The sequence below is a fragment of the Novosphingobium sp. CECT 9465 genome, assembly GCF_920987055.1.
Taxonomy (GTDB): Bacteria; Pseudomonadota; Alphaproteobacteria; order Sphingomonadales; family Sphingomonadaceae; genus Novosphingobium.
The window spans coordinates 735,045-777,500 of record NZ_CAKLBX010000001.1; the positions used below are offsets into that span (position 1 = coordinate 735,045).

Sequence of the window (42,456 nt, forward strand, 5' to 3'; positions counted from 1 at the left end):
CTCAAGGCGCGTATCGCGGCGTTGGAGGCGGCTGCCGCCCAATCGAACAGCCAGGCCTGATTGAAGGGAACCGGCTTGCTCCCTCGCGGATTGAACCTGGCAAAAGGTGTCTTTCCGGCACCGTCAGGGATCAATCCGTGTTCACACAGCTCAACCCCACCATTCCGCTCCATGTGCTCGGCAAAGGCGATGGCTATGCCATTGGCATGATCGATTACGGGCAGGAGCATAACCTGATCTGGGTTACCGCGCTTGATGAATCCGGCGAAATCTGGTGTGCGCCCAATCACAAGGTACGTCTCGGCAAAAACTGGACCATGGGCCGCGCGGAAAACCGGCTTATCGCCGAAGACAAGCGTGCCGCCACGCAAGTTGCCGAAAATGTTACCGATATCGGCCGCGCGTGAGCAAGCATCTGGCTCGCTACCTAACTAGGCCGTGAACCCATTAACGCGACGGTGTCTGAGCCTTCTTGATCTGTCGCACCGCCCAGATGACAATCGGAATTGTCAGAATCAGGAACACGATAAGTCGGGTGTTCCACTGCTCACCGCTGAAGAATGCGATCAAGGCAGCGGCAAAGAAGAATAGCGTCCAAGACATCCAGGGCTTCATAGGGTTCATCGTAACACGCCTTTCCTTGTTGAGCGAAAGCTGATTCAGGGACTGGATGAGCCGATATGACCTGACCGATTTCGAGTGGCGTGTGATCGAACCAATGTTGCCCAACAAGCCTAGAGGCGTGCCACGTGTCGATGACCGGCGTGTGCTGAATGGCATCTTCTGGGTGCTGCGGTCAGGGGCGCCGTGGCGAGACTTGCCGGAACGCTATGGCCCGCGCACAACCTGCTACAATCGCTTCGTGCGATGGCGAAAAGCCGGTGTGTGGGATCGAATGATGGACGCCATCACCGCCGCCCATGATGGCGATATCCAGATGATCGACAGCACTTCCATCCGGGCGCACCAACAGGCTGCGACGGCAAAAAGGGGGATCGAGATCATTGTCTCGGTCGCTCCCGAGGCGGGCTCACCACCAAAATCCACGCGGTCGTCGATGGGCAAGGCCTCCCGATCCGGCTCAGCCTGACTGCCGGGCAAAGCCACGACGGGCAAGCGGCTGACGATCTACTCAATCACGTTGGCGCCGGAACAATCGTGCTGGCAGACAAGGCGTATGACGCCGATCGTATCCGAGCGTCTCTCCGCGAAAAGGGATCGTTTGCCAACATTCCGCCCAAGGCAAACCGGAAGTCGAAACCGTACTTCAGCACATGGCTGTACCGCGAGCGGAACCTGATCGAACGCTATTTCTCCAAATTGAAGCACTTCCGCAGAGTAGCTACCCGCTACGACAAGTTGGCCGAAAACTTTCTGGCCATGGTCCAACTCGCCTCAATGCGCCTGTGGCTGCGCGTTTATGAGTCTACGGCCTAGGCCGTAAACTCATAAACCACACCGTCGAGGCGTCGAAATGACAAACATATCGGGCCAAGGCGCCCGCTGGGAGGGCTGGTTGCCCTTCCAAGGGCGGCTTGGTTCGAGATGGAAGTCATTTCGACGTCCTTCGGATTTGACCAAAACGGCCCATCGCTTCGTCGGGCAGACTTGAAATATCGACATATTCCTGCGCCTGCCCTCCTTGCGCTAAGCCGTTTTGCCTCAAACCTCGACGGTGTGGTTTATGAGTTTACGGCCTAGCACCCTCACTTGCCAGCGCCTTCGCTGTCTCGATCGCGCAGGCCAGCCGCCAGCGCAATCCGGCCGCCGCAAAATCAAGGGTTACATCTGCCTGCAAGCTGCGCGCCGGGATGTGCCGGATCAGCGTTGTGCCAAAACCATTGCTGTCGGGCGATATCACCACGGGGCCGTGGCATTCCTGCCAGTCTACGACAAACTGCCCATCGTCCGTCTCGTCCCACGATAGCACAACCTGTCCGCCCGGCACACTGAGCGCGCCATATTTGATCGCGTTGGTCGTCAATTCATGCAGCGCCATCCCGATAACCTCGGCCGCCCGCGGGCTGAGCGGCACCGATGCGCCCCTTGTGATGACCTGTGTCCGGCTGTCCTGCCCCAATATGGCCAGTTGCGCTGCGGCGAGTTCGTCCATCATAATTCTGGACCACCCACGCCGGATCAGCAGATCCTGATTGGCCGACAGGCTGGCAAGGCGGCTTTCGAACCGGCGCAGGAAATCGGGATCGCATCCACCGGAACGGCGGGCCAGCGCCTGCACCACCGACAGCATGTTCTTCGATCGGTGATTGACCTCCATCAGCAGTACCCGGATCTGCTCTTCCTTTTCGAGCATATCGGTCACGTCGGTATTGGTGCCGAACCAGTAGAGGATTTCCCCGCCATCGTCGCGAATCGGCTTGGCGCGGGAAAGGAACCAGCGCCATTCGCCATCGTGCCGACGCAACGGGAAGGTATCGTCCCATTCGCTTCCCGCAGCGATCGAAGCGGCGAAATGATCGCGAACCCGCGTGACATGATCGGGATGATGGACCTTGTCCCACCCCCATCCGTCGGTCGATCCTTCAGGTACGCCGGTGTAATCGTACCAGCGCTGGTTGTACCACCAGATGGCACCGGTGCTATCGGCCACCCACGCCAGTTGCGATATGTTGTCGGCCAGCATGCGGAAGCGCATCTCGCTTTCGCGCAAGGCGCGTTGCGCCTGTTCGCGCGCGGTTATGTCGCGCGCGATCTTGCTGGCGCCCACGATCTTTCCGCTCTTGTCGGCGATCGGGGATACGGTGATCGATACGGCAATCTGCACACCGTCCTTGCGACAGCGTAGGGTGTCGAAGCTCTTCACACGCTCGCCCCGCGCGATGCGGCCGATGATGTCGTCTTCTTCGGCCAGTCGATCCACCGGGATCAGCCGCCTGATATTCTGCCCGACCATTTCAGCTTCGGTGAACCCGAAAATACGGGTGGCAGCCGGATTCCAGCTGAGCACTGTTCCGCTCAGGTCCTTGCTGATGATCGCATCATCGGAAGACTGGATAATGGCAGATAGATGCGCTTCGGCCAGCAATGCTACTTGCTCCCCTGCGACCCCACCCCGCTTGATCTTTAGGGGAAGTCAGCCGGGATGCAAGCGGGTTCGATCGCGCCTTACAGCCCGGCCTTGCGCAGCGCCCGATCGAGATCCTCGATCAGGTCATCGGGATCTTCAAGGCCCACGTTCAGCCGCAGCATGCCTTCGCCAACGCCCATGTCGGCGCGGGTTTCGGGGCCGACGCCGTAATGGGTGGTCGATGCCGGGTGGCACATCAGGCTGCGCGAATCGCCGATGTTGTTCGAAATGTCGATCAGTTCCAGCGCGTCGAGCAGGGCGTGGGCCTGCGTCAGGCCACCATCGAGGTGGAATGAAAAGATCGTCCCGCCGGCCTTCATCTGCTTCCTGGCAAGTTCGTATTGCGGATGGCTGGGCAAGTGCGGATAGAGCAGACGCGGCACCCGTCCTTCCACAAAACTGGCAACCTTCAATGCATTCTCGCTCTGGCGATGAATGCGCAGGTCCAGCGTTTCCAGCCCCTTCAGCACGACCCACGCGTTGAACGCCGCGATATTCGGCCCGGTGTTGCGCTGAAATGGCAGCAGGACATTGTTGATCCAGTCAGCCGAACCGCAAACCGCGCCTGCCATCACGCGCCCTTGTCCGTCCATCATCTTGGTGGCGGAATAGGCAACCACGTCCGCGCCGAAATCCATCGGGCGTTGCAGCGCGGATGTGGCAAACGCGTTGTCCACCACGGTGGTGATGCCATGGCGCTTCGCCAGTGTGCAGACGAACTCCAGATCTACCACGTCCATCGTCGGGTTGGCCGGGCTTTCGAAGAAGAAAACCTTGGTGTTGGGCCGGATCGCCGCTTCCCACGCGGCATTGTCCGAAGCATCGATGGTGGTGCCGGTGATGCCGAAGCGCGGCAGCAGGTTGTCGATCAGCCAGCGGCACGATCCGAACGCAGCCTTGGCGGCCACCACGTGATCGCCTGCGGAAAGCTGGCACAGCAGCGCGGTGGTCATCGCGGCCATGCCCGTTGCCTGTGTACGACACGCTTCTGCGCCTTCCATCAGGGCGATGCGTTCTTCCAGCATCTGCACCGTGGGGTTCTGCAGGCGCGAATAGGTCATGCCCTCGGCCTCACCGGCAAAGCGCGCGGCCACGGTCGCAGCATCGTCGTAGGCAAAGCCCGATGTCAGGAACAGCGCTTCGGAGGTCTCGCCCATTTCCGACCGCCACGTCCCGCCACGGATGGCTTGCGTTGCGGGGCGCCAATTGCGGGTGATCGAGCGGTCCTGGCCGGTAGTGCGTTTCATGGCCCCTGCCTTAGTTTCCCGACGGTTTACACGCAAGCGGCGGGATTGCGCTGATTGTGCCCCCGTCCTATTCGTCCACGGGCATGACCGCGACCACGCTTCACCGTATCGACCCCGCGCGCAGCATTCGACGCGACCCCGCCATATGGTGCGCCGCGATTGCGACAGCGTTCTTCGTTCTCGTACTTTACCGGCTGGGCATTCCGTCCCAGCCGATGTTCGATGAAATTCATTACCTGCCCGCCGCCCGCCGGTTGATAGACCTGACAGCACGGCTCAATCCCGAACATCCGCTGGTGGGCAAGCAACTGATCGCATGGTCGATGCAGGCAATCGGGGATACCCCGTTCGGCTGGCGCTTTCCCTTCGCGGTGCTGGGCAGCCTTGGCCTGTGGGCGATGATGCGGGCGATCTGGTGGGCCAGTCTTTCGCGTACCGCGACGATCCTGTTCGGGCTGCTGCTGGCAACCGACTTCATCTGGTTCATGATGTCGCGCATCGCGCTGCTCGACATGGCGATGGGCGGGTTCATGGCGCTGGCGGTGTGGCAATGGGCGCTGGCGTGGCGCAATCCTATGGGCAACACCTGCAGGGCCAGGCTGCATCTGGCGCTGACCGGGGTGTTCCTCGGCCTCTCGCTGGGTGCCAAGTGGAACGGTGCGCTGCTGGTGCCGCTGCCAGGGCTGCTGTTCGCGCTGAACCGGTGGGAGGCGCTCAAAGGCCGCCGCACAGGGGTGCTCTGGGCTTCTTCCAATACGGGACCGGTGCCGGGTGTATCGCTGATCGAAGCGGCGGTCTGGCTGGGCGCGGTGCCGCTCGCGGTCTATTTCGCCACGTTCCTCCCGGCATTCTTCTACGAGGTCGATCCGCTCGCCTTGCGCAACCTGATCCACTGGCAGGAATACATGCTGCAGTTGCAGGACAGCGTGAAGAAGCCGCACACCTACATGAGCCAGTGGTGGCAATGGATGGCCAACATCCGCCCGATCTGGTTCCTCTATGAAAATATCGACGGCGCGCAGCGCGGTGTGCTGATGCTGGGCAATCCGTTCACCATGCTGGCGGGTCTGCCCGCGCTGGCGTTCTGCCTGTGGGATGGCGTGAAGGGTGACCGGCTGCGGCTGCTGGTCGTCGCGGCCTACGCGCTGCTCGTCGGCTTCTGGGCGATCAACGGCAAGCCAGTGCAGTTCTACTACCACTACATGCTCGCCAGTTGCTTCCTGATGGCCGCGCTGGCGCTAATTCTGGCGGAATGGTGGGACCTCGGCCTGCGCTGGCCCGCCAAGGTCACGCTAGTCCTCGCCTTCGGCATGATGATCGGCTTCTTCCCGATCATCTCCGCAGGCAAGCTGCCCGCGAAGAACTCGTATCTCGACTACACCTGGCTCGATAGCTGGAAGTAGATCAGTACTTGCCCCAGACGAAGCGTGACGACAGCGCGAAATTCCAGACCGAACCGAGCACGATGCCCACGGTGACCGCAACCACCGCGTGGAAGCCGATAGTCTTGAGCACGGCGGCCGAGCCGATGTTGGTCAGCAGACCCAGCGAGCAGGTGAGCGCGAATTGTGCCCAGCCGCGCATGACCGGGCCGAAGCCGCGCAGGCGCTTGTCGGAATAGGTGAGTTCGTTGTTCAGCACGAAGTTGAAGGTCATCGCGATGATCGCGGCCAGCGTGTTTGCGGTGTTGAACGTCGCGCTTTCCGACCAGTTGCCATAGACGAAGCGTTCGCCCGCGATCAGTTTGAGCAGCACCCACAGCGCGCCAAGCTGCACCGCCACGCCCATCGCGCCGACCGTGCCGAACAGCGCAAAACGCGTCGGGATGATGCGGCCGAGCCACTTGTCATAGAGACCCACAAGGAATTCGAACACGACGGTCTGGTCCAGTTTGCTTTCGCCTTCGGCGCGGGCCGCGAAGTGCAGGGGGAATTCCTTGACCTTCAGCGGACGATCCACCGTCGCCAGGATGTCGAGCAGGATCTTGAAGCCCACCCCGGAAAGCCGATGTGCGTCGGCGCGCAGCGTTTCGGCGCGGATCAAGAAATAACCGCTCATAGGATCGGTCAGTTCAACGCCCGTCACCTTGTTGGCGATGCGGTTGGCAAGGCCCGATGCCTTGACCCGGTCTGGCCGCCCCCATGCCTCGGTGCTGGCCCCTTCGGCAAAGCGCGAGGCATAAGCCAGATCATAATCGCCGCTTTGAACCGCGTCGAGCATTTGCGGCAGCAATGCAGGATCGTGCTGCTGGTCGGCGTCCATCACTGCCACGATGGGGGCAGCGGTGGCGCACATGCCCTCGATTGCGGCGGAGGCAAGACCGCGCCGCCCGATCCGTTCGATCACGCGGATGCGCGGGTCTTCGAGCGCAATCCGGCGCGCCTCGTCGGCGGTGCCGTCCGGGCTGTTGTCGTCAACAAAGATCGCTTCCCACGCCACGCCTTGAAGCGCAGCGTCGAGACGCGCGACCATTGGCGCGATATTGGCCCGTTCGCGATAGGTCGGAAGGATGACGGCGAGTTGTAGCATGCGCAGCGGGCTTTAGAGCCTTGCAAGCACCGCGTCACCAACTTCCGCAGTGCCCGCCGTTCCGCCAAGGTCACGCCCCATCACACCGTCGGCCAAAGTCGTTGCCACGGCGGCCTCGATCCGCGCGGCCTGCGCTGAAAGACCCAGCGAATGGCGAAGCAGCATCGCGGCGGAAAGGATCGTCGCCATGGGGTTGGCAAGGCCTTGCCCGGCAATGTCCGGCGCAGAGCCATGGATCGGCTCATACAGGCCGAACGTGCCATGGCTGGTCTCGCGCTCGCCCAGCGAAGCCGAAGCGAGCAGCCCGATCGACCCCACGCACATCGAGGCCTGATCCGAAAGAATGTCACCGAAAAGGTTTCCGGTCAGCACCACGTCGAACTTGCCGGGGGCGCGGACGAGTTGCATCGCGGCGTTATCGACATACATGTGTTCGAGCGCGACCTCAGGATATTCGCGGGCAACTTCGATGACCACGTCACGCCACAACTGGCTGGTTTCCAGCACATTGGCCTTGTCTACCGAGCACAGCCGCTTGTTGCGGCCCATCGCGGTGCGAAAAGCCACATGGGCGATTCGGCGCACTTCGCTCTCGCTATAGGACATCACGTCATAGCCTTCGCGGTCGCCATTGGCGGCGGTGCGGAAACCCTTTTCGCCAAAGTACACATCGCCGTTCAACTCGCGCACGATCACCATGTCGATCGCGCCCGCCACTTCCGGGCGCAACGCGGAATGGCCTTCGAGACCTGCAAACACCTTGGCCGGGCGCAAGTTGGCGAACAGCGTCAATTCCTTGCGCAGTCCCAGGATCGCCTGTTCGGGGCGCAGATGCCGTTCCAGCGAATCGCAATCGGGATCGCCCACGGCACCAAACAGGATGGCATCGGATGCGCGCGCGATTTCCAGCGTATCGGCGGGCAGGGGGTGGCCGTAAGCCTTGTAGGCCGCGCCGCCAACGGGTGCCTGCTTCATCTCGATGTCGCCGATTCCCAGCGCCTCGATCACGCGCACGGCTTCGTGCGTCACTTCTGGACCGATGCCATCGCCGGGCAGAACCGCAATCTTCATCAGGAAACCCCTTAACCCGTCTCGTTCATGCGCTTCAGCCGATCCAGCAGAATCGCGCGCGCTCCCATAACATCGCCGGCCCGTTCGGCAAGAAGCCGGTTGCCGATGGCCTTGCCCTGTCGTTCCAGCCGGGCGAGCAGATCCTGCCACTCCTCGTGGGGCGGCGGGGCTGGCGTGGCGCCATAGCCGATCTCGCGCAGCAGCAGCACTTCATACCCCGCCAGCACCCGCGCCCAGCCGCGCGCCGATGGCGCGTGGCAGATCGCATCGAGCAGCGCGCCGAGGCCCTGATACAATGGCGGGTAGGAATGGCCTTCGGGCAACGTTGCCGCTGTCAGCGCGCAAGCCCAGCCGATGCCCGCGCTCGGCAGCGGTTCGGAAAGCCAGGGTCCCCGGCTTGTCACCAGTTCGAGTCGCGCCGAGGGCAACTGAGTCGCTGTCCGCGCCCGCACTTCCACCGCCAGCAGATTGCCCGGAATCAGCAGCGGGCGCAGTTCCCGCCCGCGCGCTCCGGCAACGTAAGCGGCAGCAAGGCCATGCTCGGCGGTCAACAGGCGCACGATCGCGCCATGTTCGCCATGAGGCCGGGATGCACAAAGTATGGCGGGTGCACGTATCAACATTTGTTAAGGTCTTGCCTCTGCGCGATTGTGACCGTTGGGACAATGCTGGAAAAGTTGCATAACGGCGTTGGAACGCAGGCCAATGTGCGTTAGTTTGAAGAGCATGAAGCAGCTCTTTCAGCATGCCGCAATCACGGACGGGGTGACAGTTCGCGTCGCCGTGAACTTCCTGCCCGAACAATCACGGGTCGAAGCGGGCAAATGGTTCTGGGTCTATCACATCCGTATCGAGAATGACGCCGACCAGCCCGTGCAGCTGATCTCGCGGCACTGGCGCATTACGGATGGGCGTGGCCTTGTCAATTTCGTGGATGGCGAAGGCGTTGTCGGCGAACAGCCTGTGCTGCGGCCCGGCCACAGCCACGATTATGTTTCGGGCTGCCCGCTTGGTACGCATCACGGCAGCATGGAAGGGCACTACACCATGCAGCGTGCTGATGGCGCGCTGTTCGATGTGGCCATACCGTTCTTTCCGCTGGCGGCCCCGGCTCCTGCAAACTAACAAGCAGCGGCCATGAAACGGACGCACCTTCCCCTCAACGGCCTGCGCGTGCTCGATGCTGCCGCGCGCCATCTTTCGTTTACCCGCGCGGCCGATGAACTGGCGGTCACCCCGGCAGCGGTTGGCCAGCAGATCCGTGCGCTCGAAGACCTGCTCGGTGTCGTCCTGTTCCGCCGCACGTCGAAGGGTCTGGAACTTACGGACGAGGCGCTGTCCGGTCTCGATGCCATCCGCGAAGGCTTCCTGCGCTTCGAAGAGGGTGTGCAGGCAATTCAGGCCGGGCAATCGAGCCACGTCTATACGATCGCCTGCCCGCGCGATTTCTTCGCGGCGTGGCTTTCGCCCCGGTTGGCGGCTTTCCGTGCAGGCAATCCGCAGATGCGCTTCTCACTGGTGGGGGGTGACGCCGATATCGATTTCACCGAAGCGAACCTCGACCTTGCCGTGCGCTGGGCCGAAGGACCGGGCGAACTCGAAGGGGTGGAACTGGGGTCGCCACTGATGGTCACCGTGGCCGCGCCCGATGCGCCTGCCAGCAGCCCGTGGATCGGCTGGCCGGGCGATCCGGCACCCGGTGGCGGCGATGTCGGCTTTTCGGTCGGCGATGCCGGCACCGCAATCAGCGCCGCACGGGCAGGGCTGGGCCGCGCTCACGTGCCGTTTCAGCTCGCCGAAGGTCCGCTGGCATCGGGCCGGATCGTTGCACAGGGAGAGCCGGAGCATTCGCGGCGCGGTTACTGGCTTGTCGCGCCCTTGCCGCAATGGCGACAGAAGAAGGTCAAAGCGCTCGTCGCTGCCCTCCTTTCCTGAAATTTCCCTACTTTTCAATGTGGCAGGCCCTTACGCGGTGTTAACCTGCACCGTTTATGCCTATTGCCATGGGGATTGTTCACCGATTTTCTGCTGTTCTGGCAACGCCGCTGCGTCTGGCGGGCGATGTGCGGCGCGGGATCGGTCGCTGGCAACAGCATGAGGGCGACAGTTTTGCGAGGGCTTATGCAAAGAGCCTCTCTCACCGCCTGCCGCTGCTTTATCTTGTGGTCGTCTTTGATTGCATCCTGATGGCCGAAAGGTTTCGGGATCTGGCGCCGCACTGGTTGACGCTGTTTGTGCCCGTGGCGCTCAGCACATTTGCGTTGTGGCGGGCATGGTACTGGATGCCTTTCAAGGTTGAGGTGCGCCCCCTGATCATCGTTCGCCGCGATCTGAAAATCATGAGCTGGCTGGGCGCGTTCTCGGCCTTTCTATTCGCGCTATGGGCAATGGGGCTCTATGCCTTTGGCGATGAAGCGGGCAAGTCGTTCATTCATTACATCGTTGCCGTCACGCTGTTTTCCGGCGTCCTGAGTCTGGGGCATGCGCCATTGACCGCGCTGCGTATTGCGCTGGCGGTGATTATTCCCACATCGGGCCAGATTTTGTTCAGCAGCCATCCCAATGCCGGACCGGTGCTTCTGGTCCAGATCGTTGTAACGGCGCTGTTGCTGCTTATCACCAATGGGCACCATCGCGATTTCGTGCGGCTCGAACTTTCGCGGCAGCAGCTTGTCCGGCGTGAACAGCAGACCGCGCGTCTTGCGCGGGAAAACATGTTGCAGGCCACGGTCGATCCCTTGACCGGCGCGCTTAACCGCCGTGCCATCCTTGTGCAGCTGGAAGAGGAACTGGCGCAGCGCCACAAGGGGGATTCGGCTGCCTGGCTTGCATTGATCGATCTCGATGGCTTCAAGCACGTCAACGATACTTATGGCCACGCCGCAGGCGATACCGTGCTTGCAGCGGTCGGCGCGCGGCTTGGCGCCGTCGCGCGGGTTCGCAGTTATGGCCGTCTTGGCGGCGATGAATTTGCCGTGATTCTCGATCCGGCGCTTGATGAAGCGGGCGTTCGCCAGCTTGCAATCGACATGTCCGACGCCCTGCGCGCGCCGGTGCTGCATGGCGGAGCCATATTGCGCCTGTCGGGGTCGATCGGGGTTCACCGCGTTGGCGGTCGCAGCGCCAGCGATTGCCTCGAACGGGCAGATGCCGCGCTTTACAAGGCGAAGGAACAATCCGACGGCACGGTTGTGGTGTTCAGCCCGGACGATGAAACCGAAATGCTTCACCGTGCAGCGATCACGCGCCAGTTCAACGATTGCGATCTCGAACAGCGGATCAAGCTTGTCTACCAGCCCATCGTCGATTCCACCGGAGGACAGATCACCGGCTTCGAAGCCTTTGCGCGCTGGAGCCCGGATGGTGAAACGTGGCTGGCACCGGGCCAGTTCATCTCCCTGGCGGTGGCGACCGGGCGCACCGGCGAATTGACGCGCATGGTCTTGCGCCGCGCTTTGTCGGAATGCCGGGCATGGGAGCAGGGGCGCACCCTTTCGATCAATCTTGCCCCGCGCGACGTGATGCGTTCGGGCACGGCCGAAGCGCTTGCCCGGATTGCTGAAGCCGCCGGAGCACCACCCCACGCGATCATCCTCGAAGTGACCGAGCGCGCGCTGATCGACGATCCCCGCCGCGCCGAGGCACAGCTCAAGGCATTCCGGGCACACGGCTTCCGCGTTGCACTCGATGATTTCGGCGCGGGCTGGTCCAGCCTCAGCCAGGTGCACCGCCTTCCGCTAGACATGATCAAGATCGACCAGGCTTTGTCGCGCGCCTTGGCAACCGATCCGGGCGCGCGTACTCTGGTTGCGACCATCGTGTCGCTATCGTGGCAACTGGGCATCGATTGCACGATCGAAGGCGTCGAGGACGAGGCACAGGCGGAAACCGCGCGCGCGCTGGGTGTACGGCTGATGCAGGGGTATCACTTCGGCCGACCGGGACCTGCCGAGCAGGCGATGGCCAGCCTTGCCAGCGCTGCCTGACGGCTCAGTGTTCGATTACCACCGGACGGGGCGTTCCGGGCGGGTGGATGCGGCGGAACAGCTTGCCCTTTTCGCTGAACAGCACGGCCAGCAGACTGAACGATCCGGTCACCAGAAGTCCCAGCGCCAGCGGGTGAGCCGTACCGTCATAAGCCTGCCCGATGACGATGCCGATCAGCGATCCGATGACCGTGCGCAGAAAGGCCTGCATCGAACTTGCCGATCCGGCCGTTCGTTCGAACGGCTGGAGGGAAATCGAACTGAAGTTGGCGCCGATGAAGCCGATCAGGATCAGGTTGGCGATCATCACCGGCATGAATTGCCATAGCGTCTGATCGGGCCAGCTGGAAACCCAGGTCTGCACAGCACTTATCGCGATGAACGCCAGAATCGCCGTATGCGAAACGCGCCGGGCACCAAACCGCTCAACGATTCGCGAATTGAAGAAGTTCGAGACCGCCATCATCAGCGCTGAAAAGCCGAACAGGACGGGAAACAAGGGACCTGCGCCGAAATGTTCGCCGACAAGCTGCTGCGAACAGTTCACATAACCGATCATCGCCCCGAACGTCAGCGCGCTGCCAAGCACATAGCCGATGGAAGAGCGATTCATCGCCGCGCCCACCATATTGATCAGGATAGATTGCGGCCTTATCGGCTGGCGATATTCGGGATGAAGCGTTTCGGGCAGGCGCATTGCCACCCATCCGCCCATCACACAGCCCATCGCCGCCAGAAACACGAATATCCAGCGCCATCCGGCAAATAGCAGCACCACCTGACCGATGCTGGGGGCAAGCATTGGCACCACCATGAAGACGACTGAGATGATCGACATCTGCTTGGCCATCTGATCGCCCGAAAAGCGATCGCGGATGATCGCGGCGGGCAGAACGGCAAGACCGCCGCAGCCGATTGCCTGCAACACACGCATGGCCAGCAGCATGTCGAAGCTGACTGTAATTGCGCAAGCTATCGAAAAAAGGACATAAATGGCGATGCTGCCAAGCAGGATCGGGCGGCGGCCATAACGGTCTGCCAGCGAACCGGGCAGCAGCGAAGCAAAGCCGGATGCCAGCAGGAACGTACCCACGACAAGCTGGCGGCGATTCGGATCGGAAACGGCCAGATCACGCGCCATATCGCCCAGCGCAGGCAGCATTGCATCAACCGCCAGCGCTTGCAGCGCCATCACCAGCGCCATCATCGCGATGGTTTCGCGCTCGCCCATCCTGCGGGGGCGATTCTGGAAATCTGAACTATCGGAAGCCATGCTATCCGTCTGAACCATAACGATCCAGAATCCCACCCTTTATGTTGCGCTGCAATACGGTCTATCGTGTTGCGATGGTCACGTTGCCGGATGAATTCGCCCCAGATGGGGGGCCTGATCGCACGGCCACGGGGCTGCGCAAGATCATCCATGTCGATATGGACGCCTTTTTCGCCAGCGTTGAACAGCGCGACGAACCGTCGCTGCGCGGAAAGCCCCTCGCCGTGGGCGGGTCGTCGGGCCGGGGCGTGGTTGCGGCAGCGAGTTATGAGGCGCGCGTGTTCGGGGTGCGCTCGGCGATGCCTTCGGCACGGGCGGCAAAACTCTGCCCGGACCTGATCTTCCGCAAGCCCCGGTTCGAAGTCTACAAGGCGGTATCGCAGCAGATCCGCGCGATCTTCCTCGATTATACTCCGCATGTGGAGCCGCTCTCGCTCGATGAAGCCTATCTCGATGTGACTGACGATGTGCGCGGGATCGGCTCGGCCAGGCGCATTGCCGAACTGATCCGCCAGCGCATTCGTGCAGAGACCGGGCTGACCGCGAGCGCGGGCGTTTCCTACAACAAGTTTCTCGCCAAGATCGCCAGCGACCAGAACAAGCCCGATGGCCTGTGCGTGATTCGTCCCGGCGAAGGCGCACAGTTCGTCGCCAGCCTGCCGGTCCGCCGCTTCCACGGCATCGGACCGCGCGGAGCCGAAAAGATGGCGGCGTTGGGGATCGAGACCGGCGGCGATTTGCGCGACAGAAGCCTGCCCTTTCTGCGTGAAAACTTCGGATCGCTGGCGGACTACCTCTATCGCGCCGCGCGCGGGATCGACCTGCGGCAGGTCAAGGCAGACCGCCCGCGCAAGTCCGTGGGTGGCGAACGCACGTTCGAACGCGACATCTCATCGGGCAGCGTATTGCGGGAAACGCTGGAACGCATCATCGACATCGTGTGGGAGCGCATCGAACGCAGCGGATCGAGCGGACGAACTGTGACTTTGAAACTGAAATTCAACGATTTCACGCCGCACACCCGCGCAAGGTCGCTCTCGCATCCGGTCAGCGACAAGGCGGAATTTGCTCGACTGGCGCGAGACCTTCTCGATGCGCAACTGCCGCTGCCCAAGCCGATCCGCCTGATGGGGCTGACGCTTTCTGCGCTCGAAGGCGAGGAGCCGGAAACCGCGCCCGAAGCCGCCGCCAGTCCGCCCTCTCAGGCAGAACTGCCCTTCTGAAAGCGGAGCCAGCACTCGATCATGGCTTGCGCTGCCGCGCCAGTCGCATCGGGCAGGGCGTCAGGGTCGAAAAATCGCGCCTCGGCAATCTCACGGCCATCGGCGCGTGGCAGATCGCAGGTGGTGCCCGTCACCAGTTCGATCACATTGGTCCAGCGCCCCCAGTCGAGAGTCAGGGTGTCGAAATGGAGGGCGTGGCGCAACGTGCAGCCGACTTCCTCGGAAAGTTCGCGCTGTGCCCCCTCGACGGGGCTTTCGCCCGCTGCAATACCGCCTCCAGGCACCATCCAGACCCCTTCAAGGTGATAGCTGTGCCGCACCAGCAGGATGTGGCCATCGGCGTTGACAGCGATGACGTTGCAGCCGCGCACGGTCTGGCCGGTCCTTCGCCACCAGAACAGCCGCAGTCCGTGGGCAAGCCGCAAGGCAAGGCGGTGCAGCGGTCCGGGGATCAGGCGAAGCATCGCGCGATCATGGACGCGGGGGCATGACTTGTCATCCGGCGTGTCGCCCGTCACCGCGCAGTCGCAAACCTGTTGTCATACCACCGTAGCAAACGGCTGCTTGAGCAGCGTGAAGGCTTGGTCGAAGCGGGACGTTTGTGAATCGGCACGGGCGGGCTATGCCTGCGGTCTGAAGGGGAATGTGCACGTGGGATTCGGGGTTAAGAGGCTGGCTTTTCCGGGGGTTCGCCCGGCTTTGCCACCGCTGCACGATGTGCTGTGGTGGGCATTGGCCACGCTGATTGCCCTGCTGGGTGCTGCGCTGTTCTGGGCCTTGGTCACGCCGGTTTCACCGCTGGGCAACTGGAAACCCGCCGGAATCCGCGAAATGTCGCCCACCGCCCGCGCTGCCCTGTTCGCCAGCATCGATCCGTTCAACCGTACGGCGCCCGCGGCTGGCGAGGCGCAGCAAGGCGCGGTCACCTCGCTGGCGCTGACCCTGTTCGCCACCCGCGCCACGCCCGGAGGCGGGGGCAGCGCGATCATCGCGGGCAGCGATGGCGTGCAGAACGTCTATCGTACCGGGGCCGAAGTGCAGCCCGGCGTGACGCTTGCGGGCGTGGCGTTCGATCATGTCGAACTGTCGCGCAACGGCGCACGCGAATTGCTTTATCTCGATCAATCCGGCCCTGCACCCGATGCGCAGGGCGTGGTCGCGGCCAATCCCGTGGCGGTTCCGCCCGGCGGCGCAGGCGGGTCAGGCGGCGTCAGCATCGACAGTTTGCGGCGCGGTGTGAACTTCGGTCCCAAGGCCGAAGGCGGCAAGACTGTCGGTCTCGAAGTGCTGTCGTCTGGCGATGGCGCGGCGTTCCGCGCGGCCGGTTTTCAGCCGGGCGACGTGATTACGGCGGTAGACGGCAAGCCGGTAACCGGCCCCGGCGATGCAGCCACACTTTCGGGCGCGCTGCGTCCCGGCGCTTCGATTGCCGTCACCGTCCGGCGCGGTGACCGTCAGCTTCCTCTTGCGATAACATTGGCTCCATGAAACTGCGCATGTTCTCCTGTTCGAAAATACTCTTCGGAGCCGCCGTGCTGGCCCTTGCGACTCCGCAAGCGGCATGGGCGCAATATACGCTCAACGTGCGCGATGCGGATGTGCGGGCATTCGTTGCCGATGCGGCGGAAGTCACTGGGCGCACGTTCATCGTCGATGGCCGGGTGCAGGCCAAGATCAGCGTAGTGTCAGACCGGCCGCTCAGCCGTTCGGAATATTTCGAGGTATTCCTGTCCACGCTGCGCGCCAACGGGCTTGTCGCGGTGCCCACCGGCAATGGCGCGTTCCGCATCCAGCCCGCCGATGGCGCGGCCACCAACCCCACCCGGATCGGCAGCCGCGGCGCGGCGCAAAGCCAGATGGTGACCGAGGTCATTCGCCTCAAGACCATCGATGCGGCGCAAGCGGTGGAAACGCTGCGCCCGCTGATCAGCAAGGAAGGCGCGCTCACCGCGAACAAATCGGGCAATTCGCTGGTCGTGGTCGATTATGTCGACAATTTGCGCCGCATCCGCTCGCTGGTGGCGACGATAGATCGTGACAGCACCACCAGCCAGACGGTGATGCTGGACCATGCCGGCGCGCGCGAAATCGCCACCGCGCTCACGCAACTTGTCCCGGCGGGGGGCGAGGGCGGGCGTTCTCTGGCCACTGTGGTGGCCGTGGACAGCGCCAATGCGGTGCTGATGCGCGGCGATGCCACCACGCTGGCACGCATGGCGGCCATGGCGCGCCAGCTTGACGCCAGGGCCGCGCTGGGCGGTGAAATCAAGGTCGTGTGGCTCGACTATGCGGATTCGGCCGCGCTCGTGCCGGTGCTCGAACGCCTGATCGGCGGGCAGGGTGGGGGCGAGGTCGCCTCGGCCAGCGCGGCGCCGGTTTCATTGGGCGGCGTGGGCGGCAATGCCACTTCCACGGCGGGAACGCAGGGTAGCACCGGGCAGGCAGCAGCCACCGGCGGCACCTCGACCAGCCCGATCGGCGCAACATCGGGCGGTCTTGGCAATGGTCCGATCAAGCTGGCCAACGGGCGCGGCAATGCCACGATCACACGCTATCCCGGCGCCAACGCGATCATCATAGCGGCCCCGGCCGATGAACAGCGGCGGTTGAGCGAATTGATCCGCCAGCTCGACATTCCGCAGGAGCAGGTGCTGGTCGAGGCGATCATCGTCGAGATTTCCAACAGCGTGGCGCGCGAACTGGGTGTGCAGATGCTGTTCGGCGGTGGCGACAAGCCTTTTGCCGTGACCAACTATTCCAATTCATCGCCCAATATCATCGACATTGCGGGCGGATTGCTGGCCGACAACCTCGACCAGACGACGACCGTGATCAATGGCGATACGGTGACGACCACGACCAACAGTACGGCGGGCGACCTGCTGAAGCAGAACGCCGCGTCCAAGATCCTGGCGGCGCGCGGGGCCTATACCGGGTTCCTCACCGATCTTGGCAACAACACCTATCTGGGCGCGCTGATCAACGCGGTGCAGACGGACAAGAATTCGAACATTCTTTCAACGCCGCACATCACCACCAACAACAACGTGCCCGCATCCATCCTGTTCGGGCAGGAAATTCCGGTTTCGACCGGCGAGGCGCTGTCGAGCGGGAACTTCAGCGACACGTTCCGCACGATCCAGCGCCAGAACGTGGGCATCGAACTGGACGTGACGCCGCAGATCAACGCGGGCAACATGATCCGGCTGGATCTGCGGCAGGAAGTCAGCTCGATCGCGGGCACGGTTTCGAGCAAGTCCGACGAGCTGATCATCAACAAGCGAGAAATCAAGACGACCGTGACCGTGGGCGACCGCGAGATCGTGGCGCTGGGCGGTTTGCTGGACGATAACGAGAGTCGCACACTGGAGAAGGTGCCGCTGCTGGGCGATATTCCGGTGATCGGCGAACTGTTCAAATCGCGCGGGCGCAGCCGGGTAAAGACCAACCTGATGGTGTTCATCCGCCCGACGATCCTGCGCAATGCGGCGGATCGGGCGGCGCTGGCCGCGCGGCGCTATGGCGTGGTGCGCGGTGCGCAGGCGGAGTTCGATCCTAAGGTCGAGCCGAGCATCGATGAACTGATCGTGGATTACATGGGCGCCGTGCCACCCGCCGCGCCGCAGGCGCAAGTGGCGGTGGTAACCCCCGGCGATACGCTGATCCGTCCGCGCGCCACGCCCGCGCCGGTGGAGCAGACCGAACTTCCGCCGAGCAACGCGCAGAACTGATCCGATGGACACGGCGCCAGACATCGAGGATTTCGACGAAACGCCGGTTATCGGCGCGATGACGGTTGCTCTGCCGGTCCAGCCGGTGGCCGTGCCCTATGTCTTCGCGCGCGATCACGGGTTTATCGTGGAAGGCGAGGCCGATGGGGCGTTTGCGCTGGCGATGCGCGAAGGGGCGGACCCGCTTGGCCTGCTGGAACTGCGTCGTGTACTGGGCCAGCCGCTTGCCACGCGCAAGGTGACAGCGGGTGAATTCGAGAAACTGCTCGCCGAAATCTATGCGCAGGATGGCGCGGCGCAGGTTGTGGGTGACATGGGCATTGCGGGCGACGGGCTGGACCCTCTGGCGCTGGGCCTGCCGACCGCCGAGGACCTGCTCGACAGTGCTGACGATGCGCCCGCGATCCGCCTTATCAATGGGCTGATCGCCGAAAGCCTGCGCCAAGGCGTCTCGGACATTCACATCGAACCTTATGAGACCGCGCTGGTCGTGCGGATGCGTGTGGATGGCGTGCTGACCGAGAAACTGCGCATGCCTCCGCATGTCGCGCCGGTGCTGGTCAGCCGCATCAAGGTGATGGCGCGGCTGGATATTGCCGAACGCCGCATGCCCCAGGACGGGCGCATTTCGCTCAGCCTTGGCGGCAAGCTGGTCGATGTGCGCGTTTCCACCTTGCCCAACCGCGCGGGCGAACGCGTGGTGATGCGCCTGCTCGACAAGGAAAACGCCGGGATCAGTCTGGCCCAGCTTGGCCTTGACCCCAAGGCCGAAGACACGCTGCGTCGTGCGCTGGCGGAACCAAACGGGATCGTGCTGGTCACCGGGCCGACCGGATCGGGCAAGACGACCACCCTCTATGCTGCCCTGCGCGGCTTGAACGATGGCGCGCGCAATATCCTGACTGTGGAAGACCCTGTGGAATACGCTGTGGATGGCGTGGGTCAGACGCAGGTCAACGCCAAGGTTGGGCTGACCTTCGCGGCGGGACTTCGCGCGATCCTGCGGCAGGACCCGGATGTGGTGATGATTGGCGAAATCCGTGACCGCGAAACGGCGGACATCGCAGTGCAGGCATCGCTCACGGGGCATCTGGTGCTCTCGACCGTGCATACCAACGATGCACCCGGCGCGATCACGCGGATGCGCGACATGGGCGTCGAGCCGTTCCTGCTGGCCTCCACCTTGCGCGCGGTGATTGCGCAGCGGCTGGTGCGGCGGCTGTGCCCCCATTGCCGCGAAACCCGTATGCTGGATGCCGGAATGGCCGAGGTGCTGGGCATGAAGGTCGGGCGCACCGTCCATACTGCCACAGGCTGCATCGAATGCGGGCAAACCGGCTATCAGGGCCGCGTCGGCGTGTTCGAAGCAGTGCGGGTGGACGATGTTATCCGCCAGATGATTCATGACAACGCCGATGAAGCGGCCATCGCGCGGCACGCCTTTGCGGATTCGCCAACGCTGACCAAGGCCGTGCGGCGCATGGTCAAGGACGGCGTGACCAGCCCTGAGGAGGCCGCGCGGATCATGCGGCGGGACACCTGATGGCGCGGTTTGCCTATCACGCGATCGATCCCAAGGGCACCGAGCGGCGCGGCGCGATCGAGGCGGCGGGCGAGGCTGCGGCGCGCGAAAAGTTGACGACGCGCGAATGGTTCGTGGTGAGTCTAGCGCCCGATGCAGCGGCTTCGGCACGGCGTGCGGCGACATCCTCCAGCGGTATTGCGCTGTTCGCTACAAAGCTTTCCGCCAAGCAACTGGCGCTGTTCACGCGCCAGCTCTCGTCGCTGATGGTGGTCAGCCCGCTGGAAGAGACGCTGCGCACGATTTCGCGCCAGACCGAGAAGGTGAAGGCGCAGGCCATCCTGACCAATGTTCATTCAGGGATCGTTGAGGGCCTGCCGCTGGCTGAGGCGATGCGTCGCGAGGAGCCGAGCTTCCCGCCGATCTACCGTGCAATGATTGCGGCGGGCGAAAATTCGGGCAGCCTGCCTGCGATTGCCGACCGGCTGGCCGACATGCTCGAACGGCAGGCGCAGGTGCGGGGCAAGATCATCGCGGCGCTGGCCTATCCCATCGTGCTTTCGCTGGTGGCGATCGGCGTGGTGACGGGGCTGATGATCTCGGTCGTGCCGCGCGTGGTCGAACAGTTCGACAATGCCGCGCGCCAGTTGCCGATGCTGACGCGCGTGGTGATCGGGATTTCGCAGTTTCTAAGCACATGGTGGTGGGCGCTGTTTATCGCGCTGGCTCTGGCGGTGGTCGGGTTCGTGCGGGCCTTGCGCAACCCCGCGTTCAAGTTGCGCTTCGATGCCGCGCTGCTGCGCCTGCCCTTCATCGGCAAGCTGATCCGCGATGTTCATGCAGCATCGCTGGCGCGCACACTGGCAACGATGATCGAGGCGCGACTGCCGCTGGTCGATGGGCTGCGGCTGTCCACGCGCACCGTCTCCAATGCGGTGCAGGCGCAATCGCTGGCGGGCATCGCGGAAAAGGTCCGCGCGGGCGGATCGCTGTCCACCGCGCTGCGTGAGGCTGGCACCTTTCCGCCACTGCTGGTCTATCTGGCGGCCAGTGGTGAGGCGGCAGGGCAGCTTGGCGTGATGCTGGAACGCGCCGCCGACTATCTTGAGCGCGAATTCGAAGCCTTTACAGCCGCCGCCATGGCGCTGCTTGAACCAGCGATCATCGTCGTGATGGGCACGGCGGTCGCGCTCATCATCCTCGCCATCCTGCTGCCGATCCTGCAGCTCCAGAACCTGACCGGACTGTGACCATGACTGACACCGAACCGACCGAACCCACCCAGACCGAAGAAAAGCGCCGCCGCAACGGCTTCAGTCTTGTCGAACTGATGGTCGTCATCTTCATCATCGGCTTGCTTGCGACCGTGGTCCTGATCAACGTGCTGCCAAGCCAGGACAAGGCGATGGTGGTCAAGGCGCGGTCGGACATCGCCACGCTGGAACAGGGCATGGAAATGTACCGGCTCGACATGGCGAGCTACCCCGGACAAGGTGAGGGCCTTACCGCATTGAAGACCCCGCCCGCCAATCTCTCGATACCGCAGAACTATCGGTCGGGTGGATATGTGAAGGACGTGCCGAGCGATCCGTGGGGCCACCCATACCAGTATCAGGTGCCGGGCCGCGACGGTCGTGCGTTCGAGATCTTCTCGCTGGGGGCCGATGGACAGCCGGGTGGCACCGAGTTGAACGCCGATATCTATGCCGGACAGAACTGACGCCTGAACCGATGGTCCAGCCCACGCCTTCCCCGGACGGTCTGATCGTCCTGCTGCCTGCCGCGCCGGATCATGGCTGGCGCTGGTGGCGGGTGAGCGATGGCATCGTCGGCGCAATGCAGGCGTTTGACGCCGATGGCGAGTCTGCGCCGTGGGGCACTGTCGGCGCGGTGACCGTGCTGGTCCCTGCCGCAGATGCGCCGGTGCGTGACAGGCCTTTGCCTGACATGTCGGTGGCGCAGGCGCTGGCGGCCGAGCGCATCGGGCTGGCGCAAGGCGGGATGCAGGCAGGTGAGCGGCATGTCGCGGTCGGAGCCTATGCAGGACGCCTCCTTTCGAGCACCATCGCGGCTGCGCAGATGGATCGTTGGATGGCGGCGCTTGCCGGACATTCGCTTGACCCCGCAGCGCTCGTGCCGGCAAGTCTCGTGCTTCCGCGCGCCGATGATGCACTGGTTCTGGCCGATCTTGGCGGGCAACTGCTGGCGCGCACGGGAGAAGCGGCGTTTGCGGGCGAAGCCGCGCTGGTCGAGGCCCTGGCGGGCGGGCTGGAGCAGGTAGCGCTGGCCGAGGATGCGCTGTCGTTGCGACTGGCCGAAGTCCACGCCGCCCCGCCGCTGAACTTGCGGCAAGGCGTTTACGGGCCACGCCGCGTTTCGGTGTTCCGCACCGGCAACTGGACCGGCCTGCTGCGCATGGCGGCCACCGCTGCGCTGCTTGGCCTGCTGCTGATGCTGGTGTGGATCGTCAAATGGAACCTCGACAGTTCCGCGCAGGAAACGCGCGCGCTTGAACTGGCGCAGGAACGCTTCCCCGCTGCTGCCGATATTGACAGTGCCGAGCGCCTGCTCAATGCCGAACTGGCAAAGCGCGGGCAGGGCGGAGCCAGTTTCGCCGCACCTGCCGCTGCACTGCTTGAAACCATGCGGCCGGTCCCGGCGGTAAAGTTACGCGATCTGGGCTATAGCGCCGATGGTACGCTGCGCTTCACCATTGCCGCACCGCGCGCGGAAGATGTCAACGCGGTGCTGATCGCCCTGCAGAATCAGGGCTGGAAAGTCACCGTCCCGCCCGCGCTCGCCCCCGATCCCACCGGCGCGACTGTCGCCGCGATAACGCTGAGGGCGCCGTGATGGACCGGGTAACGGCATGGTATATCGGCCTGACGACGCGCGAGCGACTGCTGGTCAGTGTGGCGGGCGCAATGGTGGCGCTGGTTGTGCTGGTTTATGGAATCGTGCTGCCGGTCGGAACCGCGCTGGATGATGCAGCGGTGCGCCATCGCGTCGCCACCGAACGTGCAGGCCGCATCGCCGGGCAGATCGCCGCGTTGAAATCGGCACCGCGCGTAGCCGCTGCCGCATTGGCCGGGCCGGTCGAGCAGGTGGCCGGAGCGAGTGCGCAGGAAGCCGGCTTCGTGGTCCAGTCGAACCAGCGGCGCGGATCGGACATGGCCGTGATCGTGATTCCGACCGCGCGGCCATCGGCAGCGCTGGCCTGGATTGACGGGCTGTCGGCGCAAGGGCTGGCGGTTGAGCAATTGACGATGACGCCCGCGCCCGATGGCACGGTTTCGGTCAGTGTCACCCTGCGGCGGAGCGGATCGTGATCGGACGCTGGATATTCGTGCGCGAACGCGCGCTGACGCGGCGTGGTTGGCTTGTACTGGCGGGGCTGACTGTTGCCGGGCTGCTGGCGCTGGTGCCGTTGCGTCTGGCGATCGGACTTGCTGCGCCGGAGACCGTGACGGCGCGCAGCATCGAAGGTTCCGTCTGGGGCGGGCGGATCGGGGATCTGCGAATTGGGCCACTGCCGTTGGGTACGCTGGATGCGGGGTTGAAGCCCTTGCCCTTGCTGCTGGGGCGGGCCGAATTTGCGCTGATGCGCGATGGACCAGCGCCGTTTGCCGCCAGCGCATCGGCCAGCGGCAGCGGTGTACGGCTGACCGGGGTCAATGGCGTGGTCACGCTGCCAGACGGTATGGGCGGCCTTCCGGTAACGTCGCTGTCATTTGGCGATCTTTCGGTGACCATGGCCAACGGCAGGTGCGCCGAAGCCGAGGGTACGATGGGAATGACGCTCGCTTCGCCTGGACTGCTATTGCCCGATGCGATCAGCCTTTCGGGCAAAGCGCGGTGCGAGGGCGGATCGCTGGTGGTGCCGATGCAGGGACCGGGTGGCATGGAGCGTCTGACGATGCGCGTGGCAGGCGATGGCCGCTGGCAGGCCGATCTGGTGTTGATGGGCCTGCCCGCCGAAGCCACCTCCCCCCTTGTTCAGGGCGGGTTTACCGCACGTCCCGGCGGAATTGGTATCGGGACGAGCGGGCAGTTCTGACGATCAGGCCATTGTCTGCGTGAGGAACCAGACGCGCTGTTCGGCCTGATCGGTCCAGTCATCGGCAAGGCCTTCAGTGGCATTGTCGCCAGCGGCGGTGGCGGCTTCCTTGGTGGCACGGATCGCCTTGACCAGCGCGGCGTTATCGTCGCGCAGCGCCTTGACCATGTCCATCGCGTCTATCTTCGTGCGATCATCGTCCTTGATCGATGCCTTGCCTGCGATTGCGGCGATGGAAGTCAGTGTATCGCCGCCGTTCTTGCGGACGCGCTCGGCAATGATGTCGGTCAGCGCGAACAGTTCGGTGGCCTGTTCGTCAAACAGCAGGTGCAGTTCGCGAAAGTTTGGCCCCGCCACATGCCAGTGGTAATTCTTGGTCTTGAGATAGAGCGTGAAATAATCGGCCAGCAGGCCATTCAGGCTGTCGATCAGGGCCTTCTTCGCATTATCGCCGGGCATGATGCTTTCCTTCATGAATCCATTTGTCATGGTTCAATACGCCGATTTGATTGGAAGGTTTCATGCAATAATATCGGCCACATGATCGATGAAATCGATCATGTGGCGCGTGACCCGCTGCCCTTCAGCAAAGCCATTCCGGCGATTGCTGCCACAATCGACCCGCCCAGAATGCCCAGCTTGGCTTCCTCCACAAGGATCGGGGCCGTGGGAAAGGCAAGGCCCGCGATGAACAGGCTCATCGTGAAGCCGATGCCGCAAAGCAGGGCGATCCCCCACAACTGGCGCAGGGTGGCGTCTTCGGGGCGATGGGCAATGCCAAGCTTTTCGGCCAGAACGATACTGCCGAGAATACCGATCTGCTTGCCGAGCAAAAGACCGAGGCCGATCCCCAGCGGCAGCGCGAGCGAGCCGCCTTCTGGCAGGCCGAGATGAACGCCGGCGTTGGCCAGTCCGAACAGCGGCACGATCAGGAAGCCATTGGGCGCGACGAGCGCGTGTTCGAGCCTGAGCAGGGGGCTGTCATGTTTGCGGTTGAGTGCCAGCGGGACGGTCAGCGCAGCCAGGACGCCCGCGATGGTAGCGTGAACGCCGGAATGCAGAACGGTGTACCACAGCGCGACCGCGCCCAGAACATAGGGTGCCAAGGCGCGCACGCCCATGCGGTTGACCACGGCAAGCGCCAGCAGGATCACCGCGCTGGCCCCCAGCCACGCCAGATCAAGGCCGGTGGTATAGAAGAACGCAATCACCATGACCGCGCCGAGATCATCGACGATGGCGACCGTGAGCAGGAACAGGCGCAGCGAAGGCGGCAAGCCCTTGCCGGCAAGCGCCAGCACACCGATGGCAAATGCGATGTCGGTGGCAGAGGGAATTGCCCAGCCTGCGTGAAGTGCGGAGTCTTCGCTGGTAATTCCGAGATAGATCAGTGCAGGCACGGCCATTCCCGCAATCGCCGCAATCACAGGTAGCCGCCGCCGCCGTGCATCGGACAATTCCCCGGCCAGGACTTCGCGCTTTATTTCCAGCCCGACCACGAAGAAGAACACGGCCATCAAGCCGTCGTTGATCCACATGTGAGCATTGCCGAGCTTGGCAACAGGTGTCCAGCCGAGTGTGCCGTGGAACAGATCGTGCCACGCATCGGCCCATGGCGAATTGGCAAGGACGAGCGCAATGGCAGCGCAAACCATCAGGACGATGCCGGGCGCGGCCTCATTGTGCGACAGCTTGTGCCACACTCCCTTAAGCCCCCGCATTTCCGCCATATTCGAATCAATCCTTGGTTCACGAAGCCGCGCAAGCGGGCATAGTTGCGATCATGTGCCCGTTCAGACAGGGCACGTCAAACGGGGGCAGGTCTTGCCGATAGCGCCGTCTTATTCGGCATTTCAGTGGCTCGCCATTTTCGAGCACGAACTCCTGTTGTTCGCCGCCATCTGGTTTGCCATCGGGGCGGTGGACGAACTTCTTGTCGATGCCCTGTGGTTGTGGCGCAGCAAATGCGGAGCGGCGCGAACGCCCAGGCTGGTCGACGATGCCGACGACGAACTTAAAGGCATAGCCGCCGTGGTGGTTCCCGCATGGCGCGAATCGGCCGTCATCGGCGCGATGGTGAGCCATTGCCTGGACAATTGGCGGCAAAAGCGCTTGCGCATCTACGTAGGGGTCTATCGCAACGATCAGCCCACGCTGGCGGCGTTGACCGTGCTATGCCACGATCCCCGCCTGCGGATCGTCCTGCACGATCGCGATGGACCCACGACTAAGGCCGATTGCCTGAACAGGCTTTATCGCGCGATGTGCGACGACGAACGGCGTTCGGGCGAACGGGTCCGCTCTGTGATCCTCCACGATGCCGAAGACATGGTGCACCCCGACGCATTGTGCCTGATGGACCGCGCGCTGGACGGGGTCGATTTCGTGCAATTGCCGGTCCGGCCGGAACCGCAGGCCGCATCGCCATGGATTGGCGGGCATTATTGCGATGAATTTGCCGAGGCGCACACCAAGGACATGGTGGTGCGCAACTGGATCGGCGCCGGGTTGCCATCGGCAGGGGTTGGCTGCGCGTTTTCGCGCGCGGCGATTGACCGGATCATCGAACGGCGCGGCGGTACAGAGCCGTTTGCTGCCGAATGCCTGACCGAGGATTATGAGGCGGGCCTGCTGGTCAGCGAAACCGGCGGAAAATCGTGCTTCCTGCGGATGCGCGACCGCCACGGGCGACTGGTGGCCACGCGTGAGTTTTTTCCGGCAACACTGGCCGCTTCGGTACGGCAGAAGACGCGCTGGCTGCACGGCATCGCCTTCCAGGGATGGGACCGGCTGGGCTGGCACGGTCGGGGCTGTGATTTGTGGATGCGAGTTCGTGATCGGCGGGGACCGCTGGTCGCATTGGTACTTGCTGCTGCCTATCTGCTCATTGTGCTTTGGCCTGCCGTTCGTCTGGCCGAGGCGACCGGAAGGATCGTGCCGGTCGCTGCCGACCCCGTGGTGCGGGGGTTGTTGCTGTTCAATCTGGCGAGTTTCTGCTGGCGGCTGCTGTTGCGGTTCTGCTTCACCGCCCATGAATATGGCTGGATCGAAGGAGGCAGGGCTGTTCTGCGGTTCCCGGTGGGCAACGTCATCTCGATCATGGCGGCACGGCGCGCGGTTCTGGCCTATGTCAGGGTGCTGCTTGGCGGAAAGGTGCGGTGGGATCACACGGTGCATCTCGCGCATCCGGCACACATCGCCGCGCCAGTGCGGGTGGCCGTTGCGCCGGGCATGGTACGACGATGACCGGGCGGTCCGCGTCGGCGCGGCGCGGACAGCCGATTCTGGCGCTCATCGCCATTCTTGCGATCTGGGCGGGTGCGCGTTGGCTGTTGTGGGATCCGGTGTTTGTATCCGTGACCGAACGCGCGCTGGCGGTGCAAGTGCCAACCGTGCCGGAGCGCATACCACCCGCGCATAGGCAAGAAGTTGCGCTCATTCGCCCGGCGCAGGCGAGTTCGCCAATGTTGGCGGCTCCTTCTGACAGGGCAGGGCCGCTCAGGAAAATCAGCGTAAGGGCAGGGGAGGCCGACGTGGCGCTCCAGCCCATATCATCGTTTTTCCTGACAGGACCTCCGACTCAGGTTCATCGGGCAAAAGCGCATGCGTCCCATGTCGCCTTGCTGCCCGACAAGCCGCACCATGCCGACCTGCGCTGGACCATGGATAGCTGGGTGCTGTTGCGCGCGGGCACCGGGGCGGTCGCGCAGGCGCCGGGCGCTGCGTCCTATGGCGGGAGCCAGGCCGGGGCTGTCCTGCGTTTTCGGCCCGGCGGGGTTGCTGCTGACGGCTATGCCTATGTGCGGACGTCGGCGGCGATAAAGGCGCCGGGCGGGGACCGGGAACTGGCGGCGGGGATCGGCCTGCGGCCGAAACGCGCGGTGCCATTGCGCCTTTTGGCAGAGGCACGGTTGCAGGATTCGGGCGTCGGCCCGGCACACATTCGCCCTGTGGCGTCGGTGGTGACCGAACTGCCATGGCAGGAACTTCCGGCAGGGTTCCGTGGAGAGGCCTATGGACAAGCGGGCTATGCTGCAGGAAGGGATGCGACCACCTTCTTCGATGCGCAGGCCCTTGTCGATCGCGCTGTCGTCCAAGGCATGGGCATGCCGGAGGTGCGTGTCGGGGCCGGGCTGTGGGCCGGGGGCCAGAAGGGCGCGGCGCGGATCGACGTGGGACCGCGCATTTCGATCCCGCTGCATCTGGGCGGACCGGCGGCGGCGCGGATCGCAGTTGACTGGCGCTTTCGGGTGGGCGGCAACGCCCGTCCGCCATCCGGCCCGGCACTTACCATCGCAACTTCGTTCTGACCGCACAGCTTTTTGCCGCTATCCGGCTTGCACGGGGTTGCTGGCAGCCAAGCGGGAGCCTAGCGTCGTTGCGGCAATGGACGTCTATCTCCCCATCGCGAACCTGTCGGTAAACGGTCTGCTGATCGTCAGTCTCGGCGCGCTGACCGGCCTGCTTTCGGGCATGTTTGGCGTGGGCGGTGGGTTCCTGACTACGCCCCTGCTGATCTTCTATGGTATTCCGCCAACGGTTGCTGCGGCCTCTGCCGCCAGCCAGGTGACGGGAGCCAGCGTTTCGGGTGCGTTCCACCATGCGCGGCGCGGTGGCATCGATTATCACATGGGCGGGGTGCTGGTGGCAGGCGGCATACTGGGCACCGGGATCGGATCGCTGCTGTTCCGCCTGCTGCAATCGCTGGGCCAGATCGATACGGTGATCAGCATTCTCTATGTGCTGATGCTGGGTGGGATCGGCGGGTTGATGGCACATGAAAGCCTGACCGCGATCCGCGCGCAGAGGGCGGGCGTACCGGTTCCAGCGCGCAAGCGCCGCCATCACCCGCTCGTGGCAAGCCTGCCGCTGCGCTGGCGGTTCTACCGATCCGGCCTGTATATCTCGCCGCTGGCGCCATTGCTGCTGGGCATGCTCACCGGAATAATGACGATGCTGATGGGCATCGGTGGCGGGTTCGTGCTGGTTCCCGCGATGCTTTACATCCTTGGCATGGGCGTGAACGTCGTCGTTGGCACGTCACTGTTCCAGATCCTGTTCGTGACGATGACAACCACGATGATGCATGCGCTGACCACGCGCGCGGTGGACATTGTGCTGGCGGTGCTGCTGCTGATCGGATCGGTCACGGGCGCGCAAGTGGGGGCGCAGTTTGCGCAGAAGGCCAAGCCTGAACAATTGCGGCTGATCCTGGCGGCGATTGTCCTGCTGGTGGCGATGCAGATGGCGCTGGGCCTGGGGTATCGGCCCGATGAAATCTATACGGTTGTGGCGCTGTGAAGCGGTTGCTTGCCCTTATCGCCTGCATGCTTCTGCTGGGTGCGCGCGATCCCATCCTGGTGCCCGAAATTTCGCAGCACGAAGTGCAGGTGCGTCAGGGCTTTACCGGGGCCGATCTGCTGCTGTTCGGTGCGATCCTCAGCCCCGAAGGCAGCCGTGCGGCGCAGGACTACGATATCGTCGTGGTGCTTGAAGGGCCGGTGCAGTCAATCGTCCTGCGCGAAAAGCAGAAGATCGCGGGCATGTGGATCAATGCCGATTCCATGGAGTTCCGCTCTGCGCCCAGTTACTTCGCGGTGGCATCGTCGCGGCCCATCGCCAAGATCGTCGATGACAAGACGGCGGCGATCTATGAACTTGGCCTCAAATGGTTGCAACTTTCGCCGATCGGGGTGATCGAGCCTGCCGAACAGCAGCGTTTTTCGGCCGGGCTGGTCGATCTGATGCGGCGGCAAGGACTGTATCGTGAGGATCAGGGCGCTGTGAAGATCAGCGGGCAGGTGCTGTATCAGGCGCGTATCGGTTTGCCTTCAAGCGTACAGACCGGCACATATACGGCCGAAACCTTTGCCATCCGCGATGGAAAGGTGGTGGCTTCGGCGATAACCCGCGTCGAGGTGACCAAAGAGGGATTCGAGCGGTTCGTGGCCGTGACCGCAGAGGACCGAGGCCTGCTTTACGGGTTGTTTGCGGTGCTGGTTTCCGTGGGGATGGGGTGGATCGCGGGCAGGCTGTTCGCGCTGGTCTGACGCCATTTGATGAGCGCGCGAGTTTAGCCCATTTTAACTTTGACGCCCTAACAATCCCCAAGCCGCGTGTGAGGCCTGGGGAATTGCTTGATGTCTGACATGGGTATGCAGGGTTTTGAAGCGACCACGCCCGTCGTGCGCGAAGATCTTGCACAAAAGGCACCTTTTGCGATTCCGCAAGCGCCGCCTGTTTCGGACAACGGCCACAGGCCTTTGGGTTTTGTGCGCGAAATTGCTGGCTCCAGTTCGGCAATTGCGCTTGATCTGGCCCGGCTTGATGAATGCTCGGACGATCTTGATCCGTCGGTTGCGCTTTCGGGCAAGGTCGGCAGCCAGATCAAGATCCGCGTCGGCAATGCTTGGCTTCTGGCCAGCGTACGCAACCAGCGGCAGGATTCATCGGTCGAAGGCGGTATCGTGGCGCAGATCGACTTTCTGGGCGAGGGCGAGGAAGAACGCCTGACCGGCCGAATTTACGGCTTCCGTCGCGGCGTCACACGGTTTCCGGTGCCGGGCGCGCTGGTCTATCCCGCGACCAGCGCCGATTTGCGCCAGATCTATGCCAGCGATGGCCGCACCAACATCTCGATCGGTACGGTTTTCCCGACGCGCGACATTCGTGCCGGGCTTTACGTGGATGCCCTGCTGGGCAAGCATTTTGCGCTGCTGGGATCGACCGGCACCGGTAAATCCACTGCCGCCGCACTGATCCTTCACCGCATCTGCGAGATGGCGCCTTCCGGCCACATCGTGATGATCGACCCGCACGGCGAATATTCCAGCGCGTTCAAGGTCACCGGGCAACTGCTCGATGTCTCGAACCTGCAGATGCCCTACTGGTTGATGAACTTCGAGGAGCATTGCGAGGTATTCATCACCTCGTCCGGTCCCGACCGGCAGCTCGATCTCGACATTCTGGCCAAGTGCCTGCTGGCGGCGCGGCAGAAAAACCGGCTGGCCGAGCAGATCGGCAAGATCACGGTCGATTCGCCGATCCCCTACCTGCTTTCGGATCTGCTGATCATCCTGCAGAACGAAATGGGCCGACTGGACAAGGGCACCAATTCGGTGCCTTACATGCGGGTCAAGACCAAGATCGAGGAAGTGCGCGGCGATCCGCGCTACCAGTTCATGTTTTCGGGCATGCTGGTGGGCGATACGATGGCAGAGTTCATCTCCAAGGTTTTCCGCATGCCCGCCAATGGCAAGCCGATCTCGATCATCGATGTTTCGGGCGTTCCATCGGAAATCACCTCGACCGTGGTCGCTGTCCTCAGCCGCCTCGTGTTCGACTATGCCATCTGGTCGCGCGACGAGGAAACGCGTCCGGTGCTGCTGGTGTGCGAAGAAGCGCACCGTTATGTGCCCAACGAGAAGAATTCCGATGGATCGTCAGTCGGTCGTATCCTGTCGCGCATCGCCAAGGAGGGCCGCAAATACGGCGTCAGTCTGGGTCTGATCACGCAGCGCCCGTCCGATCTTGCCGAAGGCGTCCTTTCCCAGTGTGGCACGATCATTTCCATGCGGCTCAACAACGATCGCGATCAGGCTTTCGTCAAGGCGGCCATGCCTGAAGGCGCGCGCGGTTTCGTCGATACGATTTCGGCGCTGCGCAACCGCGAATGCATCATTTCGGGTGAGGGTGTTTCCATCCCGATGCGCGTATCGTTCGACGATCTGGAGCCGATGAAGCGCCCGGCATCGAACGATCCGTCATTTGCCGAACTTTGGAGCACGAGCGGCGGTGAGGATCGCGCGGTCGAGCGTACCGTGCAGCGCTGGCGCGCGCAAAGCCGCTGAAGGCACGTTACATCGTAGGGGCCATGCGCCCGGCTGTGTCGGCATCGGCGTGGGTTTCTTCCTCGCACTCTTCGTCCGGGACGGCGCGGGTCTGCGCCCGCCAGCCGGGTTTGCGATAGGCATGGATCGACATGGCGACAGCCACGGCAGAACCGACCGGAAATGCCAGCCACAAGGCGTCTGCCCCCATGACGGGATAGAACGCGTAATAGAACCCCAAGCGGACCGGATATAGCGCGATCGCCAACACGATCAGCGGCGTCCATACCACGCCGCCCGCGCGCATCGTTCCGAACAGTACCATGGTGACCCCGAACAACACGAAGCTCCAGCTGGCAAGGAACTGGATATGCCGCGCCTCGTTCACGGCGGGGCTGGCCGCACCAAGGAAAAGTTCGAGCGCGGGGCGATCGAAGAGCAGGATCAGCGCGCACAGGGTCCCGGTGACGGTAAGGTTCAGCACCACGCCCCAGCGCGTAATCTTGCCCAGCCGTTGATGAAGGCCAGCGCCAATGGCTTGCGCCGCCATGGCGCTGACCGCAGCGGAAATCGCCATGGCGGGCATCTGCAGATAGGTCCACAATTGCAACGCCGCACCATAGGCCGCGCTGACGAGAAGCCCTTCGCGATTGACCAATCCGATCACGATGATACCGGCGGCGGAAATGACCAGCATCTGCGCGCCCATCGGCAGGCCCTTGCCCAGAATGTACCCCAATTCGTCGCGGCGGGGCCACAACCATTTCAGTTCTGCCCCTTTCAGTCGCAACGGCAGATCCTTGGCATAGACATAGGCGACAAGGCCGAACATCGACACGAACGAGGCAATGGTCGTGGCCAGCGCCGCCCCGGCAATGCCCAGCGCAGGGATCGGCCCCAAGCCTCCGATCAGAATGGGGTTGAGCACCACGTCGAGCACGGACGACAGCACCATGAACTTCAGCGGTGTGGCCGCATCGCCCCCACCGCGCAAGCCCATCGCCAGCATGACCGTTATCATCGAGGCGGGCATCGCAACGAAGATCACGCGAAGGTAGGTCAGGGCGTAGATGTAGGTCTCACCCGGAGCTGCCATGGCCGTGAGAAGCTCCGGCGCAAAAATCCAGCCGAGCGAGCCGACCACCAGCGAGAGCAGGACGCAGAACCCCACTGCGGAACCGAACGTGCGCCGCGCCGCCAGCACGTCTCTTGCGCCGAACGCCTGCCCGATCTTCACTGTCGCGGCCATGCCGAAGCCGAACGCGGCGGCAAAGACGAGAAACATGACGACGTTGGCGTTCGCGGTTGCGGCCAGCGCGCCTTCGCCGAGCATCTGTCCCACCCAGATCGAATTGATCGAGCCGTTGAGTGACTGGAGAATGTTGGATGCGAGCGTCGGCGCCGAAAACAGCACCAATGTCTTGAGAATAGGCCCGCTGATCAGATCGCGGTTGCGGCCGGGAAGAGATGCCAAGCGATCAGTCCCTGGGCTTGAGCGCGGAAAGTGCCGCAAAAGGGCCGGTTTCGCTATCGCCGCCAAGCTTGTGTTCGATCCGGGCCTTGTCGGCATTCGGTCCTTCGGCGAAGGGGTCTATGGCCAGCGCGAGCGTTTGCGCAATCGCTTCGCCCAGATCGAAGCTGGTGCCTTCGTATTCGATCTCGTCGCAATCGTCGGCCGAGATTTCGATTTCCTCGTCAGGATCGTAGGCCTTCATCGGGGGCACGAAGCGCAGTGCCACCGGCTCGCTGATCGTGACCGGGAAGTCTTCGCCGGAAATCGCGCACATCTGCACGATCTGCGCATCGAGGTGGCCCATGGCTTCGATCTTGCCGCCATCTACCGTCATCCGCACCTCGGCGCGCATCGTATCGATGGCGGTGATGCCGAAGCGCCCGGCAAGGCGACGGCGTTCAGCCTCGCCCGGTTCCAGTACCACCGGTTGATCGTTGATCTGCCGCAGGTCGATCCTGCACGAGTATTCAGGCATATGCGAGTATTCCGGCGCGCTCATTTTCCGATCTCCGCATCGAGAACGCGATAGGCCGGCACAAGGTCCAGCCCGGCGGCAAATGCGCGTGCCCGCCGTGCCACCAGCAGAGGGTCGCTGCCTTCATGCAGGGTCACGTTGCGGGTAACCGCATCAGCCATCACCGCTTCATCCGCCGCGCCAAGTCCTTCGCGGTAAGCGCCGAGGCGGCCGCCCAGTACGCTCATCAACTGGCCCATGCGCTTGCCAACCACGACATCGCCCACGCCGCTTTCGCGCAACTGGCCATCCATGTCTTCCACGAAAAGCTCGGTCAGCCGTACCGATGGTTCGACCAGTTCGGAATCGCGCTCCATGCGGATCAGCACGATCGACAGGATCAGCGTGATCATGTCGAATCGGCCGGGTGTAGTGTCGGCCACGCCGCAATCGCGATACCATTCCTTTTCGCGCGCGATTTCGACGGTGCGGTGCCACAGCGGCCGTGCGATGGCGCGGTCGTCCTGCTTGTGTCCGAACAGCTTGGCCAGAAATGACATCACGCGTTTCCTTGGAACTGGCGGCCCCGTTCAGGGCCGATTAAATCTTGGCCGTCCAGCACCGGGATGCAGGCTGGCCGGGGCAGGACGTTTCGGGCGGCATTGCGGTTATCCCGATTGGACCCTAAAGGTCCGCCGATATAGGCTGTGCATTCCCGATGCAAACGGGCATGAGTGCGCGAATGAATGAAGCGGAGTTATCGAATGCGGAACAGTCGGCTGATGGTGCAGGGTGCGGCGGTGCTCGCCCTGGGCGTGTTGGCAACCGGGTGTGCCAGCATCAAGGATCATCGCGGCTACATCATCGATGAAGCGCTGGTTGCTTCCGTGCAGCCCGGTGTCGATAACAAGCTTTCGGTCGAACGCACGCTGGGCCGCCCGACCTTTACCAGCCAGTATGGCAAGCAGACATGGTATTATGTTGCCATGAACACCGAACAGAAGCCATTCAACCGCCCCAAAACAGCAAGCCAGTCGATTGTGGTTGTCGACTTCGATGGCCGGGGCAATGTCGCCTCGCTTTCGCGTGAGGGTATCCAGAAGGTCGTGCGTCTTTCGCCTGAAAGCGACAAGACCGAGACGCTGGGCCGCGATCGCACGTTCTTCCAAGACCTGTTTGGCAATATCGGCGCGGTTGGCGCCATTCCCGGCGGATCGCAGGGCGGGGCACCCGGCGGCAGCGGACCGAACGGTAGCTGAGGCCGCCTGAGTGCATCATGCTTGAAGCGATGAAGCGGGCATCCCATATCCCGCGTCATGGACGATAGCAGGGCGAGCCACGGCCTTATCCAGTGGCACGGCACCACCATCATCGGGGTGAAGAAAAGCGGCCGTACGGTCATCGCAGGCGATGGCCAGGTTTCCATGGGCAATACCGTGATGAAGCCCAATGCCCGCAAGGTACGCCGGATCGGCGCGCTGGACGAAAGCGGCAAGGGCAAGGTCATCGCCGGGTTTGCAGGCGCGACCGCCGACGCCTTTACCCTGTTCGAGCGGCTGGAGCGCAAGCTGGAGCAGCATCGCGGCCAGTTGATGCGCGCTGCGGTGGAACTTGCCAAGGACTGGCGCACGGACAAGTACCTGCGCAATCTTGAAGCGCTGATGATCGTGGCCGATGCCGAAACGCTGCTGATCCTGACGGGCAACGGCGATGTGCTGGAGCCGGAGGGCGGGATTGCGGCGATTGGTTCCGGCGGCAATTATGCGCTGGCGGCCGCCAAGGCGCTGATGGATTACGAGGACGACCCCGAAAAGATCGCGCGCCGCGCCATGCAGGTGGCCGCCGAAGTCTGCGTATTCACCAATGACCGCGTGACGCTGGAAGAAATCTAGTCCCCCTCCCGCCTGCGGGAGGGGTCAGGGGCGGGCCTTTTACACAGGTCGCCTCAACACATGCCCACCCCCGACCCCTCCCGCAAGCGGGAGGGGAGAAGAGACATCCATGAACGAATCCCTTACTCCCAAGGCCATTGTCCGCGCACTGGACGAACATATCGTCGGGCAGACCGATGCCAAGAAGGCGGTGGCCGTGGCCCTGCGCAATCGCTGGCGGCGGCAGCGCCTGTCGGCTGATCTGCGCGACGAGGTTTCCCCGAAGAACATCCTGATGATCGGGCCGACGGGCTGCGGCAAGACCGAGATCAGCCGTCGTCTGGCGAAACTTGCCGATGCGCCGTTCGTGAAGGTCGAGGCGACCAAGTTCACCGAGGTTGGCTATGTCGGCCGCGATGTGGAACAGATTGCGCGCGATCTGGTGGAAGAAGCGATCCGGCTGGAGAAGGACCGCCGCCGCGATGCTGTGCGCGAAGCCGCGAGCAAGGCGGCGATGGACCGGTTGCTGAAGGCGCTTGTCGGCGATGGCGCCAGCGAGGCGACGCGCGAAAGCTTCAAGGCGCGGCTGGCCGATGGTTCGATGAACGAGGTCGAAGTCGAGATCGAGGTGGAAGATCCACCTTCGGCCCCGATGGAGATTCCGGGCATGCCGGGCGGGATCGGCATGATCAACCTGTCGGACATGATGGGCAAGGCGTTCGGCAAGCAAGCCCTCAAGCGCCGCAAGATGCGCGTCGCCGATGCCTGGGACAAGCTGGTTGATGAAGAAGCCGAAAAGCGCATGGATCAGGACGATGTCGCGCGCGAGGCGATCCGCAATGCCGAGACCAACGGTATCGTGTTCCTCGACGAGATCGACAAGATCGCGGTTTCGGACGTGCGCGGTGGTTCGGTCAGCCGCGAAGGGGTCCAGCGCGATCTTCTGCCGCTGATCGAGGGAACGACGGTCGCCACCAAGTACGGCCCGATGAAGACCGATCATGTGCTGTTCATTGCCAGCGGCGCGTTCCATGTGGCCAAGCCGAGCGACATGCTGCCCGAATTGCAGGGCCGCCTGCCGATCCGCGTGGAATTGCAGGCCCTGACCGAGGACGACTTCGTTCGTATCCTTTCGGAAACGCGGGCCAACCTCGTCGAGCAATATCGCGCCTTGATCGCTACCGAAAACGTGACTCTGCATTTCACGCCCGAAGCGATCCGCGCCATTGCGCGCACGGCGGCGCAAGTGAACGAGAGCGTCGAGAACATCGGTGCGCGGCGCCTACAAACGGTGATGGAAAAGCTGCTGGAAGAAGTCAGCTTCGATGCCGAGGACCGCGCTGGCGAAACCGTGACGGTGGATGAAGCTTATGTCTCGGCCAAGCTGGCGAACCTGGCCGGTAATGCAGACCTGTCGAAGTATATCTTGTGAGGCGTTCTGCGTTCCTGTAATGTTCCGGTGACGACTCAGGGGATGAGATTCTATGGAACTTGCAGGTGGATGCCATTGCGGCGCAGTCCGTTATCGCGTGGATGGTGCGCCGATGCACGTTGCGCTTTGCCATTGCAGCGATTGCCGCAAGAGTTCGGGCGCGCCGATGGTGTCGTGGGCCATGTTCAAGGCGGATCAGTTCGCATTGACGCAGGGCGAGGTGACCACTCACAATTCATCCGGCGCATCGATGCGCAACTTCTGTCCCAAATGCGGTACCGGGTTGTTCTTCACCAATGCGGAAACCTTGCCGGGCATCGTTGACGTGCAGTCCGCCACGTTTGACGATCCCGATCTGCTGCCCGCGCAGGTCCATATCCAGACGGCGGAACTCCTCGGCTGGATGGCCGACCAACACGCACTGCCAGCGTTTGCGCGCTTTCCCGGCGAAGAGTAACCTGCCGGGATGGAACTGATGCACCCCCCAGCAGGGGACATTGCTGACTTTCGGCTTCTGCCGGCAACCGCAGATCACTTTGCGCGCATGATAGCGGGCGAGGAACTTGACGGAGTTGCCCTTGCTTCGACCCCGGTTGCCGATGCCGGCGTGCTGGGGATGCTGGCGGGTCTTGCGGAAACCATTGCCGCGCAGTTCGCTCCGGCTGCGTGGATCGTGGTTGCCGATGGTGAAGCGGTCGGGTTGCTGTCTGTGACGGCGCTTGTCGGTGACGGCGCGGTTCAGATCGGCTATGGCGTTGCGCCGGGTTCGCAGGGCTGTGGTTATGCAGGAGCAGCCGTCGCGGCTTTGCTGGATTTGTTCCGGGATGACGAACGGGTGACCGCCGTGGTGGCGGAGACCCGGACGGACAATATCGCATCGCAGCGGGTGCTTGAACGCAATGGCTTTGCCATGACCGGCGAACGCTTCGACGAAGAGGACGGCGACCTGTTGTCGTGGCGCTTCCAGTTCTGAGGACCAGCATGCATCAGACGCCCGATGACCGCCCGATCTATCGCCTGCTCACCGGCAAGGACGACCGCGCTTTTTGTGAGCGGGTGTCTGAAGCCTTGGCGCAGGGCTGGCGGTTATATGGCTCGCCCTCGATGACCTATGACGGCGGCATGGACTGCATCAAGGTGGCGCAGGCCGTGGTCTGGCATGAGGCGGATGTGGTGAAATAGGTTCTGCCGTTCTGGAACCACTCGTCATTGCGAGGAGCGCAGCGACGAAGCAATCCACAGCGATGAAGCGCGATTTTCAGCCAGCATCTACATCATGGCATCCAGCCGCAATGGGACGCTATACGTTGGCATGACCAGTAATTTGCCCCAGCGCGCCTGGCAACATCGTGAAGGTGTCGTTGAAGGCTTCACTGCCCGGCACGGTTGCAAGCTGCTTGTTTGGTTCGAGGTCCATGCGACGATGGAGTACGCCATTACGCGGGAGAAGCAGATCAAAGGCGGCCCTCGGAAACGGAAATTGGCGTTGATCGAAGGCCAGAACCCGCCTTGGCGAGACCTTTTTGCTGAGATTTGCGCGTAGATTTCATACGCTCTGGATTGCTTCGTCGCTACGCTCCTCGCAATGACGAACCCTTTTTTCCTCATCATTGCGAGCGAAGCGAAGCAATCCAGAGCGGACGTGATCTTACTCTGCCGCCTCGCTGACTTCCGCGCTTTCCTGCGCCTGTCGCGCCCACATCTCGGCATATAGCCCATCACGCCGTAGCAGGTCGTTGTGGCTGCCCTGTTCGGCCAGACGTCCCTGATCGAGCACGAGGATCGTATCCGAGTCTGCAATCGTCGACAGGCGGTGCGCGATGGACAGGGTGGTGCGGTCTGTCGCCACCGCTCGCATGGTGGAAAGGATGTCCTGTTCGGTGCGGGTGTCCAGGGCGCTGGTGGCTTCATCGAACAGCAGGATTGGCGGGTTCTTGACCAGCGTGCGCGCAATCGCGACGCGCTGCTTTTCGCCGCCCGACAGCTTCAACCCACGCTCGCCCACTTCGGTATCGAACCCCTTGGGCAGACGGGCGATGAATTCGGCGATCGACGCCCCGCGAGCGGCGGCTTCCACTTCGGCTTGCCCCGCGCCGTCGCGGCCATAGGCGATGTTATAGCCGATGGTGTCGTTGAACAGCACCGAATCTTGCGGAACGATGCCGAGCGTCGCGCGCAAGCTGGCTTGGGTGACGTGGGCGATATCCTGCCCGTCGATCAGGATGCGGCCTGACCATGGATCGTAGAAGCGGAACAGCAGGCGGGCGATGGTGGACTTGCCCGCGCCCGACGGGCCGACGATGGCCACGCGACTGCCTGCGGGAACTTCGAACGAGAGGCCGTGGAGGATTTCGCGGTCACGATCATAGCCGAACACGACATTGTCGAAGGTGACGCCAGGGCGCTTGATCACCAGTGCAGGCGCGCCGGGCGCATCGGCCACTTCGACTTCGGTATCGATCAGGCGGAACATTTCGGCCATGTCGATCAATCCCTGCCGGATCGTGCGATAGACCATGCCGAGCATGTCGAGCGGGCGGAATAGCTGGGTAAGGTAGGTGTTGACGAACACGAGGTCGCCCACCGTCAGCCGACCCTGCGACCAGCCCCATACCGTCCACGCCATTGCGCCTGCCATCAGCAAGTTGACGATCATCGCCTGCGCGATGTTGAGCAGGCCGAGGCTGTTTTCGCTTTTGACTGCGGCATCGGCATAGGCGCGCGCGGCCGAGGCATAGCGCGCTTCCTCACGCGATTCGGCGCCGAAGTATTTGACCGTTTCGTAATTCAGCAGCGAATCCACTGCGCGTGACAGCGCCTGTCCATCGAGCCGGTTCATCTTCTCGCGCAGGGCCGAGCGCCATTCCGTGATCGTGCGCGTGACGTAGACATAGGCGATGACGGCGACAACTGTCGCGCCGACCAGCCCCAGCCCGAAGTTGATCCAGAAAATCACGATCACCGCGACCAGCTCGATCACCGTTGGCGCGATGTTGAACAGCAGGAAATAGAGCATCGTGTCGATGCTCTTGGTCCCGCGTTCGATCACCTTGGTAACCTCGCCGGTCCGCCGGGCGAGGTGGAAGCGCAAGGACAGGCGGTGGAGTCTTGCAAAGACGTTTTCAGCCAGATGACGCGTGGCGTCCTGGCCTACACGTTCGAACACGATATTGCGCAGGTTGTCGAATGCAACGCCTGCAAACCGCCCCAGCACGTATGCGATCACGAAAGCCATGGCCACGGTCAGCGCCGCCTGCGACCGGCCGCTGTCGAGCGTCATCGCATCGACCGCTTTCTTGTAGGCAAACGGCAGGGCGAGTGTGGTCGCCTTGCCCAGCAACACCATGATCAGCGCGCCGATAACTCTCCGGCGGAGAACGGCATTATCGGCCGGCCATAGATAAGGCAGGAAACGCTTGAGCGTTTGCCATCCATCGTGGCGGGCATTGGCGGGATTCGTTGCGGTATCTGGCGGCATGCGTTCCACATAGGGTGCTTGGCGCGCGACGCCAGCCCCTTACCGGAATACCGCCCGCCCCATGGAAATTGCGCGAGTCCCTCAGGGCGTGGCGGTAGAAGGCGGCCGGTGCAGTCTGCCCAGCATGTTCGCCGCCAGATCGATGATTTCCGCGCGCAGCGGATGGGCAGTCAGAAAGATCGTGGCGAGCCATAGGGCGATGCCGCAAGCGATCATCGACAATGCCTGCACCAGCCCTGTGTCAGCCGGTCCCGCCCACAAGGCATAGCTTGCCAGCAGCGGCCCGACGGCTGCCAGCGTGGCCAGGGCACTGCGCGCGCTTACTGATGCCAGATCACGCCAGCGCAAGCCGAGCATGTCGCGCATCAAGGGAGCATAGACGATTATATAGAGAAGCCCGTGGACCACGCGCGAGGCGGCGACCCACACCAGCCCGAACGGTGCGGTCATCGCGATCAGGATCACCGATAGCACAGTGTCGATCACCATGCGGCGCATCAGCGGCTTCATTCGGCCCAGCAGCAGCGGCAGATCCGCATAAAGCGGCACCGCGACATAGCAGAGCTGCGATAGCGCAATCCACGTCAGCAAGGGGGCAGCAGCAATCCAGCGCTCGCCATAGAGCAGGTTCACGAGCGGTTCGGCCAGCACGGCGATTCCGGCAAGTGCGGGCCAGGTGACCCCGGTATAGGCGCCCAGCACACGCAAGTATGGCGGACCCAGCGGCGCCCCACTGTCTCGCACCCGGCGGAAGGCCGGATAGAACACGCCTGTCACCGCGCCGGAAATCAGCAGGCGCAATTGCAGCGCCAGCCCCGATGCCCGCGCAAACAGGCCGACGGCGGCATTATCGAGCATGCGCCCGATCACCAGTTCCGGTGCCCGCGCGGATAGCGAACTGCATACGACCTGTACGGTGTTTGCCCCGCCGATGGCGAAGATTGGCCGGGCATCGGTGATCTTCAGCGGCCACGGCAGCATTCCGCCTGCGCGCCACTGGCTGACGATCAGGCGCGCGGCCTGTTGGGCAAAGGCACCCCATGCCAGCGCGAGGGCGCCTTGGCCCATGATCGCCAGCGTCAATGTCGCGCCCGCATTGGCCAGCGCCGCGCCGATCTCGATCATGGTATTGGAGCGATAGTCCATGCGCCGCTGGCAGGTCGCCTGCGGCACGATCGCGAGCGGAACCAGCAGGTACGATGACGCTATGATCAGCGTGACGGTGAACATCCCCGGATCGCGGTAGAACAGCGAAATCGGCCAGGCGGCCAGCAGTGCCAGCAGCGCTATTCCCCAGGCGAACAGCACCGAGATGGTGAAGGCCGTCTGCAATTTCTCGGACGTGAGGTCCCGCTCGCCATTGATATAGCGCGTGACCCCGAAGTCCTGAAGAAACGCCACGAGCGTGACGGAGGCGAAGGCGACCGAGAACTGGCCCAGTTGTTCGGGGCTGATGTACCAGCGAGCAAGAACCACACTGGCAATGAACTGCATGGCGAATGAGGCATATTGCGACGCAAGCGCCCAAAGCGCCGCCGTGCGTACCGACATGACCGGCTGCGGTGCGTTGTCAGACGAAGATGGGGTGTCCGCCACGGTTCAGGCGCGCAGGAGTAGCGCGATGGCAAGGCGCAGGCCACGCCCCGGCATGCCGAACAGCACAAGCCGCGCGACGGTGCGCCACAGCTCTTTGCCGTTTCCGCCATCGCGCACATGCCCGATCAGCAAGGCAAACCCTTCGCCGCGCATCGCATCGCGCGAATAAATCGCCCCGCGCGCCACCTTGTCGCGAATCTGGCGGGACAGGCCGGCAGTGCCGAACACCTCGTCAAGCGTGTTGACCGGGGGCAGGTTGTCGAGCTTCTCGGTCGGATCGGGGCGGCCCAACTGGCGCTCACGATAGGCCAGTTGCGCGATAGCGGCGCCATATTGCTGGGCGAAGGCGTGGCGATTGGAAATCTGGTTGGCGTAGTGCCGGTAGCTCAGCAGACGCTCAGGGATATTGGCGAGCTTTGTCACCGACGCGAGCCGCAGCCACAGATCGTAATCCTCGCAATGGCGATAAGCGACATGATACCCGCCAACTGCGCGCAGTATGTCGCGCCGGGCCATGATCGTAGGATGACTGAGCGGGCTGCGCTGCTCGATCACG

General features: G+C 63.2%; 44 protein-coding genes (2 of these 44 running past the window's edge). 28 read left to right on the forward strand and 16 right to left on the reverse strand.

Annotated features, from left to right (window positions below; translation table 11 throughout):
* Window positions 1–60, forward strand: the final stretch of a protein-coding gene (locus tag LUA85_RS03580) for an accessory factor UbiK family protein (protein ID WP_231466980.1). 204 nt of this gene lie to the left of the window's left edge; the window shows 60 of its 264 coding nt (coding positions 205–264); its start codon lies beyond the left edge, outside the window; it ends in the stop codon at window positions 58–60.
* A gap of 77 nt (window positions 61–137) precedes the next feature.
* Complete coding sequence (locus LUA85_RS03585; protein ID WP_231466982.1) at window positions 138–407, forward strand: hypothetical protein; 270 nt, start codon at window positions 138–140, stop codon at window positions 405–407.
* A gap of 40 nt (window positions 408–447) precedes the next feature.
* Here LUA85_RS03585 and LUA85_RS03590 read toward each other — a convergent pair whose 3' ends face one another.
* Window positions 448–615, reverse strand: coding sequence for a hypothetical protein (locus LUA85_RS03590; RefSeq protein ID WP_231466483.1), 168 nt, complete (start codon window positions 613–615; stop codon window positions 448–450).
* A 55-nt stretch (window positions 616–670) separates the two neighbouring features.
* Here LUA85_RS03590 and LUA85_RS03595 point away from each other — a divergent pair.
* A protein-coding gene (locus tag LUA85_RS03595) for an IS5 family transposase (protein WP_231466484.1) occupies window positions 671–1,437 on the forward strand; the annotation gives its coding sequence in 2 pieces (ribosomal slippage) (window positions 671–983 and window positions 983–1,437; 768 coding nt in all).
* Window positions 1,438–1,690: 253 nt separating this feature from the next.
* Here LUA85_RS03595 and LUA85_RS03600 read toward each other — a convergent pair.
* Both LUA85_RS03600 and LUA85_RS03605 read right to left on the reverse strand, forming a co-directional pair.
* The gene (locus tag LUA85_RS03600) at window positions 1,691–3,046 is read right to left on the reverse strand and encodes a PAS domain S-box protein (RefSeq protein WP_231466984.1); all 1,356 of its coding nucleotides are present in this window, start codon (window positions 3,044–3,046) and stop codon (window positions 1,691–1,693) included.
* An 80-nt stretch (window positions 3,047–3,126) separates the two neighbouring features.
* Window positions 3,127–4,335: a PLP-dependent aspartate aminotransferase family protein gene (locus tag LUA85_RS03605; RefSeq protein ID WP_231466985.1), complete on the reverse strand. Its 1,209-nt coding sequence runs from the start codon at window positions 4,333–4,335 to the stop codon at window positions 3,127–3,129.
* Between the two features lie 83 nt (window positions 4,336–4,418).
* On the opposite strand from LUA85_RS03605, the gene LUA85_RS03610 reads away from it, so the two are divergent.
* The gene (locus LUA85_RS03610) at window positions 4,419–5,738 is read left to right on the forward strand and encodes a phospholipid carrier-dependent glycosyltransferase (protein ID WP_231466987.1); all 1,320 of its coding nucleotides are present in this window, start codon (window positions 4,419–4,421) and stop codon (window positions 5,736–5,738) included.
* Window position 5,739: 1 nt separating this feature from the next.
* Here the strand turns inward: LUA85_RS03610 and LUA85_RS03615 are convergent, their stop codons facing one another.
* Genes LUA85_RS03615 through LUA85_RS03625 form a run of 3 tightly spaced genes read right to left on the reverse strand, consistent with a single transcriptional unit; the run spans window position 5,740 to window position 8,558 of the window.
* The gene (locus LUA85_RS03615) at window positions 5,740–6,864 is read right to left on the reverse strand and encodes a glycosyltransferase family 2 protein (protein WP_231466989.1); all 1,125 of its coding nucleotides are present in this window, start codon (window positions 6,862–6,864) and stop codon (window positions 5,740–5,742) included.
* Window positions 6,865–6,876: 12 nt separating this feature from the next.
* Window positions 6,877–7,935 carry a 3-isopropylmalate dehydrogenase gene (leuB, locus tag LUA85_RS03620; protein WP_231466991.1) on the reverse strand — a complete coding sequence of 353 codons (1,059 nt, stop codon included), beginning with the start codon at window positions 7,933–7,935 and terminating at the stop codon, window positions 6,877–6,879.
* 11 nt (window positions 7,936–7,946) lie between these two features.
* A complete protein-coding gene (locus LUA85_RS03625) occupies window positions 7,947–8,558 on the reverse strand; it encodes a DNA repair protein RecO (protein WP_231466993.1) in 612 nt (203 codons plus the stop codon).
* Between the two features lie 103 nt (window positions 8,559–8,661).
* On the opposite strand from LUA85_RS03625, the gene apaG reads away from it, so the two are divergent.
* The 3 genes from apaG to LUA85_RS03640 all read left to right on the forward strand — a co-directional run bounded on the left by apaG (window position 8,662) and on the right by LUA85_RS03640 (window position 11,921).
* Complete coding sequence (gene apaG / locus LUA85_RS03630) at window positions 8,662–9,060, forward strand: Co2+/Mg2+ efflux protein ApaG (protein WP_231466995.1); 399 nt, start codon at window positions 8,662–8,664, stop codon at window positions 9,058–9,060.
* 12 nt (window positions 9,061–9,072) lie between these two features.
* Window positions 9,073–9,870, forward strand: coding sequence for a LysR family transcriptional regulator (locus LUA85_RS03635; RefSeq protein WP_231466997.1), 798 nt, complete (start codon window positions 9,073–9,075; stop codon window positions 9,868–9,870).
* Between the two features lie 68 nt (window positions 9,871–9,938).
* Entirely contained in the window at window positions 9,939–11,921 is a 1,983-nt protein-coding gene (locus LUA85_RS03640; RefSeq protein ID WP_231466999.1) for a bifunctional diguanylate cyclase/phosphodiesterase, read from the forward strand.
* Window positions 11,922–11,925: 4 nt separating this feature from the next.
* Here LUA85_RS03640 and LUA85_RS03645 read toward each other — a convergent pair whose 3' ends face one another.
* Complete coding sequence (locus tag LUA85_RS03645) at window positions 11,926–13,152, reverse strand: multidrug effflux MFS transporter (RefSeq protein WP_231467001.1); 1,227 nt, start codon at window positions 13,150–13,152, stop codon at window positions 11,926–11,928.
* Window positions 13,153–13,268: 116 nt separating this feature from the next.
* Between LUA85_RS03645 and dinB the strand changes: the two genes are divergently transcribed.
* Window positions 13,269–14,417: a DNA polymerase IV gene (gene dinB, locus LUA85_RS03650; RefSeq protein ID WP_231471757.1), complete on the forward strand. Its 1,149-nt coding sequence runs from the start codon at window positions 13,269–13,271 to the stop codon at window positions 14,415–14,417.
* On the opposite strand, the gene LUA85_RS03655 is transcribed toward dinB, so the two are convergent.
* Window positions 14,396–14,881 carry an NUDIX domain-containing protein gene (locus LUA85_RS03655; RefSeq protein ID WP_231467003.1) on the reverse strand — a complete coding sequence of 162 codons (486 nt, stop codon included), beginning with the start codon at window positions 14,879–14,881 and terminating at the stop codon, window positions 14,396–14,398. The genes dinB and LUA85_RS03655 overlap by 22 nt on opposite strands.
* A 187-nt stretch (window positions 14,882–15,068) precedes the next feature.
* Here LUA85_RS03655 and LUA85_RS03660 point away from each other — a divergent pair, with 187 nt between their 5' ends.
* From LUA85_RS03660 to gspN, 8 genes are read left to right on the forward strand one after another with little or no spacing between them, the layout of a single operon-like run.
* Entirely contained in the window at window positions 15,069–15,905 is an 837-nt protein-coding gene (locus LUA85_RS03660) for a type II secretion system protein N (protein ID WP_231467005.1), read from the forward strand.
* Window positions 15,902–18,148 (forward strand): type II secretion system secretin GspD, encoded by a 2,247-nt coding sequence (gspD, locus tag LUA85_RS03665; protein WP_231467007.1) that lies wholly within the window; start codon window positions 15,902–15,904, stop codon window positions 18,146–18,148. The genes LUA85_RS03660 and gspD overlap by 4 nt, the downstream gene beginning before the upstream one ends.
* Before the next feature lie 58 nt (window positions 18,149–18,206).
* On the forward strand, window positions 18,207–19,691 hold the full coding sequence (gspE, locus tag LUA85_RS03670; RefSeq protein WP_231471758.1) for a type II secretion system ATPase GspE: 1,485 nt from the start codon (window positions 18,207–18,209) through the stop codon (window positions 19,689–19,691).
* Window positions 19,691–20,920 (forward strand): type II secretion system inner membrane protein GspF, encoded by a 1,230-nt coding sequence (gene gspF / locus LUA85_RS03675; protein WP_231467009.1) that lies wholly within the window; start codon window positions 19,691–19,693, stop codon window positions 20,918–20,920. Before gspE ends, gspF begins: the two co-directional genes overlap by 1 nt.
* Window positions 20,921–20,922: 2 nt before the next feature.
* Entirely contained in the window at window positions 20,923–21,390 is a 468-nt protein-coding gene (gene gspG / locus LUA85_RS03680; protein ID WP_231467011.1) for a type II secretion system major pseudopilin GspG, read from the forward strand.
* A gap of 11 nt (window positions 21,391–21,401) precedes the next feature.
* Window positions 21,402–22,523: a type II secretion system protein GspL gene (gspL, locus tag LUA85_RS03685; protein ID WP_231467013.1), complete on the forward strand. Its 1,122-nt coding sequence runs from the start codon at window positions 21,402–21,404 to the stop codon at window positions 22,521–22,523.
* Window positions 22,523–22,999: a type II secretion system protein GspM gene (gene gspM, locus LUA85_RS03690; protein ID WP_231467015.1), complete on the forward strand. Its 477-nt coding sequence runs from the start codon at window positions 22,523–22,525 to the stop codon at window positions 22,997–22,999. Before gspL ends, gspM begins: the two co-directional genes overlap by 1 nt.
* On the forward strand, window positions 22,996–23,727 hold the full coding sequence (gene gspN / locus LUA85_RS03695) for a type II secretion system protein N (RefSeq protein WP_231467017.1): 732 nt from the start codon (window positions 22,996–22,998) through the stop codon (window positions 23,725–23,727). The genes gspM and gspN overlap by 4 nt, the downstream gene beginning before the upstream one ends.
* A 3-nt stretch (window positions 23,728–23,730) precedes the next feature.
* On the opposite strand, the gene LUA85_RS03700 is transcribed toward gspN, so the two are convergent.
* Both LUA85_RS03700 and nhaA read right to left on the reverse strand, forming a co-directional pair.
* Window positions 23,731–24,216 carry a Dps family protein gene (locus LUA85_RS03700; RefSeq protein WP_371823642.1) on the reverse strand — a complete coding sequence of 162 codons (486 nt, stop codon included), beginning with the start codon at window positions 24,214–24,216 and terminating at the stop codon, window positions 23,731–23,733.
* Between the two features lie 68 nt (window positions 24,217–24,284).
* Window positions 24,285–25,448, reverse strand: a complete 1,164-nt coding sequence (gene nhaA, locus LUA85_RS03705; protein ID WP_371823643.1) for a Na+/H+ antiporter NhaA — start codon at window positions 25,446–25,448, stop codon at window positions 24,285–24,287.
* Between the two features lie 64 nt (window positions 25,449–25,512).
* Here nhaA and LUA85_RS03710 point away from each other — a divergent pair, with 64 nt between their 5' ends.
* The 5 genes from LUA85_RS03710 to LUA85_RS03730 all read left to right on the forward strand — a co-directional run bounded on the left by LUA85_RS03710 (window position 25,513) and on the right by LUA85_RS03730 (window position 31,577).
* On the forward strand, window positions 25,513–26,973 hold the full coding sequence (locus LUA85_RS03710) for a glycosyl transferase family protein (RefSeq protein ID WP_371823644.1): 1,461 nt from the start codon (window positions 25,513–25,515) through the stop codon (window positions 26,971–26,973).
* Window positions 26,970–28,037, forward strand: a complete 1,068-nt coding sequence (locus tag LUA85_RS03715) for a hypothetical protein (protein ID WP_231467021.1) — start codon at window positions 26,970–26,972, stop codon at window positions 28,035–28,037. The genes LUA85_RS03710 and LUA85_RS03715 overlap by 4 nt, the downstream gene beginning before the upstream one ends.
* Window positions 28,038–28,113: 76 nt before the next feature.
* Window positions 28,114–29,028 (forward strand): sulfite exporter TauE/SafE family protein, encoded by a 915-nt coding sequence (locus tag LUA85_RS03720; protein WP_231467022.1) that lies wholly within the window; start codon window positions 28,114–28,116, stop codon window positions 29,026–29,028.
* 26 nt (window positions 29,029–29,054) lie between these two features.
* Window positions 29,055–29,777: a TIGR02186 family protein gene (locus LUA85_RS03725; protein ID WP_231467024.1), complete on the forward strand. Its 723-nt coding sequence runs from the start codon at window positions 29,055–29,057 to the stop codon at window positions 29,775–29,777.
* Between the two features lie 90 nt (window positions 29,778–29,867).
* Window positions 29,868–31,577, forward strand: a complete 1,710-nt coding sequence (locus LUA85_RS03730) for an ATP-binding protein (RefSeq protein WP_231467026.1) — start codon at window positions 29,868–29,870, stop codon at window positions 31,575–31,577.
* 7 nt (window positions 31,578–31,584) lie between these two features.
* On the opposite strand, the gene LUA85_RS03735 is transcribed toward LUA85_RS03730, so the two are convergent.
* Genes LUA85_RS03735 through LUA85_RS03745 form a run of 3 tightly spaced genes read right to left on the reverse strand, consistent with a single transcriptional unit; the run spans window position 31,585 to window position 34,083 of the window.
* Window positions 31,585–33,030 carry an MATE family efflux transporter gene (locus tag LUA85_RS03735; protein ID WP_231467028.1) on the reverse strand — a complete coding sequence of 482 codons (1,446 nt, stop codon included), beginning with the start codon at window positions 33,028–33,030 and terminating at the stop codon, window positions 31,585–31,587.
* 4 nt (window positions 33,031–33,034) lie between these two features.
* Complete coding sequence (locus LUA85_RS03740) at window positions 33,035–33,568, reverse strand: DUF177 domain-containing protein (RefSeq protein ID WP_231467030.1); 534 nt, start codon at window positions 33,566–33,568, stop codon at window positions 33,035–33,037.
* Window positions 33,565–34,083, reverse strand: coding sequence for a ubiquinol-cytochrome C chaperone family protein (locus LUA85_RS03745; RefSeq protein WP_231467032.1), 519 nt, complete (start codon window positions 34,081–34,083; stop codon window positions 33,565–33,567). Before LUA85_RS03745 ends, LUA85_RS03740 begins: the two co-directional genes overlap by 4 nt.
* Before the next feature lie 204 nt (window positions 34,084–34,287).
* On the opposite strand from LUA85_RS03745, the gene LUA85_RS03750 reads away from it, so the two are divergent.
* From LUA85_RS03750 to LUA85_RS03780, 7 genes are all read left to right on the forward strand, one after another.
* Entirely contained in the window at window positions 34,288–34,782 is a 495-nt protein-coding gene (locus tag LUA85_RS03750) for an outer membrane protein assembly factor BamE (protein ID WP_231467034.1), read from the forward strand.
* Between the two features lie 57 nt (window positions 34,783–34,839).
* Window positions 34,840–35,415 (forward strand): ATP-dependent protease subunit HslV, encoded by a 576-nt coding sequence (hslV, locus tag LUA85_RS03755; RefSeq protein ID WP_231467037.1) that lies wholly within the window; start codon window positions 34,840–34,842, stop codon window positions 35,413–35,415.
* A 109-nt stretch (window positions 35,416–35,524) separates the two neighbouring features.
* Window positions 35,525–36,826 (forward strand): ATP-dependent protease ATPase subunit HslU, encoded by a 1,302-nt coding sequence (gene hslU, locus LUA85_RS03760; RefSeq protein ID WP_231467038.1) that lies wholly within the window; start codon window positions 35,525–35,527, stop codon window positions 36,824–36,826.
* Window positions 36,827–36,878: 52 nt separating this feature from the next.
* Window positions 36,879–37,283: a GFA family protein gene (locus LUA85_RS03765; RefSeq protein ID WP_231467040.1), complete on the forward strand. Its 405-nt coding sequence runs from the start codon at window positions 36,879–36,881 to the stop codon at window positions 37,281–37,283.
* 18 nt (window positions 37,284–37,301) lie between these two features.
* Window positions 37,302–37,799, forward strand: a complete 498-nt coding sequence (locus tag LUA85_RS03770; RefSeq protein WP_231467042.1) for a GNAT family N-acetyltransferase — start codon at window positions 37,302–37,304, stop codon at window positions 37,797–37,799.
* Window positions 37,800–37,807: 8 nt separating this feature from the next.
* Window positions 37,808–38,008 (forward strand): DUF1737 domain-containing protein, encoded by a 201-nt coding sequence (locus tag LUA85_RS03775; RefSeq protein WP_231467044.1) that lies wholly within the window; start codon window positions 37,808–37,810, stop codon window positions 38,006–38,008.
* Between the two features lie 94 nt (window positions 38,009–38,102).
* Window positions 38,103–38,369, forward strand: coding sequence for a GIY-YIG nuclease family protein (locus LUA85_RS03780; RefSeq protein WP_231467046.1), 267 nt, complete (start codon window positions 38,103–38,105; stop codon window positions 38,367–38,369).
* 105 nt (window positions 38,370–38,474) lie between these two features.
* On the opposite strand, the gene LUA85_RS03785 is transcribed toward LUA85_RS03780, so the two are convergent.
* The 3 genes from LUA85_RS03785 to LUA85_RS03795 all read right to left on the reverse strand — a co-directional run.
* Window positions 38,475–40,304: an ABC transporter ATP-binding protein/permease gene (locus LUA85_RS03785; protein ID WP_231467047.1), complete on the reverse strand. Its 1,830-nt coding sequence runs from the start codon at window positions 40,302–40,304 to the stop codon at window positions 38,475–38,477.
* A gap of 81 nt (window positions 40,305–40,385) precedes the next feature.
* Entirely contained in the window at window positions 40,386–41,900 is a 1,515-nt protein-coding gene (locus LUA85_RS03790; RefSeq protein ID WP_231467049.1) for an oligosaccharide flippase family protein, read from the reverse strand.
* Between the two features lie 3 nt (window positions 41,901–41,903).
* Window positions 41,904–42,456, reverse strand: partial view of a glycosyltransferase gene (locus tag LUA85_RS03795; RefSeq protein ID WP_231467051.1) — the 3' portion only. 506 nt of this gene lie beyond the right edge of the window; only the last 553 of its 1,059 coding nucleotides appear in the window; its start codon lies beyond the right edge, outside the window; it ends in the stop codon at window positions 41,904–41,906.

Bases quoted from the DNA above. Each gene is read 5' to 3' on its own strand.
- LUA85_RS03655 (WP_231467003.1), bottom strand. From the start codon at position 14,881: ATGCTTCGCCTGATCCCCGGACCGCTGCACCGCCTTGCCTTGCGGCTT.
- gspL (WP_231467013.1), top strand. From the start codon at position 21,402: ATGGTCCAGCCCACGCCTTCCCCGGACGGTCTGATCGTCCTGCTGCCT.
- LUA85_RS03720 (WP_231467022.1), top strand. From the start codon at position 28,114: ATGGACGTCTATCTCCCCATCGCGAACCTGTCGGTAAACGGTCTGCTG.
- LUA85_RS03725 (WP_231467024.1), top strand. From the start codon at position 29,055: ATGCTTCTGCTGGGTGCGCGCGATCCCATCCTGGTGCCCGAAATTTCG.
- leuB (WP_231466991.1), bottom strand. From the start codon at position 7,935: ATGAAGATTGCGGTTCTGCCCGGCGATGGCATCGGTCCAGAAGTGACG.
- LUA85_RS03785 (WP_231467047.1), bottom strand. From the start codon at position 40,304: ATGCCGCCAGATACCGCAACGAATCCCGCCAATGCCCGCCACGATGGA.
- dinB (WP_231471757.1), top strand. From the start codon at position 13,269: ATGGTCACGTTGCCGGATGAATTCGCCCCAGATGGGGGGCCTGATCGC.
- hslU (WP_231467038.1), top strand. From the start codon at position 35,525: ATGAACGAATCCCTTACTCCCAAGGCCATTGTCCGCGCACTGGACGAA.
- LUA85_RS03635 (WP_231466997.1), top strand. From the start codon at position 9,073: ATGAAACGGACGCACCTTCCCCTCAACGGCCTGCGCGTGCTCGATGCT.
- LUA85_RS03645 (WP_231467001.1), bottom strand. From the start codon at position 13,152: ATGGGCGAGCGCGAAACCATCGCGATGATGGCGCTGGTGATGGCGCTG.
- LUA85_RS03590 (WP_231466483.1), bottom strand. From the start codon at position 615: ATGAAGCCCTGGATGTCTTGGACGCTATTCTTCTTTGCCGCTGCCTTG.
- hslV (WP_231467037.1), top strand. From the start codon at position 34,840: ATGGACGATAGCAGGGCGAGCCACGGCCTTATCCAGTGGCACGGCACC.
- LUA85_RS03775 (WP_231467044.1), top strand. From the start codon at position 37,808: ATGCATCAGACGCCCGATGACCGCCCGATCTATCGCCTGCTCACCGGC.
- LUA85_RS03615 (WP_231466989.1), bottom strand. From the start codon at position 6,864: ATGCTACAACTCGCCGTCATCCTTCCGACCTATCGCGAACGGGCCAAT.
- gspG (WP_231467011.1), top strand. From the start codon at position 20,923: ATGACTGACACCGAACCGACCGAACCCACCCAGACCGAAGAAAAGCGC.
- LUA85_RS03730 (WP_231467026.1), top strand. From the start codon at position 29,868: ATGTCTGACATGGGTATGCAGGGTTTTGAAGCGACCACGCCCGTCGTG.
- LUA85_RS03765 (WP_231467040.1), top strand. From the start codon at position 36,879: ATGGAACTTGCAGGTGGATGCCATTGCGGCGCAGTCCGTTATCGCGTG.
- gspE (WP_231471758.1), top strand. From the start codon at position 18,207: ATGACGGTTGCTCTGCCGGTCCAGCCGGTGGCCGTGCCCTATGTCTTC.
- LUA85_RS03700 (WP_371823642.1), bottom strand. From the start codon at position 24,216: ATGACAAATGGATTCATGAAGGAAAGCATCATGCCCGGCGATAATGCG.
- LUA85_RS03745 (WP_231467032.1), bottom strand. From the start codon at position 34,083: ATGTCATTTCTGGCCAAGCTGTTCGGACACAAGCAGGACGACCGCGCC.
- LUA85_RS03715 (WP_231467021.1), top strand. From the start codon at position 26,970: ATGACCGGGCGGTCCGCGTCGGCGCGGCGCGGACAGCCGATTCTGGCG.
- apaG (WP_231466995.1), top strand. From the start codon at position 8,662: ATGAAGCAGCTCTTTCAGCATGCCGCAATCACGGACGGGGTGACAGTT.
- LUA85_RS03740 (WP_231467030.1), bottom strand. From the start codon at position 33,568: ATGAGCGCGCCGGAATACTCGCATATGCCTGAATACTCGTGCAGGATC.
- nhaA (WP_371823643.1), bottom strand. From the start codon at position 25,448: ATGCGGGGGCTTAAGGGAGTGTGGCACAAGCTGTCGCACAATGAGGCC.
- LUA85_RS03770 (WP_231467042.1), top strand. From the start codon at position 37,302: ATGCACCCCCCAGCAGGGGACATTGCTGACTTTCGGCTTCTGCCGGCA.
- LUA85_RS03780 (WP_231467046.1), top strand. From the start codon at position 38,103: ATGGCATCCAGCCGCAATGGGACGCTATACGTTGGCATGACCAGTAAT.
- LUA85_RS03625 (WP_231466993.1), bottom strand. From the start codon at position 8,558: ATGTTGATACGTGCACCCGCCATACTTTGTGCATCCCGGCCTCATGGC.
- gspM (WP_231467015.1), top strand. From the start codon at position 22,523: ATGGACCGGGTAACGGCATGGTATATCGGCCTGACGACGCGCGAGCGA.
- gspD (WP_231467007.1), top strand. From the start codon at position 15,902: ATGAAACTGCGCATGTTCTCCTGTTCGAAAATACTCTTCGGAGCCGCC.
- gspF (WP_231467009.1), top strand. From the start codon at position 19,691: ATGGCGCGGTTTGCCTATCACGCGATCGATCCCAAGGGCACCGAGCGG.
- LUA85_RS03640 (WP_231466999.1), top strand. From the start codon at position 9,939: ATGGGGATTGTTCACCGATTTTCTGCTGTTCTGGCAACGCCGCTGCGT.
- LUA85_RS03610 (WP_231466987.1), top strand. From the start codon at position 4,419: ATGACCGCGACCACGCTTCACCGTATCGACCCCGCGCGCAGCATTCGA.
- LUA85_RS03605 (WP_231466985.1), bottom strand. From the start codon at position 4,335: ATGAAACGCACTACCGGCCAGGACCGCTCGATCACCCGCAATTGGCGC.
- LUA85_RS03750 (WP_231467034.1), top strand. From the start codon at position 34,288: ATGCGGAACAGTCGGCTGATGGTGCAGGGTGCGGCGGTGCTCGCCCTG.